Here is a 53219-nt window from a genome sequence, read left to right on the forward strand (position 1 = left end):
ACCCCCCCCGTACCTCCCTCGAAGGGGGGCTTCGCTTTTGGTTTTGAAACGGTGTCGGTTCCTGCAAACAGATTTCGGAATCAGTGAGGTGCGCGACCTGCGAATCCCCCATTCTGTCTAACAAGATTGGAGGATTGCCCCATGAACATTCGTACCGCAACGCGCTCGGGCGGACGCTCGGCCCGCCGCGCCAAGCGAACCGCGCCAAACTTTGAGATGTTGCCCGGACTGACCCGGGGCATCCCGCTATGCGAGGTGATGGACGGCGCCCAGGTTGAGCGCATCGACAACGCCTCGATGGACATTCTGGAAAATGTCGGAGTGCAGTTCCGCGACCCCATTGCGCTGGAAGACTGGAAAAAGGCCGGTGCCAGGGTCGAGGGAGAGCTGGTCTATCTGGATCGCGGATTGGTGCGTGAACTGATTGCCACAATCCCTTCGGATTTCACCTATCACGCCCGCAACCCGCAAAAGAACGTGCGGCTGGGTGGCCGGCACTCGATCTTCGTGCCGATGACCGGCGCGCCGTTCCTGCGTGATCTCGACGACGTGCGCCGCAATCCGACGCTGGACGATCTGGCCATGTTCCACAAGCTGAGCCACATGATGCCCGCGCTGCATTCGTCGGCCCATCATATCGTGGAACCCTACGATCACCCGATCAGTCAGCGCCACCTGCGCATCACCTATTCTTCGATGAAATATTCGGACAAGACGTTCATGGGCATGACCACCAGCCCCAAAAACGCCGAGGACGTGATGGACATGTGCGCAATCCTGTTCGGGGAAGAGTTCCTTGAGGATCACCCCGTCACCACCGGCAACTGCAACGGCAACTCGCCACTGGTCTGGGACGAAACCATGCTGGGCGCGATGCGTGCCTTCTGCCGCCGCAAGCAGCCGGTACTGTGCTCGCCCTTCGTGTTGGGCGGTGCCAACACGCCCGCCAGCGTACCCGCGACCGTCGCGCAGCTGAACGCCGAGGCGCTGAGCGCGCTGGCCTACACACAGGTGATCCGCAAGGGCGCGCCCGCGATTTACGGCCACTACCTGTCAACCGTGTCGATGAAATCCGGCGCACCGATGGCGGGCACGCCCGAAATCAGTCTGATGAATTTCATGATTGGTCAGATGGCGCGGTACTACGACGTGCCGTGGCGTACTTCAAACACGCTTGGCGGGGCCAAGACCTTCGATGCGCAGGCCGGTTACGAATCTGCCACGACCCTGCAGGCTGTTATTCATGCGGGGGCCAATTACATCTGGCATTCGGCGGGCTGGAACGAGGCCGGGATGCACTGTTCGGTCGCCAAGTTCATCGTGGATGCTGAACAATGCGCCATGGCCTATCGCATGGCCGAAGGTCCGAAATGGCACGATTTCGATCAGGCTCTGGCTGCGGTGCCGGATGTGGGGCCGGGCGGTCACTATCTGGGTCATCCGCACACACAGGACAATTTCCAGACCGCGTTCTTCATGCCCGAAATGTTTGACAACAATTCGATCGAGCAATGGACGGCTGAGGGCGAGGTTGAGATCACCGAACGCGCTCTGAACCACGCCCGCAAGCTGCTGGCCGAATATCAGGAGCCCACGCTGGATCTGGCCAAGAACGAGGAACTGCTGGACTACATCGCGCGCCGCGAACGGGAAATACCGGCAGCGGACGAACTGAACCAGACGTATTGATGATCTCTCCCCCCACTGGCCCGCCTGAAATTGGCGGGTCTTTTTTTGATCGGGAAATTGAAATGGAAATGAATGGAAGAAAGGCGCTGGTTACTGGAGCTGCCGGAGGGATCGGCGCAGCAATTGTCCGCCAATTGCGGCAGGCCGGCGCGCATGTTGCCGTGGCGGACAGATCAGTTGACGGGATCGAGGCCGAAGCCCACCTGCCCGGTGATCTCAGGGACGCTTCGTACAGCGACGCGCTTCCCCAAGCGGCCGCGGACCTTCTGGGCGCGCTGGACATCGTGATCAACAATGCGGGCGTGATAACGCGGGGCACCGTCACCGAAACCACGGATGATGACTGGTCACTGTCCCTGGGTGTCAATGTCGAAGCACCGTTCAGAATCTGTCGGGCCGCGATTCCGATCCTGGCCCAATCGGGGGGCGGGGCAATCGTCAATACGGCATCGTGCTGGGGCTTGCGGCCGGGGCCAAACCATGCGGTTTATTGTATGACCAAGGCGGCCATCGCCTCGCTGACGCAGTGCATGGGAATGGACCACGCGCATCAGGGCATTCGCATCAACGCGGTGTGCCCGAATGAAGTGAACACGCCCATGCTGAGGTCCGGTTTTGCAAAACGCGGGTTCGATCCGGATACTGCCGTGGCCGAATTGGGTGCAACTGTCCCCCTGGGACGGATTGCCGAGCCTGATGACATCGCAGATGTCGTCCTGTTTCTTGTCTCGGACGCGGCGCGTTATGTCTGCGGCACATTGGTTGAGGTCAACGGAGGTAAGCCAGTCACATGAACCGATTCCAAGGCAAGGTTGCCCTCGTCACAGGCGGCCGCAGCGGTATCGGCCGTGCCATCGCGGTCAGGCTGCAGCAAGAAGGCGCGCGCGTCTTCACGGCCCAGCGTGGGGCGGACACAGAATTTGAAGGCATCGCTGCGGATTTCACCAGACCTGACAGCCCGGCGCAGGTGATCGATGAACTGATTGCGAAGGCCGGGCGCCTTGATGTTTTGGTCAACAATGCAGGGATGATGCAGGAAGCCTCGGTCGAGGACATGAGCCTGGACGACTGGCAGCGGACCCTGACGGTCAACCTGACGGCACCGTTTCTCATGATCAAGGCCGCCTTGTCGCACCTGCGAAAAACGCACGGCAACATCGTCAACACCGGCTCGATCGAAGGTCTGGGCAGCAACCCCGGACATGCGGCCTATGGGGCGTCCAAGGCCGGACTGCACGGGCTGACCCGCGCGGTCGCGGTCGATCACGGGCCCGAGGGCATCCGGTGCAACGCAGTCGCGCCGGGTTGGATCGACACGGACCTGAACGAGGATTTCATCGCCTCGATGCCGGATCCCGAAGCATTTCGCCGGAATATCGGGCGCATCCACCCCGTGTCCAGAACCGGAGCACCGGAAGAGGTTGCGGCCCTTGTCGCATTTCTGGCATCAGATGACGCGGCTTTTGTCACCGGACAGGTCTATACCATCGACGGCGGACGCATGGCAAAGCTCAGCCTGCCGGGATAGGGCAGATCATTCCTTGCCTGACCGCCATTCCTTCCACATCAGGTAGGTGTTGGCGCCCAGCGAGGCGAAGGGTTCGGGCGGCAGGCGCGGAAGCTCCGGTTGGGCCAGAAAATGACTGGCAATGTCCGACCCGCCCTGCAGGATCAGCTCGGCAATGCCCATTCCCTGCAATGTCCCGCGGGCAATGCCCAGCCCGTTTTGGCAACAGGCGGAATAAACCCCGTCGTCCAGTTCGCCAAAAGCGGCCGCGCCATTGCGGCTGAGGCACAGCATTCCGGCCCAGCGGTGTTCCATTTTTACGTCCGGCAAATGCGGAAATCTCTCGCGGAACTTACGGTCATGCACCCAGCCCGCATTGCGCAGGCGCATGTTTGTCGTCTCGATCGAAGGATGAAAGCTTGAACAGGTCCGGATCAGGATCCGGTCGCCATAACTGCCCGAGATGCGCCGCACGGATGTTCCCATCGGATCCGCCGGTGTCACCGACCAGCGCGATTGCCCACCCAGCGTTTTGATCTGAGCGTCGGTCAGAGGCGCTGACAGTGACGCGTAAAGGCAAATATGCATCAACCGACGTTGGTAGAACCCAAAGCTTTCGACATGCCCGTTGTTGGCCAACACAATCCGTCCGGTCGTCACCCGGGCTTTTGGGGTCGTGACAACCCAGCCGTTTCCCTGTTTTTCAAAGCCTGTAACCGGCGAGTTTTCGAACACATCAACCTGCCCGGCCAGATGTGCTGACAATGCCCGGATATAGGCTGCGGGCTGGATCATGACAGTCCCCGGCGCAAACAGGCCCGAGGTGTAATGTGGACTGCCCGTGAGTTCCTGCATCTGTTGCTGATCGTAAAGGGTGCAGGGTTCGCCCAGCCGTTCCAGATGCGCGGCATATTCGCGGTTGTGCAGATCGCCTGACGGGGTGGCAGCGGCGTTGAATTTGCCGCAGGGATCGAACACCTCGTCGGACAGGACACAGTCCTCGGCCACCTGCTGCGCAAAAGCGATTGCCTTTCGGTTCAGCGCGATGGTGGCCCTGTCGGCCTCAAGCCCGTCGCCCGCGTAATTGTCCGAGGCCAGATCATGCGGCAAATCGATCATGAAGCCCGAATTCCGCCCGGCTGACCCTTCCGCGAACCGCCCGGCCTCAAGCACGGCAATCTTCAGGGAAGGATCAAGCTGGTGCAGGCGTCGCGCCGTGCTGAGGCCTGCAAACCCGCCGCCAACGATGGTGATGTCAGCGCTCAGGTCCTGTTGCAGCTCAGGAAGCGGTGTCTGAGCGGGCAGAATGGCATTCCACCCCGCCGCGCCGGTTTGGCGCGGCAGCCGTTTTGCTTCGTACCGGCTCAATCCACTGCCTCGTCCGCATCGTCGGCCAGATCGATCCAGATTGTTTTTAACTGGGTGTACTGGTCGTGTGCGTGGACCGAGTTGTCGCGGCCACCAAAGCCCGACTGCTTGTATCCCCCGAATGGTGTGGTTATGTCGCCTTCGCCAAAGCTGTTCACCGTGACTGTTCCCGCCCGGATTGCCCGCGCGCCACGAATGGCGCGTTTGGCATTGGCCGTGAAGATCGAGGCGCACAAACCATAATCGGTGTCGTTGGCGCTCTTGATGGCCTCATCAAAGCCCGACACTTCGATTACCGACAGAACCGGGCCAAAGATTTCTTCCCGTGCCAGGGTGGCGTCGTTGCCGGGGACTTCGACGACCGTGGCTTCGACAAAACCCTTGTCCGCCTTGCCGCCAATCACGACGCTATCGGCCTGATCCAGATAGCTGCAAACCTTGTTGTAATGGCCTTCGCTGACCAGCGCACCCATGCGGGTTTCCGGGTCCAGCGGGTCGCCGATGTTCCATTGTTTGGCGTGATGGGCGATGCGCTCCAGCAGCTCGGCCTTTACATCCTTGTGCACGATCAGACGTGACGAGGCCGAGCAGTTCTCACCCATATTCCAAAACGCGCCATTGACCACGTGCGCCGCCACGCGGTCGAGGTTTTCGGCATCCTCCATCACGATAGCGGGGTTTTTGCCGCCCATCTCCAGCACCACTTCCTTGGCGTTGCTTTCGGCCGAATAAGTCAGGAACCGCTTGCCGGTGGCGGTGGAGCCGGTGAAGGACACCATGTCGATATCCATATGCCGCCCGATGGGCTCGCCCACGTCGGCGCCGCCACCCGGAACGATGTTCAGAACACCGCGTGGCAGTCCGGCCTCCATCGCCAGTTCAGCCAGGCGCAGCGCGGTCAGCGTGGTTTCTACCGCTGGTTTCACCACGACCGAACAGCCCGCCGCCAAAGCAGGCCCGATCTTCCACGCCAACATCAGCAGCGGGAAGTTCCACGGCAGCACCAAGCCCACAACACCGATCGGCTCACGCACGACCATGGCAATGTGATCGTCGCTGGCAGGGCTGACCTGATCGTAAATCTTGTCGATCGCCTCGGCATGCCATTTCAGGCAGTGGATGGTTTCAGGCACGTCCACGGTTTCGCAGTCATAGATGGTCTTGCCGCTGTCGATGCTCTCCATCACCGCCAGTTCGTGGGCGTTGCGCGTCATCAGCTTGCAAAGCCGGATCAGCACGTCCTTGCGCTGGGACGGGTGCAGTTTCGACCAGCGCCCATCGTCAAACGCCTCGCGCGCCTTTTCGACGGCAAAATCCACGTCCGCGGTTCCGCAGGCCGCGATATCGGTCAGCTTTTCGCCGGTGGCCGGGTTTGCGGTCTCAAACGTCTTGCCGGACATCGCCGGGCGGAATGCGCCATCTATGAACGCGCCGGTCGGCAGCTCCAGATTGGCAGCAATGGATTTGTATTCGTCCCTAGTGAGCAATCCCATGCCTTAACCCTCCGCCACAATGTCTGCGATTTTTTGTCTGAGAACACGCGTCACCTGTTCCAGCGCGCGCTTGTCGTCCTTGTTGAGCCCCTTCAGCGGAGGCCGCATCGCGCCCGCGTCGATCCCGTTCATGGTCACGCCATGCTTGATGGTCTGGATAAACTTGCCGCCCTGTTCCAGCACCCGCATCAGCGGCATCATCGCGGACATGATCCGGCGGCCCTTGGCAAAGTTGCCTTCGATCACACAGGCGTTGTAGAGCGCAACATGCTCGGCAGGCAGGAAATTCGACCCACCACAGACCCAGAACGGTGCACCCCAGGCAAAGAACTCGAGCGCCTGATCGTCCATGCCGCATCCCAGCTGGATATGCGGATAGTCCCGCGCCAGCAGGTGGACCCGGTTGATATCGCCCGAGCTTTCCTTGATGCCGCAGATATTTCGGCTGCGGCCGACGCGGTCGAGGAACTCTTCGCCCATCATCGTGCCGGTGCGATGCGGATAGTTGTACAGCATCACCGGCAGGTCTGCTGCCTTGTCGATGGCCAGTGCGTTCAGCGCGTTTTCGCGGTCGGTCGGTACCGAATAGGGCGGGCTGGCCAGCAGGATGGCATCTGCGCCAATCTCGCGCGCGCCCGCGGCCAACGCGATTGAATCCGGTGTCAGCATCGCACCGGTGCCGACCACAAGCGGCAACCGGCTTTTTAACTGCTCATGCGTGAATTTTGCCAGCTCAAGACGCTCGTCAACGGTCTGCGCATAGTTCTCGCCGGTCGAGCCGCCCGAGATCAACCCGTGCACACCATGTCCGATCAGGTATTCGATCACGTCGGACAGGGCGTCCCAGTTGACCTGGCCATCTGCGTGGTAGGGGGTTACGACAGGGGTGTAGATCCCCTCAAATCTGAAAATCGGGTTCATTCCGTCCTCATGCAGGTTTCGACAGGGGCGGGGCACCCATCGGGACATTCAGCGCCTCAGGCATCACAAAAAGTTCGATCTGATCGCGCGACAGGTTCCAGTGATCGGTCGCCAGCTGCGAAGCAGCCACTTCATCGCGCGCTTCGATGGCGGCGATGATAGCGTCATGCTGGCGGCTCGCCTCGGACAGGTTTTCGGTCATTTCAACGCTTTGGGGGCGATAAAAGGTCATACCGATGCGGGCGTGATCGATCAGCAGCCGGTTGAACGACGGCAGCAGATAGACATTCGCCGACATCTCGCCGGTCACTTCGTGAAAGCGGTTGTTGGCCAAGGCACGATCCTCGGGCGACCCGGTCCGCAATGCCTCTTTGAACTTTTGCTGCGCCACCTTTAGGTCATCGATCTGCCGGGGCGTTGCGTTCAGGGCCGCCAGACGCAGAATTGCCCCATAGACCATCGGCGCGGCCAGAAAGAAGTCGCGCAGGGTGGTATAGGACATCTCGGACACGCGCGCGCTGCGGTTGGTGCGCAGATCCAAATACCCTTCGCCCGCCAATTGCCTGAACACCTCGCGCAGCGGGGTCCGGGACAGGCCAAAGGCATCCGACAGATGCGCCTCGTCAAGATCGGCACCTGGACGCAGGCGCAGGGTCAGAATGGACACCTTCAGGTGCTCCCTCAGGTCTGCCTTGCGTGATTTGCCGTCTTCTTTCATCCCAAATCCTTTGCCAAGCCCCGATGCATACCCTTGCGAATCGCGTGGGCGCCGAGTAGCTGGCCGATTTGTATTCGATAAAAATACAACTTGTATACAGTAAAAAATAGTGCAGCATCACCTAAACTTCGCCACGGGGTCGCAGGCCGACGCCCAGCAAACGGAAACCGACATGCAGCAGACGCAGCACATCACCTTCATATTGGTTGAGGAATTTTCGCATCTGGCGTTTTCATGTGCCGTCGAGCCGCTGAGAATCGCCAATCTGGAAAGCGGTAAAGACCTGTACGAGTGGTCCTTTGCCTCGGAACATGGCGAACAGGCGGTATGTTCAAACGGGTCGGTGACGCTGGTCCATTCCGGGCTGGATAAACTGCCCAAGGCTGATCAGTTGTTCGTCTTGTCCGGTATTCAAATGCGCAAACACGTCACGCGCCCGTTGTTGGCTGCATTGCGTCGCGAGCGTGCCCGGGGAACGCGGATCGGCGCGCTGTGTTCAGGCGCCTGGGTGCTGGCCGAGGCCGGTTTCCTGGACGGAATGCAGGCCGCCATTCACTGGGAATACCACGACGCGTTCATGGAAGCCTTTCCCGAGGTAAATCTGGTGCGCAGCGTGTTTACGGCTGACGAAAAGCACATCACGGCATCGGGTGGCACCGCCACTGCGGACCTGATGCTGCACCTGATCGAAAAGGAACATGGCCGGGAACTGTCAGTCGCCGTTGCCGATCAGATGGTCTACAACGCGGTGCGTAATGCCACCGCAACACAGCGCGTTTCGCTCCAGTCCCGCAACGGGATGCGAAACGCCCATCTGGCCAGGGCAATACGGATCATGCGCGACAGTATCGATGCACCGGTTTCGCCCTCGCAAATCGCCGGAGAAATCGGGATTTCCGCACGCCAGTTGGAGCGGTTGTTCGGGAAATACCTGAACACGTCCCCCAAGAAGTACTACATGGAGCTGCGCCTGGAACGGGCCCAGAATCTGCTGCTTCAGACCGAGGCCTCGGTCACCGAGGTTGCGCTGGCCTGCGGGTTCGAAAGCCCCGGGCATTTTTCGCGCGTGTACAGATCCAGTTTTGGCGTAACCCCGCATATGCAAAAGACAAAAATCAACTGATTACAAACAACGGCCGCTGCGCCTCGGACGGAATGGAGAGGATAATTGGGCGGGGGGAGCCTCATGACCAGATGACAATCAGACCGGTCAGGCGCTCACCCCCTGACCCTGCCCAGTTACCCCCTCGTTAAAACTGTACTGGTCAAATGGCAGGCAGGATTGATTGTTTTTGTCTCAGGAAAGGGGCGCAACGATTGCCAGATCGTGTCAGTTCTATGTAATTTTTTGTCGTATTTCTTCGAACTGTGGCATCCTCTTAAGAAATGCAGTCAGAAATTGAATAAATGGCCTTCGTTTCGCGCACGCAGTTGGGCGAGACGGGTCACTCCGCTTCAGAATCGCCGCTCTTGGATTTGCTGTAGCTCTCCCAGATATCCGGACGCCTGTCCCGAGTCAGCTTCTCGGCCATGCTGTGACGCCATTCAGCGATTCGGCCATGGTGTCCGGACATCAGAACGTCGGGGATCGGCCGCCCCTTCCATTCGGCGGGGCGGGTATATTGCGGATGTTCCAGCAGCCCCGACGAAAAACTCTCATCCTCGGTCGAAGCCTGATTGCCCAGCACGCCGGGGATCAGCCGGACAGTCGCGTCAATCAGGGCCTGTGCTGCAATCTCGCCCCCGGTCATGACGAAATCACCAAGCGAAACCTCCTGAACGCCGTAATGCTCCAGCACCCGTTCATCGACACCTTCGAAGCGGCCACACAGCAAGGTCATGCCCTCACATCGCGCCAGCGATTGCATCATGGCCTGGTTCATCGGCCGGCCGCGCGGGCTGAGGTAGATCAGGGGCCAGTTGCCCTGAACGCCCGCCATCGCGTGTTCAATCGCCTCGCCCAGAACATCCGGGCGCAGGACCATTCCGGCCCCGCCGCCGGCCGGCGTGTCATCGACATTGCGGTGCTTGCCGACCCCAAACCGGCGCAGATCGATCGTTTCCAACTGCCACAACCCCTCTTGCAGGGCTTTGCCGGTCAGGCTTTCGCCCAACACGCCGGGGAAGGCCGACGGGAACAGCGTGATGATCCTGGCTTTCCACACGCCATGCAGATCGGGTGTCGGCGTTATCAATTCGCGTGGTTTCAGCGTGGGCCGGATCGCCTTGCGGCCATGGGATTTGTTGGGCTTGTCAGTCATGGGGTCCCGTAGATCTCGTCCTGCACAGATTCGATGATCGCAGCTTTCTGACGGGTCAGCGCGGCCTCGTCCAGTCGTGACCGGTTCAACGCCAGAAGCTCGATCAATGTGTCTTCCGGCAGGCTGGGATTGACCTTGTTCGGCGGTACAATCCGGGCGGTTTTGTCTCGTGACAACATGAGGAACTCTGCAAATGGCGCACCGGGGCCAAAACGGCGCTGTAGCATGTCTTCTAGCCATTCCGACTGCACGGTGACCGCTGGCAGCTTGTCCCGAATGCTGTTCACCGTGTCCTCAAGCGAAGGCAGTTGATCAAGGTTGGCACGGAAGGTTTCGAAATCCTGCACCATCCGCGTGCGTTGCAAATCATGCGCCCACAGGCTGCGCAGCCACGCGCCGCGCTGGCGCAGCGACAGATAGAGCGTTATGTCCAGATCCTCTCCGACCAGCCGCTGTCGGATCGAGTCGACGATACACGCGGCCAGATCCGGGGCCGCAGCGTAGCCCTGGCTCAGGTTGCGACTAGGGCGCAGGCCGCTGAAGTTCTCTTCGCTCAGGATCAGCCCGCGTTTGGTTCCGAATTCCAAAGTATCCAAAAACTCGCGCATCTGGCCGCCAAACTCGGCCAGCGTTCCCACTGTCCCATAGACCGAGTGACGGGTGGCCGCACCGGACAGCCCTGTCTTGCGGGTCTTGTAAGGCAGCACCAGCGCGAAATGGGGCCAGATCAACTCGCGGTTTTCATACAGGAAGGACTGTGCCGCAGTGGTGCCTGTTTTGTGCAGGCCCAGATGCAGCATTATCCGCCGCATTACAGCAGACCCTCCGGCGGGTCGGCGATGATACGACCCTGATCCAGATCGACCGTGGGAACGACCTCAAGAGTGAAGGGCAGCAGAACCGTGGTGTTCATCCCCGGCCCCTGCAGTTCCAGTAGGTCTGCCGCGCCATGGTTCTGCACCGATTTCACCCGGCCCAGAAGCGTGCCGCCGGTGTCATAGACCTCAAGCCCGATCAGGTCCGTATGATAAAACTCGTCATCCGGCAGCGAGGGCAACTGGTCGCGCCGCGCAAACAGGCGCAGACCCTTGATCGCATCGGCCTGCTCCTTTGTTTCAATTCCACCCAGCCGCGCGGCAAAGCCGTTCTTGATCGTCCGGGTCAGCACAAGCGGATACCGCTCCGCGCCGCTTTCGTCGGTCAGCGGGGAATATGATTCGATGTCTTCGGGGATCGCGCAGTAGCTTTTCAACCGCACTTCGCCCCGCACGCCGTAAGACCCGGCGATACTGCCTACACAGATCAGATCAGTCATTGGACCCTTCCACCGTCACACAAACTCCGTCCTGCCAGTCTCCGCGCGTGGCACAGGCGTCGCGCTGATTGCTGCGTTCGAAAAACACGCCGACAATAAAAGCGATCATCAGCAGGATGGGAAGCCGCATCAGCCCAAACATAAGTCTATCGCACCTCGACGGTCAGACTGTCCTGACGATTTTCCCAACCGGCACGCTCCAGTTCCGGCGTGTCTGACAACGCCTCGGGCCAGCCGATGCAGAAATACCCGATCAGGCGCCAGCTGTCCGGCACTTTCAGGTCCTGCGTCAACCGGTCGGGATTCAGAATGGACACCCATCCCAACCCCAGCCCCTCGGCCCGCAAGGACAGCCAGAACAGGGTGATCGCGGTGACCACGGAATAGCGGCGCATCTCGGGCATCGTGCCAGCGCCCAGCCCCAGACCCTTGTCCGTGGCATCGTCGCAGAAGACAGCCAGCTGCACAGGGGCTTCGCGCATGCCCGACAACTTGAGGCTGCTGTAAAGCCGCGCCTTCTCACCGGAATACCCGGCAAGGGCCTCGGCATTCGCGGTCTGGAAATTCTCAAGCGCCGCAGTGCGGGCTTTTTCGCTTTTGACGCGGATCACGCGCCAGGGTTCGCTCAGCCCCACCGATGGGGCCAGTCGAAACGTGTCGAGGCAGCGCGACAGCACTGCCTCGTCCACGGCATCGGTGCGGAACCGGCGCTCATCGCGCCGGAGCCGCATCAGCAGATCGAACTGCGTGCGGAAATCATCACTGAAGGTCTGATCCTGCACGCGCCCGCCTTGCTTATTCTTCAGCAGCAGCTTCTTCAGTCGGTGCGGCAGCGGCTTCGGCAGCTTCAGCAGCCTTTGCAGCTTTCTCTTCCGCGCGCTCCTGGGCTTTCTTGCCCGGGGTACCCTTATTGGGGTTGTTGCGCTCGGCCTTGTCACGTGCGCCGGCTGCTTCCAGCATGCGTGCGATACGGTCGGTGGGCTGAGCACCCTGGTCCAGCCAGTACTGAATGCGCTCCATGTCCATTTTCACGCGCTCTTCGCTGTCTTTCGGCAGCAGCGGGTTGTAGGTGCCCAGTTTCTCGATGAAACGGCCGTCGCGGGGCATGCGGCTGTCAGCAGCCACGATGCGGTAGAAAGGACGCTTTTTCGAGCCGCCGCGGGCGAGACGAATTTTCATTGCCATGGTGGTATCTCCTTTGAATGGCATCACGCCAAAGGCGTGTCTTGTGAAAGCCGGGACAATCCCGGTTTAGTTCTGGTGTTTCTTATGGTGTCGGATGACTTCCTGAATGATGAAGTTCAGGAAAGCCTTGGCGAAATCGGGGTCCAGATCGGCCTCTTTCGCCAGGTCTTCTAACCGTGCGATCTGCGCAGCCTCGCGCGAGGGATCGGACGGGGGAAGGTCGTGTGCGGCCTTGAGCTTGCCAACGGCCTGCGTGTGCTTGAACCGCTCGCCCAGCGTATAGACAAGGATCGCGTCCAGCCGGTCGATGCTCTCGCGGTGATCCTTCAGCAACGCAGCAGCCTGTGTCACGGGGTTGGTCATTGGCCGGTCCTTTCGGAGGTCATTGGGTCAATCTGCGGGTGGCGCCAGATCTGGGCCTTTTTGCCCAGCAATTCACCGTCGCGCTCGTAGGTGGCCCCAAGCCGCCCGGCCAGGGCGCGCGAGCGGTCGTTCGCGTGGGCAATGTACGAAATGACGCCGTTCAGGCCCTGGTGCCGCGCCGCATAGGCACGGGCCGCGTTCGCAGCCTCATAACCCAGACCTTTGCCTTCGGCCTCGGCCATCAGGGTCCAACCCAGTTCGGGTTCGGCCCAGCCGGGGACATCGATCATACCGGCCCATCCCACGAAGGCGCCACTGGCCTTTTCGGTCAGATGCCACAGGCCATAGCCTCTCAGTGCCCAGTGCCCCAGCCGGTTTGCCAGTGAACTCCAGCAGGCGAATTCATCCTTGGGTCCGCCAACCATATGACTGCGTTCGGTCGCAAAGAATGCGGTCATTGTGGGCAGATCACCCAATTCGGGCGCGCGCAGGATCAGGCGCTCGGTTTCAATCGAAGGGATGGTGAATGTCGTCATGCGAGCCCCTCCGAAATCTGGTCGGGGCCGGGATGGCGGTACACCAGTTCGGTGCCGTGCGAGACGTTTTCGAAACTGCGCTCGTACTGCGCGCCCAGCCGCTCGGCCAGCGCGATCGAGCGTTCGTTGCCCGGAAAGATGTTCGAGCTCAGCGTTTCGAACCCCAGAACCTCATAGGCATAAAGGCGCGCCTCTTCAGCGGCCTCACGGGCAAATCCCTTGCCTTCGCTTCCGGCGAACATGACCCAGCCCAGTTCCGGCTCGGGCCAGCCTTCCGGCGACCACAGCCCGACAAAGCCCACGGGCTGACCGTCATGCGTTTCAACGGTCCAGAAGCCATAGCCGTGCAGAACCCAATGGCCGATCATGCTGGCAAACCAGCGCCACGCCTGATTTCGGTCCAGCGGTCCGCCAAAATCCCAGCTGCGGTCCTTGTCGGCAAAGAAATCCGCGACATTGTCGAAATCCCGCGCCTCGGGTCCGCGCAGGATCAGGCGTTCGGTTTTCAGGGTAGGAATGCAGAGGTCAATCATGCGTAGGCCTCCATCCCGCCATTCACCAGATCAGCCGGGGCAGGGTGCCGCCAGATTTCGGTTTTGCCGAATTTGGGGTGGTCATAGTAATATTCGAACTGCGCCCCCAGACGTTGGGCCACCGCCTTGCTGGCGTGATTATCCAGATCGATCAGCGAAATCGCCGTTTCCCACCCCAGCACGTCATAGGCATATGCCCGAGCGGTCAGCGCGGTTTCGGTCGCATAGCCCTTGCCGGTGGCGTGGTTCATCAGTGTCCAGCCGACCTCGGGCTCGGGCCAGCCTTCCGGAAACCAAAGACCGATCCGCCCGACATAGGTGCCGGTGTCCTTTTCATCGACACTCCAGTAACCGTAGCCGCGCAACGCCCAATGGCCCAGAAGCGAGGCGACCAGACGCCATGTCTCATCCCGGCGCAGCGGACCGCCGACATATCGCGCGGCATCGCTGGCGAAAAACGCTGTATCGGCGTCAAGATCCGCTTCCGACGGCGCACGCATAATCAGGCGCTCAGTCTCAAGGGTGGGTATGGCCAACGCAAGTGTCATGCCTGCACCTCGCCATAACGCCAGACATGCTGATCCGCGCCAATCGCGTGCTCTGCATTCACGTCCCGCACAGCGCCCAGCCGTTTGGCAAGTGCATTTGATCTGGTGTTGGATGCCGACACATAGCTAACGAAGCAACCCGATCCGAGAAGATCAAAGCCGAAATCGCGAACCGCGGCACAAGCTTCGGTCGCATAGCACTGCATGCGATGATCGGCTGAAAACAGATAGCCAAGCTCGGGTTCCTGATCGTCCCATTCGAGACCCAGAACGACAAAGCCAATGGCCACTTCCTGATCTCTCAATGCGGCCGTGAACAGGCCATGACCATGCAAAATCCAACCGGATGCATAGTACGAGAACTCGGTCCAGGCTTCCTGGTCGGTATCGCCAAAGCTTTCCTTGCAGATCGCTGTCCATACCGGCAGATCATTCAAGGTAGGAGCACGCAGAACCAGCCGCCGGGTCTCAAGGACCGGCAGAGCCGCGCGATACTGCGCTGCTGCCATCGCCGCCTTTCCGGACGGGGGCTGGGTGCAGCGTGCTGGCGTCACTTTTTCTTTCCGAACCCGCTCAGGCCCGGGGGCAGAGCCATGCCGCCACCCATTCCAGGCATTCCGGGCATCTTGCCGCCCATTGCCTTGGCGGCCTGTTCCAGCGCCTTGGGGTCCATGCCAGCGGCCATTTCTTCGGGCGAGGGGCCACCTTTGCCGAACATGCCCTTCATGGCTTGTTTCAGCATCTTGCCTTTGCCCATCTTGCCCATCTTTTTCATCATGTCCGACATCTGCCGGTGCATCTTGAGCAGCTTGTTGAGGTCGCTGACCTCCATCCCCGAACCGGCTGCAATCCGTTTCTTGCGGCTGGCCTGCAGCAATTGCGGGTTGGCGCGTTCGCGTTTGGTCATGGATTGGATCAAGGCGATCTGCTGGCGCAGGATCTTGTCGTCCAGACCGGCCTGATCCATCTGCTTGGCCATTTTGCCCATGCCCGGCATCATGCCCATCATGCCCTGCATGCCGCCCATCTGGATCATCTGCTCCAGCTGCATCTTCAGGTCGTTCATATTGAACTGACCTTTGACCATGCGCTTCATCATGCGCTCGGTCTGTTCCATCTCCATCGTTTCCTGGGCCTTTTCGACCAGAGCAACGATGTCGCCCATGCCCAGAATACGACCGGCGATCCGGTCCGGCTCGAAGGTTTCGAGCGCGTCCATCTTTTCGCCAAGACCGACAAAGCGGATCGGCTTGCCGGTGACCGCGCGCATCGACAGCGCCGCGCCGCCGCGCCCGTCACCGTCCATCCGGGTCAGGACCACGCCCGAGATGCCGACCTTGGCGTCGAATTCCTCTGCCACCTCGACGGCGACCTGACCGGTCAGGCCGTCGACCACCAGCAGGGTCTCGCGTGGGTCGACCGCATTGCGGACCTGCTCGACCTCGTCCATCAGCACTTCGTCAATATGCAGACGGCCCGCGGTGTCGAGCATGTAGACATCATAGCCGCCCAGCGTTGCTTGCTGCTTGGCGCGTTTGGCGATATCGACGGGTTTCTGCCCGGGAACGATCGGCAGGGTATCGACGCCGACCTGAGTGCCAAGAACGGCCAACTGATCCATCGCCGCTGGGCGATAGACGTCGAGCGAGGCCATCAGGACCTTCTTGCCCTCTTTTTCCTTTAGCCGCTTGGCCAGCTTACCGGTTGTGGTCGTCTTACCCGAACCTTGCAGACCTACCATCAGGATCGGGGCGGGCGGGTTGTCGATCTTCAGCTTGCCGGGGTCTTCTTCGCCGCGCAGGGTATCGACCAGCGCGTCATGCACGATCTTGACGACCTGCTGGCCCGGAGTGATCGACTTGGTAACAGCCTGACCGGTCGCCTGTTCCTGCACCTTCTTGACGAATTCGCGGGCCACCGGCAGCGAGACGTCGGCCTCAAGCAGCGCAACGCGAACCTCACGCAGGGCGGTTTTGACGTCTTCTTCGGACAGGGCACCCTGTTTGGTCAGCCGGTCAAAGACGCCGGAAAGGCGTTCGGATAGATTTTCAAACATGCCTTCGGCCTCCTATGCCGTTTATCTGGTGGCACCTCCAAAGTAGGAAGCACCGGTTAAATGCACAATTGCCCCCACGGGCGAAACTCGCTGGTGGGGGGCGATCCCTGATCGACTCAAGGGACCGGAAGATCGAGAGGCTTCCGGATGTTTGAGGGGGCTTTAGGCCGATTGGCTGTCAGAGTCAACCTTGCGGGTCGGCAACCAGTCGTTAACGGCGTCAACCATTCGGTGTGATCCGCGCCCGCTGGCATAGACTTCGACAATCGGGTGGCGTCCAGCGCTCATTCCTTGGTTCAAAATCAGCACCGGCCGGTGAAGGTTGGAAGACCCGTTTTTGCCGGATGATCGCGTGGTTTCGATCTCTGCGTGGGACAGGTCCGACAGCTTGTGCTCGACAGTGTCATAGCCAAAGACGGACTGACGGCGGATCAGGATACTGTTGGTGCGGCGGTCCAGTATGACCTGTACGCGGCGGACAAACGCGCAAAAAGCACCGAACCCCATCCCGCCACCGAACAGGGCGAAGAACAGGCCGAACAAAATGCCCTCGCCGCCTTCGCTGACCATGAACAGGCCGGCGCCGACAAAGGCGAGGATGAAGAAGACCAGCATAACACCAATAAACCAGGGCGTGTTGGACAGGATCAATTGGTTCGGGGTATTGCGCGTCACCTTCATGGCGGCAAGCTAACACCGAATTCTGGTACTGTCGTGGCTTGAATTTGCCCTGGTGTTGCGCGATGAGCGCCAAACAGGAGGTTCCCATGGACGCATCATCCGCCTTTCAGGACACGCTACCGCTCAGCTCTGACGCGTTGCTGGCGCAGTTGGATGATTGGGGGCTGTCCTACCGCCTGCATACCCATGTGCCACTGCGCACGGTCGAGGAGTCTCAGGCGGTCGAGGACCAGTTCATGATGCCGGGTGAAAATGCACTGCGGCTCAAGAACCTCTATCTGCGCGACAAGAAAAAGCGGAACTATCTGGTGACGCTGGAACAAAGCCGCGAGATTGATCTCAAGGCGCTGGGCGCCGAGCTTGGTATCGGGAACCTGTCCTTTGGCTCGGCGGATCGCCTGATGCAGAACCTTGGCATCCGCCCCGGCGCGGTCAGCCCGCTGGCGATGATCAATGGCGTTCAGAACAACGTTCGGTTTTTCATGGATGGCGCCGCGCGGCAGGCCGATGTGATCTACCTGCACCCGCTGGTGAACGACCGGACTCTGGCCATGGCGCGCGCCGACCTGATGGCGTTCTTCGACAGGATCGGCTGCCAGGTCACCTGGCTGCCCTGAGCGCAGGCCCGACGGCGCGGGTTTCCGGCAAAGGAACTAGGGAACAGAAAAAGCTAAGGGCTTTTTGCGGCGGGCTCGCGGTTTCTGTCCATCAAAAAATGTCCGGCCTAAGCTTTTTGGACGAAGGCCGGACGTCTCGTTTGCGGCGGGCGACGGCCGGTCAGGCTGCTAGTTCCTGAACCGCCTTGTGGGCGTTGCTAAGCGATGTTTCGGCGTCCAGAGCCAGTTGGTCGGCGGCAACGACATCGACGTCATGGATGCCGACAAAGCCCAGCACATGCTTGGCGTAGTCGGTGGCAAAGTCGATCTCGGAGCCGACGGCAGTACCGCCCGAAGCAATGGCCAGAATGGCACGCTTACCGTCCAGCAGGCCTTTTGGACCGTTTTCGGAATACGAGAAAGTAAGCCCGGCTCTGGCAACCAGATCGATCCAGGCTTTGAAAGCGGCCGGAACCGAAAAGTTGTAGATCGGCAGGCCAATCACGATGATGTCGGACTGCTGAAGTTCGTTCACCAGTTCGTCCGACAGGGCCAGTTGGTCACGCTGGACCGCGTCACGCTGATCGGCGGGGGTGAAGTTGGCATTGATCCAGTCTTCGGTCAGCAGCGGCAGCGGCGAGGCCAGGTCGCGGCGGATGATGCGGCCGGCCTTCAGGTGGTTGACGATCCGGTTTGACAGGTCGCGGGTGGCGGATCCTTCGCGGCGGGCCGAGGCGTCGATATGCAGGATGGTCTTGGTCATGTCAGGGTGTCCTATTGATGTGGAATTCGCGTCTGCCGCCAATATGAGCGTTGCGTGGGTGAACAAAACTCTGATAAGCCAACAGTCATTGTTGGAATTTGCACAGTGGATTTGATGCAGTGGACAATTGGGACGAAGTCAGAACCGCCTATCAGGTGGCACGCATGGGCACGGTCAGTGGCGCGGCCGAAGTTTTGGGTGTGCATCATGCAACCGTCATCCGTCACATCGACGCGATCGAGGCACGGCTGGGTGTAAAACTGTTCCAGCGTCACGCGCGCGGCTATACGGCAACGGATGCGGGCGAGGATCTTCTGCGCGTCGCACAGGCGACCGAAGATCAGTTCAATCAGCTGGTCGGGCGGATGAAGGGGCGTGGCGACGACGTATCGGGAGAGCTGGTGGTAACGTCGCTGGCCTCGCTGGCGCCGCTGGTCGTTCCCGCCTTGACCGAGTTTCAGACTGCCCATCCGGGCCTGATCGTGCGTTACCTCACCGGCGACCGGCTGTTTCGGCTGGAATATGGCGAAGCGCATGTGGCCATTCGTGCCGGCGCCGCCCCGGATCAGCCGGACAATGTGGTGCAGCCCTTCATAACACAGGAGGTGGGGCTTTATGCCAGCAACTCTTACGTAGAGCGGCATGGCAAACCGGCAGGTATCGAGGATTTCGCTGACCACTTTTTTGTCAGCACCGACGATGAAAACAGCCGTGCTCCGTTTTCGAAATGGTTGCGCGCGACAGCTCCGGCGCAAGCGATCACCTTTCGCTGCACCAACAACTTCTGCATGCGCGAGGCGGTTCTGTCCGGTGCCGGTATCGGCTTTATGGCCCGGTGGGAAGCTTCGCGCGATTCGGAACTGGTCGAAGTTATGGAACCGCTGCCCGAATGGTCGGGCAAGCTGTGGCTGGTCACGCATGTCGACCTGCATCGCACAACGAAGGTGCAGGCGTTTTTGTCCTTCCTCAAGGAGCAGGCCAAAGGCTGGCAGCCGTGACGTTTCAGGCCCGCGGCCATCTGGCGATGCTTGTGTTTTCCATGCTGGTGGCCGGCAGTTTCTCGCTGGGCTCACTCATAGCCAACCAGATTGCGCCTTCGGCGATCACGGCGGCCAGGTTCGCTATTGCGGCACTGGTGATCGGTGCCGTGGCGATGGCGACAACCGGCCTGCCACGCAGCGCCGCGCGGGCACCCTGGCGGTATTTCGTGCTGGGCGGGCTGTTCGCCACCTATTTCGTGCTGATGTTTTACGGCCTGAAAACCGCACCGCCGGTCAGTGCTGCTGCGGTGTTCACCCTGACACCGGTATTGTCCGCGATCGCGGGCTGGTTTCTGTTGCGCCAGATCACCACGCCCCGCATGGCGCTGGCCCTGGCGGTTGGGGCCGTCGGGGCGCTTTGGGTGATTTTCCGGGCTGACTGGCAGGCGTTCCGGGCCTTCGAGATCGGCGGCGGAGAGATCATCTATTTCTGGGGCTGCGTCGCACATGCGGTTTACACCCCGATGATACGCCGCCTCAACAGGGGTGAACCCGCCGTGGTCTTCACCTTTGGCACCCTTGTTGCGGGTTGCCTGATCCTGACGGTCTACGGCTGGTCCGACATACGGGCGACCGACTGGGCAAACCTGCCTGCCATTGTGTGGATCGGGTTGCTCTATGTCTCGCTTTTTGCCACTGCCGCCAGTTTTGTGCTGGTGCAGTTTGCCACGCTGCATCTGCCCTCGGCCAAGGTAATGGCCTATACTTATCTGACACCCAGCTGGGTCATCCTGTGGGAGATCGCGCTGGGCAACGGCGCCCCGGTGGCACTGATCCTTGTGGGCGTGGTTATGACATGTGTTGCGCTTTTGATGTTGCTGAGGCCGGAAGAACCCGCTGGCGCGGTGCCTGCGACGGACACGGACGCAAATCCGGGCAAAACCGGCCCTTGAGGTAGATCAAGGTACATATATTCGAATTTCTCCATGCTTTTGGGCAAGGAGGAAATCATCATGTACAACCACATCATGTTCCCCGTCGATCTGCATCTGCCGCCCGAGGTCCGCAAGGCGGCTGACGTCGCCGCGCAGGTCGCCCAGTGGCAAGGGGCCAGGATCACCATCGTCAGCGTGACCGGAACCCAACCGGGCGAACCCGGTCAGTCCGAGGCGGCCATCAATCAGGACCTGCAGGATTTCGCCAGTGAACTGGCCGAGAAATGCGGTGCCGAAGTGGCGTTCCGCAATATTCATTCCGTTGATGTCGGCGCTGAACTTGACGGTGATCTGACCCGTGCAGCCGACGAGATCGGCGCGGACCTGATTGTGGTGGGTACCCATGCCCCCCGGATCATGGACTATATCTTTTCAAGCCACGCCGGCTATCTGGCAAAACATGCCAGCGTGTCGGTGTTTGTCGTCCGGTAAGCTGGTTTAGTCCTCGGGCGTGGGCAGTTCAATCTCCAGAAATCGTTCGAACGCATCCAGGTTGACCGGTTCGAACTGCCCGAAGCCCTGCATCCAGACGGATGCCGCCCGCAGCGCATCGGGTTCCAGCTTGCACCATTTCACGCGGCCCCGTTTTTCCTGCGAGATCAGCCCGGCCCTGGTCAGGATGACCAGATGCTTCGAGATCGCGGCCAGCGACATCTCGAACGGCTCAGCCACGTCTGTGACCGCCATATCATCCTCCAGCAGCATCGCCAGAATGGCGCGCCTGGTCGGGTCGGCGAGGGCAGCAAATACGGTGTCGAGTTGGTCGGACATTTGTCTTTCCTAATACGCCGCATCCGGTTTGACAATTTCCGCCAAACCGTCACTGTGCCCCGGCGACCGGACGGGGGAATGCAATGGCACTCAGATACTGGCTGGTGATCAGCATCCTTGGCATCGGCTGGGGCATGTCCTTCATGTTCAACGCCATATTGCTGCGGGAACTGGGGCCGCTTTCGGTGTCGATGGGCCGGGTCGCCTTCGGTGCGCTGGGGTGCTGGGTTTACGTCGCGGGCGCCCGCCTGCCGGTGCATCTGACCGCAAGGAGGGCGCTTGGGCTGTTGGGCTTTGGTGCGCTCAGCTATGCCGGACCATTCGCGTTTTACGCACTGGCGCAACAGCATATCGCCTCAGGCGTTGCCGGGATCGTCAACGCGACGACACCTGCCTTTGCGGTCATCGTCTCGCATTACTGGCCGGGTGGTGAACGCGCGACATGGCTGAAATCTCTCGGGGTCGTCTGCGGCTTTTCTGGCATTGTGCTGCTGTCATTGCCTGTACTGCGCGCCGGGGCGACGTCCGAGTTCTGGGCCATCCTGCTGACCGTTTGCGCCCCGATCCGTTATGCGTTCTCCTTCAATCTCGCGCGGGCTTTCCGCGACATGCAACCCGTGGTGCTGGTTGCGCTGGCCCTGACAGGTGCGACGCTGGCCATCACACCGCTTGCGCTGTGGCAGGAAGGGCTGCCACATGTGACGCGGACCGAGACATGGCTGTCGCTGATGATGATCGGATTTGTTCTGACCTCGGCCGCCTTTATTACCTTCTACTGGCTGTTGCCCAAGGTCGGGCCTACCAACATGTCGACCGTGACACTGGTTGCACCGGTCTCGGCGCTGGTGCTGGGAATATGGGTGCTGGGAGAGGTGCTGCTCCCTGAGCATCTGATGGGCATGGTGGCGATCCTGCTGGGCCTGTTGCTGATCGACGGGCGTATTGTTCGGCGCTGGCGGTCCGGGGTGCAGGACAAAGATCAACCAACAGGTTGAATATGCGGAATCCGGCATTTTGCCCGGGATTGAGCAATTCGCGACGATCATGCGGGATTCTAATTTGAAAATATTATTAATAATAACAGCAGCTTGATTGGCAAAATGCTGACCCTTCAAGATCGTTGACTCTGCGCCCCGTGCGCCTTAGCACCATGCCCAAGACTGTGCGAGGAAAACGCCCGTGACCGATGACGACCAAAAGCAGCGTATGGCGCAGCTGGAGGCCAAGATCGATGCGGCGAAAAAGGCCAAACAGCCAAAGGCCCGCGCAGATGCTGACATATCCGGGGGCGAGCTTGCCTGGAGGATGGTCATCGAAATGGTATCCGGTCTGGGGATCGGATTTGGCATCGGATACGGGCTGGACAGCCTGCTCGGGACGATCCCGATCTTTCTGGTGCTGTTCACATTGCTGGGCCTTGTCGCGGGCGTGAAGGTTATGCTCCGCAGCGCGAAAGAGGCTCAAGAGAAACAAGCGGCGGCGACGGCTGCCGAGAAGGACGAGAGGGACTGAACGTGGCGACTGAGACCACCGCAGCAGAAGGCAGCAGCCTGGTATTCCACCCGATGGACCAGTTCATCGTCAAGCCGTTGTTCGGCGACGGTGCGGTGGGCATGTTCACAGTCACCAACGTGACCCTGTGGCTGTTCTTCGCGGTGCTTGCTGTTGCGGCTCTGCTGGTTCTGCCTACATCGAAACGCGCGATTGTGCCCAGCCGGATGCAGTCGATCGCCGAGCTGACCTACGGCTTCATCTACAAGATGCTGGAAGACATCTGCGGCAAGGAAGGCGTCAAGTTCTTCCCCTATGTCATGACCTTGTTCATGTTCATCGTCTCCGCGAACTTCCTGGGCCTGATCCCGACCTCGTTTACAACCACGTCACACTTCGCGGTCACCATCCCGCTGGCGCTGGCCGTGTTCCTGACCGTGACCATTCTGGGTTTCGTCAAGAACGGTGCCGGGTTCCTGGGCCTGTTCTGGGTCTCGAGCGCGCCACTGGCACTGCGCCCCATTCTGGCGATCATCGAGCTGATTTCGTACTTCGTGCGCCCCGTCAGCCACTCCATTCGTCTTGCCGGTAACGTCATGGCAGGCCACGCGGTTATCAAGGTGTTCGCGGGCTTTGCCGCGGTTGCCGTGATCTCGCCCGTGTCCGTTCTGGCGATCACCGCAATGTACGGCCTCGAGGTCCTGGTGGCCTTCATCCAGGCCTACGTATTCACCATTCTGACCTGTGTTTATCTGAAAGATGCACTGCATCCTTCCCACTAAGGTCCGATACCCCAACATCGAAACTTCCAATTCGTAAGGAGATACATCATGGAAGGCGATCTCGCACACATCGGCGCAGGCCTGGCAGCAATCGGTTCCGGCGCAGCCGCAATCGGGGTGGGCAACGTTGCAGGCAACTTCCTGGCCGGCGCCCTGCGCAACCCTTCGGCGGCTGCATCGCAGACCGCAACCCTGTTCATCGGTATCGCATTCGCAGAAGCCCTGGGGATCTTCGCATTCCTGGTCTCGCTGCTGCTGATGTTCGCCGTCTAATCTGCGGAACCTGATCCTTACGCGCAGGTGGGTCCAAGCCATAGCGGCCCACCTGTTGTAAAGACAACGTTCCGACGGAGGACATCATGGCGACTGAACCCATTAGCGAAGAAGTAGTTGGCTCGTGCGTCGACTCCTATGGCTCAGCCATCGGGATGCCGCAGCTCTGCTTCGATTGGTTCCCCAACCAGATTTTCTGGCTGGTCATTACGCTGGTCGTCATCTTTCTGGTCCTGTCCCGCGTGGCCTTGCCGCGCATCGCGGCAATCCTGGCTGAACGCCAGGGGACCATTACAAATGACCTGGCTGCGGCCGAAGATCTGAAGGCCAAAGCGGTCGAGGCTGAAGAGGCCTATAACAAGGCACTGGCCGATGCCCGTGCCGAAGCGCAGCGTATCGCTGCCGAAGCACGCGCGGAAATCCAGGCCGATCTGGATGACGCGATTGCCAAGGCGGACGCGGAAATCGCTGCAAAGGCGGCTGAATCGGAAAAGGCAATTGCCGACATCCGTGCCGGTGCGCTGGAAAGCATTCAAGTGGTTGCCAAGGATACGGCAGCTGAACTGGTTACCGCACTGGGCGGCGAGGCGGATGCCAAAGCCATCGACGGTGCAGTTGACGCACAGATGAAAGGATAAGTGACATGCGCAACACTCTTGCTCTTATCCTGACCCTCGGTGCCGCCAGCCCGGCTCTGGCCGCGAGCGGCCCGTTCTTCTCGCTTGGCAATACCGACTTTGTCGTCCTTCTGGGCTTTATCGTCTTCATTGCGGTCCTGTTCTACTTCAAGGTTCCCGGCCTGATCGGCGGTGCCCTGGACAAACGGGCCGAAGGCATCAAGTCGGAACTCGACGAAGCCCGCGCCCTGCACGAAGAAGCCCGCAGCCTGCTGGCCTCGTACGAGCGCAAGCAGCGCGAGGTGCAGACTCAGGCAGACGCGATTGTGGCGGCGGCGAAAGACGATGCGGCACTGGCGGCGGAACAGGCCAAGGTCGATCTGGAGAAATCCATTGCCCGTCGTCTGGCGGCCGCACAGGATCAGATCGCATCGGCCGAAGCTTCGGCCGTAAAGGAAGTCCGTGATCAGGCCATTACGATTGCGGTTTCCGCCGCGAACGCCGTTCTGGCCAAGCAGATGACTGCGACGCAGGCCAACAAGCTGATCGACGCATCCATTGCCGACGTTGGTGAAAAGCTTCACTAACCGTATCACATCGTGATCAAGGAAAACCCGAAAGCCGCTGGCCTTCGGGTTTTTTTGTTTCCGTACAGTCCCGAGTTAAGCCGTCAGGGCTTGCCGGTTTCATGCTCCAGTCGCTGTTGGGCAATCGCCTCGTTCCGCAGCGCTTTCTGCTGATCCGCCAGACATTGTTCAACAAAGCTCAGATGCTGCTCGACCGCCTGCCGCGCCCCCTGCGGATCGCGGTCCTGCAGGGCGGTATTGATGGCGCGGTGCTGTTCCAGAATGGCCTCTCGGTTGGTGCGTTGCTGGAACATCACCTGTCGGTTGTAGAAGACGCCCTGACGCAGCAGATCGTACATCGACCGCATCATGTGCAGCATGACCACGTTGTGGCTGGCTTCGATGATCGCCATGTGGAACTGCGCGTCCAGATTTGCCTCTTCCTCGGCGGCGTTGCGGGCATGGGCGGCTTCCATCTTGTCGATGATCGCCTGCACCACCTTCAGATCGCTTTCTGATCCCAGCCGGGCCGCGCGCTCGGCCGCCAGCCCCTCCATATCCCGCCGAAACGACAGATAGTCGAACACGGCCTCGTCATGGCTGCCGAACAGACGGATCAGACCCGGCGAGAAGGCCGAGCCCAGAACATCGGCAACATAAATGCCAGATCCCGCTTTGGCCGTCAGCAACCCCTGATCCTGCAATTCCGATATCGCGTCACGCAAAGACGGGCGCGAGACACCCATCCGGTCGGCCAGTTCCCTTTCCGCCGGCAGGCGCTCTCCGGGGCGCAGAATCCCGCGCAATATCAGCAATTCGATCTGCCGGACCACGGCCAGAGACAGCTTTTCGCTTTGAACTTTGTGAAAGGGCATCGGTCATCACGTGAAATTGGTCAACTAACATGACCACGTATTCGGCCCATGTGCAAGAATGCGCCATCACGATGATTGAAATAATAGGTCAGCAATATTGACTTTAATGCAAACGTGAATAGCGTGCCGCCGTAACAGGCTGAGGAGGTCGATTGCCATGGACAAGCTTTATGCCACCCGCGCATCCCGGATGAAGGCATCCGAGATCCGCGAATTGCTGAAACTGCTGGATCAGCCGGACATCATTTCCTTTGCAGGCGGCATACCGGACCCGGCGCTGTTCCCGGCGGACGCCTTTGCACAAGCCTTTCAGGCCGCGTTGTCCCCCGAACAAAGGGCGCAGGCCCTGCAGTATTCGGTCAGCGAAGGTTACGTGCCGCTGCGCCAGTGGCTGGCGGATCATATGCGTGCGATCGGGGTCGAATGCGGCATCGACAACATCCTGATCACCTCGGGGTCGCAGCAGGCGCTGGATTATCTGGGTAAGCTGTTCCTGTCGCCCGGGGATACGGCCCTCGTCGGGTGGCCCACCTATCTGGGCGCGCTGGCGGCTTTCAATGCCTACGAGCCGCGTTTTGACAAACTCAGCATCAATGGCAACCGCGGGGCCGACGAATATGCAGCGGCAGCAGGTCAGGGCGCGGTCAAGTTTGCCTACCTGTCCCCGGATTTTGCCAACCCCACCGGCGAAACGGTCGACCTGCGTGGGCGCGAAACCCTGCTGGATCTGGCCGAGGATCTGGACTGCGCGATAATCGAGGACGGCGCCTATCAGGCCCTGCGCTATGACGGCGATCCGATCCCGCCCGTTCTGGCGCTGGAACTGGCCCGCAAAAGGTCGATCGAAGCGTGCCGCACCATCTATTGCGGAAGCTTCTCGAAAACCCTGTCGCCGGGCCTGCGCATGGGTTGGGTGGTGGCGGCCAAACCGGTGATTTCACGGCTGGTGCTGATGAAACAGGCCGCAGATCTGCATTCGGCCACGATCAACCAGATGGCGGTGCACCAGGTGGCACAAGCCTGTTTCGACACGCATATCCCCTTGCTGCGCCGCGTCTATGGCGCGCGTCGCGATGCGATGCTGGCGGCGCTGAAGGAGCACATGCCTGAGGGTGTCGCATGGACCCGCCCCGAAGGCGGCATGTTCATCTGGCTGACCCTGCCGAAAGAGATCAACGGCGCCGACCTGCTGGCGCGGGCATTGGAGACGGTGAAGGTTGCCTTTGTGCCGGGGCACGCGTTTTTCCCCGACGGCTCTGGCACAAACACCATCCGCCTCAGCTTCTCGAACTCGGACGAAGAGACCATCCGTGAAGGCGTACGCCGGTTGGGCGAGGCCCTGCGCGCCTGATCCGGAAAGGAAACGTTAACCAGATTGCCGCAAGACTGCGGCATGATCCGTTTGCTTGCCCTGTTGCTGCTGGCGGCCTGTTCGGCTGGCACGCCCTATTTTCGCAACCTCCCGGCCACCCGTGTTGCCGTCAATGGCAGCGTGTTCGATGTGCGTGTGCGCAACGAACTGGCCGAAGCGGTGCGGGTGAACACGCAATACGCCCCGCGTCTGGGACCGATCCGCGATCGCGCGGCGCTGGCCATGGCGCAGGTATCGGGCTGCCCGATCCTGGACGTGCTGGGCGATGCCGCAGTGACGGTCGGCGTTCTGGGCTGCGACCGGGAAATGGGCGAGCGGCTATTGCTGACGGCGATCTCGCGTCCGAACTATGAGTGTATCAGCTATGGGGGATTCGACTATGCGGTGTATGAATGCACCCCTTATTGAAACGCGCGGATTGTTGCGAGATTTGGCAAGATATTGTGGATAACTCGGATCATTGGTCCATATACTGCGTATCTCCGTTGACACCTCCCCCTTCGGTTGCGCAGACTTCCTACTCATAGGAATCACGGGACCCAGCGGCCATTGCGCTTTAGCAAACTCAAACTGACCGGCTTCAAAAGCTTTGTTGATCCGACCGATCTGATCATCGCGGACGGGTTGACCGGTGTTGTGGGTCCGAATGGATGCGGCAAGTCCAATCTGCTCGAGGCACTGCGCTGGGTCATGGGGGAAAACCGCCCGAAATCCATGCGCGGCGGCGCTATGGAGGATGTGATTTTTGCCGGCGCTGCCACGCGCCCCGCCCGCAATTTCGCCGAAGTGGTCCTGACCATGGACAACTCGGAACGTCTGGCGCCATCCGGGTTCAACGAGAGCGACCAGCTTGAGATCGTCCGCCGCATCACCCGCGATGTGGGCAGCGCCTACAAGACCAACGGCAAGGACGTGCGCGCCCGTGACGTGCAGATGCTGTTCGCCGATGCCTCGACCGGTGCACATTCACCGGCGCTGGTCGGCCAAAACCGCATCGCCGAACTGATCAACGCCAAACCCCGCGCGCGCCGCCGCATTCTTGAAGAGGCGGCGGGTATCTCGGGCCTGTATCAGCGCCGGCACGAGGCCGAGCTGAAATTGAAAGGAACCGAAGCCAACCTGACCCGGGTCGATGATGTGCTGGAACAATTGGGCACCCAACTGGCGCAACTCGCCCGTCAGGCCCGCCAGGCCGCCCGCTATCGCGAGATCGGCGAACAACTGCGGCAGGCTGAAGGGATGTTGCTGTATCGTCGTTGGAAAGAGGCCGACATGGCCCGCCAGCAGGCCGAGGAAAAACTGCGCGAGCGCATCACCGAAGCCTCGCGCGCCGAGGCCGAAGCCCGCGCGGCTGCCGCCAAACGCGCCGAGATCGAAGAAACCCTGCCACCGCTGCGCGAGGAAGAAGCCATCGCCGCCGCCGTCCTGCAGCGCCAGCAGGTTCAGCGCGACCAGCTTTCCGATCAGGAATCCCGCGCACGCCAAACCATCGAAACCCTGACCAACCGCATCAAGCAACTCGGCAACGATATCGAGCGCGAAGCCGGGCTGAACCGCGACGCAGGCGAGATGATCGAGCGTCTGGAATGGGAAGCCCGTGAGCTGGCCAAAGCGGCCGAAGGTCATGACGACAAAGTCTCCGAGGCTGCCGAAATCGCGCGCGAAGCCGCATCCGTGCTGCAGAACCGCGAAGATCACCTGTCGCAGGAAACCGAGGACATGGCCCGCCTCGTCGCCCGCCACCAGTCGGCGCAGCGGCTGGTCGAGGACAGCCGCAAGACCCTGTCCCGCTCTGAGGTCGAAGAAGACAAGGCGCGCGCCGCCGTGGATGAGGCCAAAGCTGCCCTGACCCGTTCCAGCGAAGCCTTTGAGGCCGCGCAGGACGGTGAGGAAGAAGCCCGCGAAGCCGCCGAAGCCGCCGAGGAAGCTCTGGCCTCCGCTGACGAGCTGCGCAACGACACGCAGGCCCGCGAAGCGGAAGCCCGCGCGCAAAGGTCCGAAGCCGAAGGGGAGTTGGGGGCCATTCGCGCGGAAACCATGGCGCTGGCCAAACTGGTCGAACGGGATACGGCCGAAGGCGGGCAGGTGCTTGATCTGCTGCGTGTGGCGCCGGGCTATGAAAAGGCGCTGGGGGCTGCGTTGGCCGACGATCTGCGCGCGCCCCTGGTCGAAGGCGACGGTCCTTCCGGCTGGGTTCAGGTTGCGGGATATGACAATGATCAGCCCTTGCCCGACGGTGCGGAACCGCTGGCACTGCATGTCTCGGGGCCGGATCGCTTAAGCCGGCGGATCGCACAGATCGGGTTGGTGGATGCCGATCTGGGCGCGCGACTGCAAGCTTCTCTGAAGCCCGGTCAGCGGTTGGTGTCGCGGTCGGGCGATTTGTGGCGCTGGGACGGGTTCCGGGCCTGGGCCGAGGATGCGCCAAGCGCGGCGGCCCTACGGCTTGAACAGCTCAACAAGCTGGAAGAGTTGAAGCAGGAACTGACCCGTACCGAAGCGCAGGCCGATGGTGCCCGCGCCGCGCACGAGGCGCTGTCTCGGCAACTGGCGGACGTGACCGAAGCCGATCGCCGCGCGCGCGAAGCCCGCCGTGCCGCCGATCAGCGCATGGCCGAAACCGCCCGCCTGCTGAGCCGGGCGGAGGCCGACCGCAACCTGGCGCAGGGCAAGCTGGAAACCCTGTCCCTTGCAGTGGATCGCCATAAAGAGGACGCCATGTCCGCCCGGGTCCAGCTGCGCGAGGCCGAAGGCGCATTGAGCGGTCTGGGCGACCTCGACAGTGCCCGGGCGCAGGTCGAGGACATCAAGCAGACGGTCGAGGCGGCGCGGATCACAATGCTGACCCACCGCTCGACCCATGACGAATTGCGCCGAGAGGGCGAGGCGCGGACCCGACGCTCGCAAGAAGTGACGAAAGACCTCAGCGGTTGGAAGCACCGTCTGGAGACGGCGGAAAAGCGTATCTCAGAACTGGCTGAACGCAAGGAAAGCTCGGAAGAGGAACTGTCCGATGCTATGGCCGCCCCCGGCGAGATTGCCGAGGCCCGCGAGGAGTTAAACGAACTGATCGAAGCGGCGGAGGCCCGCCGGGCCGAGGCCGCCGACAAACTGGCTGAGGCCGAGACCCAGCAGCGCGAGGTGGTCCTGGCCGAGCGCGAGGCGGAACGCCATGCCTCGGAAGCCCGCGAATCCCGCGCCGCCGCCGAAGCGCGCTGTGATGCGGCGAAAGAAAGCGTCGTTGCCGCAGCCGAACGCATTGCCGAGGATCAGCAACTGACCCCGAACCAGCTGCTGAACCGGTTGGACACGAACCCCGACCAGATGCCCGCCGCAGATGCGCTGGAGGCCGAAGTGAACCGCCACAAGCGTCAGCGCGACGCGATGGGCGCGGTGAACCTGCGCGCCGAAGAGGATGCCAAGGAGGTTCAGGAGGAGTTCGACACCCTGAACAGCGAAAAGGCCGACCTGGAAGAAGCGATCAAGGCCCTGCGCAGCGGCATCGCCAGCCTCAACCGCGAAGGGCGCGAACGGCTGCTGACCGCATTCGAACAGGTGAACGCGAACTTCGCCATGCTGTTCAAACACCTGTTTGGCGGCGGTGAGGCCAATCTGGTCATGGTCGAAAGCGACGATCCGCTGGACGCGGGGCTTGAGATCATGTGCCAGCCGCCGGGCAAGAAACTCTCGACCCTCAGCCTGCTGTCGGGCGGTGAGCAGACGCTGACGGCGACGGCGCTGATCTTCGGCGTCTTCCTCGCCAACCCCGCACCGATCTGTGTGCTGGACGAAGTTGACGCGCCGCTGGATGACGCCAACGTCACGCGCTTCTGCGATCTGCTGGACGAGATGTGCCGCCAGACCGACACGCGCTTCCTGATCATCACCCACCACGCCGTGACCATGGCGCGGATGGACCGGCTGTTTGGCGTGACCATGCAGGAGCAGGGCGTCAGCCAACTGGTCTCGGTCGACCTCAAGAAGGCCGAGCAGATGGTCGCCTGATCCATCACTGCAATGTCATGCCCAATTCAGACCCGCGCAGGGTAGGGTGGGGCATGACCCGTTTTCTGATCATTGCCCTGCTGACAGCCAGCCCGCTTGCGGCTGCAGAATGGCCCACCAAACCCGGAGACGTCCCCCTGAGCGCGCAGGAATTGGACGCATTGGCGGGCCGCACGCTGACATTCTACGACGACGGAAAATCGAAATACTCGGTGGGAGGGGCCTATTCCTACACCTACGCCAGCGGCGAATCCGCGTTCGGCACCTATTCCATCGCCGAGGACGGCAGCGTTTGCATCGCCTATCGCAACGGCTTCAGCCGCTGTGATCTGTATGTCCGCAGTGGTGAACGGCTGATCATGATTGATCAGAAGGGGAACCGCTATCCGGTGCGGCCGGAGTGAGAGCGAGGCGTGCACCGTCGATCATTTCATCCACTGGCTGCTAGGCGGGCTAAGCTGCCATGCGCTTTATTTGCTATCGCGCTGCAAGCAGCTGATCTTGGAGTTCCCGTAGCAGCTTTCTCTTCATGGCTCGCGCGTAGTCCGCATAGCCGTTCGCGATTTCTACAAATGCGCCGGGCCCAGAAATTACATGGTTCGCATAGTAAGCTTGAACCTCTGTCTCGGCCCCTTCGATCACTAGCCCGTTGACAGTCACGCGCTCGAAAGGAAAGTGTCTGTAAGCGCTTTCTGGCGGGTAGCGGTGGTTGTGGATACCATCACCGGAAACATCGAGAACAAGCCGGTCACACCAAGACACCTCGCTAAGTTTAGTCGCTCCGAAACTAAGCGCAGCGCCTATTGCGGTCGGATATTCGGCCGCTCCGCGCTGATGGACGAACAAGCGCTCAATGAACCCGGACAAATCCTGTTCGTTGTGGATAAATTTCCAAGGAGAGATGATCGTTTGCTGGTGGTAACCACTCCATTCGTAGGCCATCAGCGCAACAGCATCAGGTCTGGACAGGATCACGCTTCGTACTGATGGGTCGGACAGTGCGGCAGCGAGGCCTTCACGCTGCATTTTGTGTTCGGCATCGTCCACGCTGACCGAAACATCGAGTGCAAAAGCAAGGGCAGTCGAGCATTCTGGTTCTTCTGCTGTTGCCGGGCAGGTCGGCAGCAGCGCCAATAGGGCAATGCGTGCCAAAGGGATCATCGTGAAGCGCTCCTTTGCAACGTGTTTGATGAAAGAACGATAGCATATCGCCCGGGATTCGTCAGAATCGGCGTTGCCAGAACACTTGAAGCTTCGGAACATCCTTCTGTGATATGTTCCGGTCTGGGCTCAAAGCAGAGATTTGATCACAACCGCCCCAGCAACTCCGCCGTGGGCCACGCATCCGCAGGCAGCCCCAACCGGACCTGTTCGGCTTGCACCGCAGCGCGTGTCCCAGCGCCCAGAATGCCATCGATCTTGCCCACGTCATGCCCGCGCGCCTGCAGCTTGCCCTGCAACTGCTTCATTTGCGCACCGGACAGGCCCTGCGCCGGATTGCCCGCATTGTAGATCTGCGCGCCTTCAAGGCGTGTTCCGAAATAGGCGGCGGTCAGAACATAGACAAAGCTCTGGTTCCATTCGAAATAAACGTCGAAATTCGGATAGGCCAGAAAGGCCGGGCCCTTGTGACCCTGCGGCAGGATCAGCGAGGCGGGCAAATCCGCCAACGTCCCATTGCGCGCCTGAACGCCCATCGCCTGCCATTCTGACACAGGCCGCGGTTTGCCGGGGCCGGACAGCGACCAATCCATCTGCGCTGGTACCGTGACTTCCTGCAGCCACGGCTGACCCGGTTGCCAGCCCAGATGCGACAGCATCTTTGCCCCCGACATCAGCGCATCGGGCGCGGATGTCTTCAATGAGACCTTGCCGTCGCCGTCCCCATCGACACCGTTTTCCAGAATGTCACGCGGCAGCATCTGCACCATTCCGATCTCGCCCGCCCATGCCCCGGTGGTGCGGGCCGGGTCGAAATTGCCTTGTTGGTACAGCTCGATTGCCACGAAGATTTGCGGCCGGAACAGTTCGGGGCGGCGGCAGTCATGGGCCAGCGTCACTAGCGCGTTGCGGGTGTTGAAATTGCCCTGAAACGCGCCGTAATCGGTCTCGAACGCCCAGAACGCTAACAACACGCCGCGTGAGACGCCGTATTCCCGTTCGATCCGGTCGAACACCGCATCGTATTTTCCTGACATGGCCTTGCCCCGGTCGATCCGGTTCTGCGAGATCAGGCGACGGGAAAACTCGATGAAGGGTTTCTGGAACACGCCCTGCGCCCGGTCGGCTTTCAGCACTGCGCCATCCTGCTGAACACCATTGAAAAAGCCGTCCACGGTGGATGTGTCGAATCCCTGCTCAATGGCTTCGTCTTTCAGGCCCTTTACAAAGGAATTGAACCCGCCGCCGCATTGGGCAAAGGCAGGGGCGGCAAACAGGGTGGCGGCGATCAGGCCGGAAAGAAAACGCATGAGTGTGCCCGTCAGAAAATAAAGTTAAGCCCAACCCACACCGACACGAGGCCCAGTGCAAGCCCCCAAACCCGCCAAAGCATGTCACATGCGCGGAAAACCTCTGTCGCGCCGATCTCGCGCGGGGCTTCGCCATTGACCCATGCCAGATCGCGCACCTGCCCGTCGTAGCTGCGCGGGCCGGCCAGTGCCACGTTCAGCGCCCGCGCCATAGCGGCTTCGGGCCAGCCTGCATTGGGCGAGATATGCTGGCGCGCATCCCCTGTAATTTCAGGCCAGCGGTTCCATTGTCCCGACAACGCCACGATCATCAGACCGGTCAGCCGGGCCGGGATCAGGTTCAGCAGATCGTCGAACCGGGCCGCGGCCCAGCCGAATTCCCGATATTTGTCGTTGCGATAGCCGATCATGCTGTCGGCGGTGTTCACGGCCTTGTAGATCAGCAGGCCCGGAAGCCCCGCGACCAGAAACCAGAAGGCCGGCGCGATCACCCCGTCGCTCAGGTTCTCGGCGGCGCTTTCGATGGCCGAGCGTGCAACCTGCGCCTCGCTCATGTCGCGCGTATCACGCGACACGATCATCGCGACCTTCGCGCGCCCTTCGGGCAGGGATGCTCGCAACCCGTCCGCCACGTCCTTTACATGCGACACAAGCGATTTCTGCGCCAGCAGGATGGCGCAGATCACGACCTCGGCCATCCATCCCAGAAGCGAGAGCGCCCAGCCAATCAGGACCGACGCAACAACCAGCAGGGCGACAACCCCGACACCCTTGAGCCGTCGTCTGGCCCCATGGTTCAGGCGCTTGTCCAGCCAGCCGATTGCATTGCCGATTACCACTGCAGGGTGACGCAACCGCGACCACAGCCAATCCGGTTCACCCAGCGCAGCGTCCAGGGACATGGCGCAGATTAGCACGAACGCGCCAGTCACAGCGCGGCCTCAAGCCTGCCCCAGCCGTTGGCGGGCGGCAGACCAAGACGCAGGTAGGTTTCGGAATAGGGAAAGATGCGGCTCCAGATATGGGCCTGGGCCAGACGGTCCTGCCAGGCGGCGGCATTGTCCACCTCGTAGAGGCGGAACAGGGTCGTTCCCCCGACCAGCCTTGCGCCCTTGTGCGTGACCAGCCTGTCCAGCTGTGCGGCTTCGTCACTCAACCTTGCACGGGTGGCCTCGGCCCAGCCGGTGTCCTGCAGCGCCCGGGTTCCGATACGCAGGGCCGGACCCGATACCGCCCATGGCCCGGTCAGATCGTTCAGTCGGGCGATCATGTCCTTCGGACCGACGGCAAAGCCCAGCCGCAACCCCGCCAGCCCCCAGAACTTGCCAAAGCTTTTCAGAACGATTGTGCCGGGACGGTCCGACAGACGGATCAGTGAGGCGCCGGGTGTGACGTCGCAAAAGCTCTCGTCAATCACAGTCAGCGGAGAATCGGCGTCGCGTTCGGCCCAGATCCGGCCATCCGGGTTGTTGGGGTGCACAATCACCCGAGCCTCGGCCGCGCCGTCCCCGGTGACCGTCCAGCCCTGTGCGGCAAACGCCGCCGAGTGTTCATTATAGGTGGGCATCGTGATCTGGACCCGCCCCGTCGCTGCAAGCGCGGGAATGCGCGCGATCAGGGCCGACGCGCCGGGCGCGGGCAGAATCGCGGCCTCATCGGGAACCGACCAGAACTGGCGCGCAGCCTGGGTCAGACGCTCGAACGCGCCGTGATCGGGCAATTCCGTCCAGTCAGATGGCACCAGCCCGGAAACATCGTAGGGATGAGGGTTGATCCCGGTCGACAGATCAATCCAGTCGCTGCGCGTGCCACCATAGAACCGGATGGCCCCGTCCAGCCCGCCGCCGTGATCCCGGGTGCTGCGCGGGTTCAGGTTGTTATCGCCGCCGATCATGTGAATTCTGCCCCAAAACGCCCGATTCAGCCCGCTTCAAGCGGATTTTTGCCATTTTGACAAGCAAATCCGCGTGATCGGGGTCCCTCAAGGCCGTCATTAACACTTTGTTAAGGAAATCGCGTGATCACGAATTACGGGGGTCGGCACCGTTCACCTTATCAAGTGCCGAGGTTGTTGCAAATGAATGTTCTGATTGTTGAGAGTAACCCCGACCTTGGTCGGGTCTGGAAAAGGCATCTGGAAAGACAAGGCGCGATCGTTACGCTCGTCGCCGGTCAGGAGGCTGCGATCCTTGCGCTTTACGGAACGGCCTTTGACGTCATCGTTCTTGACTTGGTTCTGGAAACCGGCAGCGCGCTGGCGGTCGCGGATTTTGCCAGCTATCGCCGCCCCGAGGCGCGGGTGATCTTTGTCACCAACACAACGTTCTTCTCGGACGGTTCGATCTTTGCCCACAGTCCCAATGCCTGCGCTTATGTGCAAAGCGAAACGCCGCCAGAGGATCTGGCGGCGATGATCGAGCATTACGCGGCGGGTCGCTGATCGCGCCGGTGCGGTTCTGAATAATCCAGCACCGGGTTCACGGGAATGATGCGATGCGGGTTTATGCTGTCGTGGCTATAGTGATAGTGGCGCACGATGTGGTTCATGTTCACCGTCTGCGCGACGCCCGGCCACTGATACAGTTCGCGCGTATAGGCCCAGAGGTTCGGGTAATCGATCAGCCGCCGTTTGTTGCACTTGAAATGCAGATGATAGACTGGATCGAACCGGATCAGGGTGGTGAACAGCCGCCAGTCGGCCTCGGTCACGCGGTCCCCCATTAGGTAGCGGTTCCGGGCCAGCCTCTCCTCCAGCCAGTCCAGCGTGTCGAACAACGGATGCACGGCCGCGTCGTAAGCTTCCTGTGTGGTGGCAAAGCCTGATTTGTAGACACCGTTGTTGAAGTCGGAATAGATGCGGGCGTTGACCGCTTCGATCTCATCCCGCATCGCCTCGGGCCAATAGTCATCGGTATTGCCGGTGATCCCGTTGAAGGCGCTGTTAAACATCCGGATGATTTCCGAGCTTTCGTTCGACACGATCGTCTCCTGCGCCTTGTCCCAAAGGATCGGCACCGTCACACGACCCGAATAGGCAGGATCGGCTTTGGTGTAGATTTGATGCGCATGGGTCAGACCATAAAGCGTGTCGCCCGTGGCACCTTGCGCGTCCGGTTCGAATGTCCACCCCTGATCCAGCATGTCCGGGTTGACCACAGACACGGAGATATGATCGCGAAGACCCTTCAGTTCCCGAAAGATCAGCGTGCGGTGCGCCCAGGGGCAGGCAAAACTGACATACAGGTGATAGCGCCCGCTTTCCGCCGCAAACCCGCCCTTGCCCGACGGGCCGGGGCTGCCATCGGCGGTCAGCCAGTTGCGAAACTGCGCGGCCGAGCGTTTGAAAGCTCCGCCGGTTGATTTGGTGTCATACCAGGTGTCATGCCACGTGCCGTCGATCAACAGGCCCATATCGGCTCCTCCGTTTGCAGTTCCCCAAAACATATGATGCCGCGCCGGACCTTCCTACGTCACCAAGCGCGCAACCGGTCTGCGCCCGTGCACATCCGGCGCTGGGATTTTCGTGCAACAGATCATTGGCAAGCCGCGCCATGTGACCCGGTTCACTGGATTTTTACATCCATGCCCTCACAATAAAGGGCACCGAAGGGGAATTTTTGTATGAGTACGTATGTTTCAAAGGAAATGCGCGCCGAGTTGGACGCTGCGCGAATCGCCACATTGAAGAAAGCCAGCCGTTTGCGGGTGGAGATGGGCGACAATTACTTCAAGATCCTCAAATTGTGGAAAGACGGTTTCTCGGTCGAGGCCGCGACGACCCCGCGCTTGCGCGGGCTGGTCGACATCTATGACGGAGCAACCCACCTGTACCAATGCCTGATCATCGCCGATGAAGAGGAAGCGGGCGAAATGCGCTATGAATTCAAGCGCAACACCGTTGCCGCCGACAGCGCTCCGCTGGATTTCTACCGATCCCCCGATGCGCCGATCGCACTTCTGGGGCATGAGGACTAGGGGCGGACTTCCACCGTCCTACCGTGTTCCGTAAGGCTCAAAAACTGCGCTATCTCGATATTGGAAATTGCAATGCAGTCTGCTGTCCAATCGTCGGGCAAGGTCGGCCCGACAACGCCGATGGGTTGCCAGTGGATGAAAATATCGCCACGGGGATCAACCCCTGCTGCCGCGCCAGGGCGATGCCCTTCGGTTGCGGATAATCAATCCCAATGGACAGGTGAAACGCGCTTTGCGGATTGTCGCGATTGACGGCGAAAATACCCTCGGGCGTATTGCCGTCGCCTCCCCGTACCTTATTGCCATCTGCTGCAAACCCCAGCGCGATATCGGGCTGCATCACCACCGCGCCCTTCAGAGTAGCGGTCAGGCGCCGGGCAGATTTCTCGATCAAAAAGGCCCGGCGCACCTGTTACTGCAAGTCGCCAAACGCCCGTTTCAGCCGGGCGCAGGCGTCTTCGACCCGTGATTTCTGGGTCGCCAGATTGAACCGCTCAAACGTCTCGCCGCCCGTGCCGAAACCGGGGCCCGATGAGGTCGCGATCTTTGCATCCTCGCGCAGGCGGCGGACAAATTCGGCGTGATCCATCCCGGTGCCCGAGAAATCGACCCAGGCCAGATAGGTCGCCTGCAACGGCATCGACCACAGTCCGGGAATTTCGGCGATGGCGGCATCGAACAGTTTCCGGTTGTCGATCAGATGCGCGATCTGCGCATCGACCCATTCCGCCCCCGCAGGGGAATAGGCGGCGGTAACCATGGCAACGCCCAGAGCGGATGGATCATAGTCCAGCGTGTAAAGCCGGTGCCGCATCGTGGCGCGCAGCTTGTCGTCGGGGATGATCAGGTTGCCGGTGCGTTGACCCGCGATGTTGAACGTCTTGGACGCCGCCGTCAGCGTCACCGTCCGGGGCCGCGCCTCGGGGGCGGCGACATCCATCGGCACGAAGGTGTTTCCAGGATAGACCAGATCGTGGTGAACCTCGTCTGAAACCAGAAGCAGTCCGTTGCGTTCGGCAAAGGCAGCTACAGCCCGCAGTTCATCCGGCGTCCAGACCCGGCCCGACGGGTTCTGCGGCGAACACCACAGCAGCAACTTCTCGGACCCGTCCAGCCGCGACTGCGCATCTTCCAGATCCAGCGCGTAAGTATCACCGTCGCGCACCAACGGGCATTCCACGACGCGCCGCCCGGTCTTGTTCACCTTATGGGCAAACTCGTGGTAAACCGGCGGGAAAATGACCACGCCATCACCCGGTTCGCTCCAGACATCCAGACACAGTGCAATGGCATTACCCAGGCCTTGCGCGGACAGCACCCAGTCAGTGTCGATTTGCCAGTTGTGCCGGGTTTTCATCCACCAGGCTATGGCCTCAAGGTATTGCGGGTGCTGCCAGGAATACCCAAAAGTACCTTGATCGGCCGCCGCGCGCACCGCTTCGATCACGCAAGGCGCAGTGGCATAATCGGAATCCGCCGTCCACATCGCCAAACCGTCCCGGGGTGAAACCCCGTACAATTGTTCCATCTTGTCCCACTTGGTACAGTTGGTTTCGCGGCGGTCGATCGGGTCGTTGAAAGTCATGTCTGCTCCATTTGTCACGCCGAAAGCTAGCCACTATTGACACAAGCGCAAGGGGGGCGTTGCGGCTGGGCGCGCGTTGCCCTAAATCAGCCTCATGAAACGTGATATTCTGATCCATCCCGACCCCCGCCTGAAAAAGGTCTGCGCGCCTGTGGCCGACCTGACGGACGCGCTGCGCACGCTGGCCGACGACATGCTGGAGACGATGTATGATGCGCCCGGCATTGGCCTTGCCGCGCCGCAGATCGGCGTGCTCGAGCGGCTGATCGTGCTGGATTGCGTCAAGGAAGAGGGCGAAGCGCCGCGCCCGCTGATCATGTTCAACCCGGAAGTCATCGCCGCCTCGGAAGAAACCAATGTCTATGAGGAAGGCTGCCTGTCGATCCCTGAACAGTATGCCGAAGTGACCCGGCCCAAGGTGGTGGACGTGGCCTGGATGGACGAGAACGGCAATGCACGCACCGAAACATTTGACGGTTTGTGGGCAACCTGCGTTCAGCATGAGATCGACCACCTGAACGGCAAGTTGTTCATCGACTATCTCAAACCGCTCAAACGCCAGATGATCACCCGCAAGATGCAGAAGCTCAAACGTGAACGGGCCCGGACATGACCGTCCGCACCTGCCTGCCCTGGCCGGACAAGCGCCTGCGCACCAAGGCAGATGACGTCACCGAGATTACCGACGAAATCCGCGCCATCTGGAACGACATGATCGACACGATGGAGGCGATGCCGGGCGTTGGCCTCGCTGCGCCTCAGATCGGCGTCATGCTGCGGCTGGCGGTAGTCGACGGCTCGACCGAGCGGGGCCGGGCGATCCGGCTGGCGAACCCGGAAATCCTGCACAGTTCCATTGAGCTGCGCGAGCATGATGAGGCCAGCCCGAACCTGCCCGGTGTGTCGGCCAAGGTGAAGCGTCCGCGCGCGGTGACGGTGAAATACATCAATGAACAGGGCGTCGTCGACCGCCGCGACTTTGTCGGGATCGAGGCGACAAGCGTTCAGCATCAGATCGACCACCTGAACGGACGGATGTATTTCGACCGCCTCAGCAAGGTCAAACGCGACATGCTGCTGCGCAAGGCCAAGAAACTCACGTAGGCCGGGCTTCAGCCCGGCACCCCAGCACCTCCGGAGCCGACGATGCGCATAATCTTCATGGGAACCCCTGATTTCTCGGTCCCGGTGCTGGATGCGCTGGTCGAGGCCGGGCACGAGATCGCCGCCGTCTATTGCCAGCCGCCGCGCCCGGCCGGACGTGGAAAAAAAGACCGTCCGACCCCCGTACATGCCCGCGCCGAGGCGCTGGGCCTGACTGTCCGCCATCCCGTTTCGCTGAAATCAACCGAAGAACAGGCCAAATTCGCGGCACTGAAGGCAGATGTGGCCGTTGTTGTCGCCTATGGGCTGATCCTGCCGCAACCCGTTCTGGATGCGCCTTTGCGGGGGTGTCTGAACATCCATGCCAGCCTGCTGCCGCGCTGGCGCGGCGCGGCTCCGATCCACCGGGCGATCATGTCGGGGGATGCGCAGACCGGTATCTGCATCATGCAGATGGAGGCCGGGCTGGATACCGGCCCGGTCCTGCTGCGTCAGGCAACTGATATCGGGCCCGAGGAGACGACAGCCCAATTGCACGACCGGCTGTCCGGCATGGGCGCTGGGCTGATCGTCAAAGCGCTTGCCAAACTGCCTGATCTGAAACCCGAGCCGCAGCCCGATGATGGCGTGACCTATGCCACCAAGATCGACAAGGCCGAGGCGCGCATCGTCTGGGCACGGCCCGCCGCCGAGGTTGATCGCCAGATCCGCGGCCTGTCACCGTTTCCCGGCGCATGGACGGATATCAGCGGCGAGCGCATCAAGCTGCTGGGGTCGCGTCTGGCCGAAGGGCAGGGCGCACCGGGCGAAGTTCTGGATGCAACCCTGCGCGTGGCCTGCGGTGACGGGGCGGTCGAACTGCTGCGCTTGCAAAGGGCGGGCAAAGGCGCGCAGGATAGGGAAACCTTTCTGCGGGGCTGGCCGATCCCAACCGGCACCCGGATGTCTGCGGAGTAAGCTGAATGTTCATGATCCTGATGGGCACCGTCGTGATCGCCGGAATTGTGGGGTATCTGGCTGAAAAGACGGGCTTTACGCATAACGGATATCTGCCCTCGATCATCATCTGCGTTGGCGGGGCTTTTCTGTTCTATTTCGTCCGTATCATGTTCGGCATCAGCTTTGGCCCGCCCGGTCTGGACGCAATGCTGTCCTCCATCGGGGCCCTGATCATCGTGCCGACGCATTGGAGGAAATGACATGCCGGTTGTCGCCTTGATCGTGATCGGAGCCGCCGCAGGTTTCCTCGCCACGCGATTGATGCGGATCGAGGCCGATATTCCCACCACCATGCTGATTGGCATCGTTGGCGCTCTGATTGGCGGCTTTGTGTTGCGGATGCTGGTGACTGTGATGGGCTGGCTTTCCGGCTTCGTCGGCGCTGTTTTGGGCGCGCTTCTGGTGATCTGGCTGTGGCAGAATTACCTGCGGCGCTGATGTCTTGACCTTTCGGTGCGTTAAGGGCCAGATCACGGCCGATCCGCAACGTAAGGAAGTCCAATGCCGCATGATCTGAAACCGGGTGACGTCGCCCTGATGGGTGTCCCGCTGGACCTGCATTCCTCATTCCTGCAAGGTCCGGCCTTTGCCCCGGGCCGCATCCGCGAGGCGTTGCATTCCGGTGCCGCCAATCTGACCGCCGAAGACGGCACCGATCTGGGCGCGACCGACCGGTTCAGGGACACGGGCGATCTGGACGTGTTCGAGATGCGCGGCCAGGAACCCATTGACCGGATCGAAACAGGGGCAGCCGAGCGCATCGCCACAGGCGCGCGGTTGTTGTCGCTGGGCGGCGATCATTCGGTCGCCTTTCCACTGATCAAGGCGCATTCCGAACGGTACGAAGGGCTGAACATCCTGCATATCGATTCACACCCCGATCTGTATGACGAACAGGATATCGGCCCGCTTGGCCATGGATGCCCCTTTGCCCGCGTGATGGAAAGCTGCCGGATCAACCGTCTGGTGCAAGTTGGCATCCGGACTATGAACACCCATCAGCGAGAGCAGGCCGAAAAGTTCGGGGTCGAGGTCATCGACATGCGCAACTGGCGATCCGACCTGCAGATTTCTTTCGAAGGTCCGGTCTACCTGTCGCTGGATCTGGATGCGCTGGACCCGGCCTTTGCGCCCGGTGTCTCGCATCACGAACCCGGTGGACTCAGCACGCGCGAGGTCATTGATCTGATTAACCGGTTTCAGGGCCAGCTGGTCGGTGCGGATATCGTGGAACTGAACCCGCATCGCGACCCTTATGGCATGACGGCCATGGTCGCGGCCAAGTTTGTCAAGGAAATCGGCGCGCGCCTGCTGCGCCGCTAGCGGTTGTCACAAACCTCGGCTGATCCAAGCCGCGGGGCGGTGTCGGTTGTCATGCCAAACAGTTCAGTCTCGGCCGCGGTCATCCAATGCATGCCCTCGGCCGGGGCTGCGGCCAGCGTGAACCAATAGAACTCCTCGGGCGCGCCGATATCGCGGAAATAGTCCAGATAGCGGTCGTGTTCGGGGTCGGTGGTTGGAATTTCGGTCGCAACGATGCCTGCCCCGCTCCAGCTGTGAACGCCGACGCAGGCGCCCGGCTGCAAAATGCGCCGCTTGCCGGCCAGGAACAGATCCGTTCCGCCAGACGCAATCAGCCCGTTTGACGGAACGATGATGTCGAACCCTGCATCATGCACTGCGCGGCTGAACACCACATTGGCGTCATCGTCCGCCGACCCTTCGATATTCAACAACACCAGCGTCCGGATGTCTGGGTTGCGCGCGACGACCTTTTCAAAGGCGGCAAGCGTGGTGTCATCGATTGTGCCGGTTGCGATGATCTGATCATCCCGGGCGACAAACTGCACAGGCTGGTAAAACGTGCCGCATGACGCCAGCAGGCTCAGGCAGGTGCAAATAATGACTGGCCTGGTTTTCATCCGGAAACTCGCACTGTGATGGCCATGAGGTATCAGCGCGAAGATGGCCCGTCCACCGGTCAGGGCGACACTGCGGCTCAGGCCTGCGCCTTCTTGGGTTTGAACGGGGCCATTCCGGCACGGGCCAGTTCATCGGCACGCTCGTTCTCGGGGTGTCCGGCATGGCCCTTGACCCATTCCCAGGTCACGTCATGGTGCGACTGTGCTTCGTCCAGCCGCTGCCACAGATCGACATTCTTGACCGGTTTCTTGTTCGAGGTCTTCCAGCCGTTTTTCTTCCAGCCGAATATCCAGCCGGTGACGCCGTTTTTGACATAGGCGCTGTCGGTCACGATGGTAATCGCGGACGAACGCTCCAGTGTTTCCAGCGCACTGATCGCGGCCAACAATTCCATCCGGTTGTTGGTGGTTTCGGCCTCTCCGCCGTTCAGTTCACGCTCTTTCAGAATGCGTTCGCCATCCACCGCGCGCAAAAGAACACCCCATCCGCCGGGGCCGGGATTTCCCGAACACGCACCATCGGTGTAGGCAAACAGATCAGGCATGGGCGAAAACCAGAACGAACCCGTCATAGGACCCGGCCAGCCCTTTTCCCATCCCGGTCACGCAACGATCCAGCGTGAAACCGGCATCGGCCAGCGCCGCTTCGATCTCGGGTTGTGAATAATAGGTGTAGTACCGATCCAGATCGTCGCGATGTTCGCCCGTACCCAGTTTCATGCCCAGAAACAACTGGCCGCCGGGTTTCAGCGCCCGGTGGATCGCGCTCAGGTGTCGGGGGAAATCGGCGCGTGGGGCGTGCAGCAGGGAAAAGCTGGCATAGATGCCGTCGTATTCGGCCTCTTCGGTGACGTCCTCGAACGTACCCAGATGCGCATCCACCCCGTTCTCGCGGGCATGGTCCACAAAGGCTGGCGTGGCATCCAGCGCCCTGACCTTCAGGCCCTGCCGCATCAGAAACGCACTGTCCGATCCGGGGCCCGAGCCCAGATCCAGCACGTATCCGCCTGCGCCGACCGCGTCGGCAAAAGCCTGTCGTGCCTCAAGCTGTTCGGCAGGCAGCGGCATCTGCAGATAATCCGATACCCGGCTGGTATAGGCGTCGATCGTTTTCCGGTCCGGCATCACGCAGGTTCCCTCAGTACGCGCGGCACTTTGAACTCCACGTTTTCCACGGCGGTCTCGACCAGTTCGACGGTCACGTCGTAATGATCGCGGAAGGCGTCGATCACCTCGTTGACCAGCACTTCGGGGGCCGAGGCTCCGGCGGTGATAGCGGTGCTGGAAATCCACTCAAGCGCACGCCAGTCGATCTCGGTCGCGCGCTGCACCAGCTGTGCGTAATTGCACCCCGCGCGGGACGCGACCTCGACCAGACGGCGCGAGTTGGACGAGTTCGGTGCGCCCACCACCAGCAGGGCATCGGATTTCGGTGCTACCGACTTGACCGCTTCCTGCCGGTTGGTGGTGGCGTAACAGATGTCTTCCTTGTGCGGACCGACAATGGCGGGGAACCGCGCCTCAAGGGCCGCTACGATATCCCGCGTGTCATCCACCGACAGGGTGGTCTGCGTGACAAAGGCCAGCTTGCCCGGGTCGCGCACCTGTACCTGCGCCACATCGTCGACGGTTTCCACCAGCAGCACCTCGCCATCGGGCAGTTGCCCCATGGTGCCGACAGTCTCGGGATGGCCTTTGTGGCCGATCATGATCATCTGCAGCCCGGCATCCGCGTGGCGCTGTGCCTCGACATGGACCTTGGACACCAGCGGGCAGGTGGCGTCGACATAGATCATCTCGCGTTGGGCGGCTGTTGCGGGAACCGATTTTGGCACACCATGGGCGGAGAAGATCACCGGTCGGTCGTCGGGGCATTCGTCCAGCTCCTCGACAAAGACCGCGCCCTTGTCGCGCAGCCCGTCGACCACGAATTTGTTGTGCACGATCTCGTGGCGCACATAGACAGGCGCGCCCCATTTCTGCAGCGCCATTTCCACGATCTTGATGGCACGGTCCACACCGGCGCAGAAGCCCCGCGGGGCAGCAAGGTAGAGTGTCAGGGGCGGCTTGGTCATTGGGCGGTCTCCTTACGGCACAGGTATTTCTTTTCCTGGCCTTGGTCCAGACAGAACCGCGTCATCGATCTGACATGAATCGGTGTTACCAAGATGGTGTTTCAGCACCTGTTCCTAGTTAAAGAAAGCGCGGCCAGGATCCAGATCCTGACCGCGCATATTTTTTCCCCATCAAGAAAACGTTGGCCGGGTCAGTGCCCGCCAGCGACCGCGACACTGCGCGTCTCAGCGGGCATCTCGCGCGGAGGGCGGCCGATCACGTCGCGCAGGTCCTCGAGTTCGATAAAGTTGTCGGCCTGGCGGCGCAGCTCGTCCGAGATCATCGGCGGCTGGCTACGGATGGTCGAGACGACCGAAACGCGCACGCCTTGGCGTTGCAGGCTGGCAATCAGCGGGCGGAAATCCCCATCGCCCGAGAACAGCACGATATGATCCACGCGCGGTGCCAGTTCCATGGCATCGACAGTAAGCTCGATATCCATGTTCCCTTTGACTTTCCGACGCCCCATGCTGTCGGTGTATTCCTTGGCCGGCTTTGTCACCATGGTGAAGCCGTTATAGTGCAGCCAGTCGACCAGCGGGCGGATGGGTGAGTATTCGTCGTTTTCCAGTAGCGCCGTGTAATAAAAAGCTCTAAGCAGTTTGCCTCTGCGCATGAATTCCTGACGCAGCAACTTGTAGTCGATATCAAAGCCGAGTGCTTTCGCGGCCGCATAAAGATTCGAGCCGTCGATGAACAGCGCCAGCCGTTCGTCCTTGTAAAACATAAATAGGTCCTTCCGGTATAATCCAGAGCGCCGCTTGTTACGTGAGTGAGCGAGTGAGAAAAATTATGGGCACCCCGATACCCCATAATTTAGTGCTTTTAATGTGTATCGCAAGTATGCAATTCGCCGAATATAGGGGGTGTAATGGTTAATTCTTCGTTAATCGCGGTTGTAGCGCTGGGCGCCAATCTCAGTCTGAGAGGAGCCGCGCCGGAAATGACCCTACGTCAATCTCTGGATGCGCTGGCGCACCGGGGTGTGGTGATTCGCTCTGTCAGCCGCTTTTTTGCGACCCCCTGTTTTCCCGCCGGTGCGGGTCCGGATTACGTCAATGCCGCGGCTTTGATCGAAACGGATCTGGCACCGGAAGACCTGCTTCAGATCCTACACGAGGTCGAGCATGAGTTCGGGCGCGAACGCGCGCAGCGCTGGGGGATGCGGACGCTGGATCTGGATCTGGTCTGTTACGGCGACCTGGTGCATCCGGACCGGGCGGAACATGACCGCTGGCGCACCCTGCCGACGCAGGACCAGGCCCGTCAGGCCCCCGACCAATTGATTCTGCCGCACCCACGCCTTCAGGACCGGGCTTTCGTGCTGGTTCCGATGGCGGACGTGGTACCCGACTGGCAGCATCCCGTACTGGACCGGACGGTGACCGAGATGGTCGCAGCTCTGCCGCCTGAAGATGTTGCGCAGGTTACGCCGCTGTGATCCGCGCATTTTCGGTATTTCCCGCTTGTCAATGCCGGGATTCGCGCTTAGATAATCCCCTTCCTGACATGGATTCAGTAACGGAGAGCGCTCAATGGCCCGCGTGACGGTTGAAGACTGCGTAGACAAGGTACCGAACCGGTTCGAACTGGTGATGCTCGCCGCCCATCGTGCGCGCGAGATTTCTGCCGGTGCGTCGATCACCGTGGACCGTGACAACGACAAGAACCCCGTCGTGTCGCTGCGCGAGATTGCGGACGAAACCCAAAGCGCGGATGACCTGCGCGAGCGTCTGATCGAAGCCAACCAGACCCAGATCGAGGTTGATGAGCCGGAAGAAGATCAGATGGCGCTGCTGATGGGTGCGGAATCGGACAAGCCTGCCGATGACGACATGTCGGAAGAAAAGCTCCTGCGCGCTCTGATGGAGGCACAGGGTCAGGGGTAAGCCCAAAGAATGAGGGTGCGGACCGGATGATTTCTGCTGACGACCTGATTGCGCTGGTCCGCAACTACAACCCAAAGACAAATGCTGATCGCATCGCCCGCGCCTATGAGTTCGGGATGCAGATGCACGAAGGGCAGTTCCGCCATTCCGGCGAGCCCTATTTTTCCCATCCGGTTGCCGTTGCCGCCATCCTGACCGAACAGCGTCTGGATGATGCAACGATCATCACGGCGCTGCTGCACGACACGATCGAAGACACCAAAGCCAGCTATGGCAAGGTCTCGGAACTGTTCGGCGATGAGGTCGCCAAACTGGTCGACGGCGTCACCAAGCTGACCAACCTGCAACTCTCCAGCCGCGAAACCAAGCAGGCGGAAAACTTCCGCAAGCTTTTCATGGCCATGTCCAAGGACCTGCGGGTCATTCTGGTCAAGCTGGCTGACCGACTGCACAACATGCGCACCATCAAGGCGATGCGCCCGGAAAAGCAGGTGCAAAAAGCGCGCGAGACGATGGATATCTATGCGCCGCTCGCAGGCCGCATGGGGATGCAGTGGATGCGCGAGGAACTCGAAGACCTCGCCTTCCGCGTCCTGAACCCCGAAGGCCGCCAGTCGATCATTCGCCGCTTCATCACCCTGCAACGCGAAACCGGCGACGTGATCCACCGCATCACCGGCGACATGCGGCATGAGCTGGAAAAGGCGGGCATCGAGGCCGAGGTCTTTGGCCGCGCCAAGAAACCCTATTCGATCTGGCGCAAGATGCAGGAAAAGGATCAGGGCTTCTCGCGCCTCTCGGACATCTACGGATTCCGCATCATCACGCCCAGCGAGGAAGATTGCTATCGCACCCTCGGGGCCATTCACCAGCGCTGGCGCGCGGTGCCCGGTCGGTTCAAGGATTATATCAGCCAGCCGAAATCGAACGGCTACCGCTCGATCCACACCACGGTTTCGGGGCGTGACGGCAAACGGGTCGAAGTTCAGATTCGCACCCGCCAGATGCATGACGTTGCCGAAACCGGTGTCGCCGCGCACTGGTCCTATCGCGATGGCGTGCGCTCGGAAAACCCGTTTGCCGTCGACCCGGCCAAATGGATTGCCAATCTGACCGAACAGTTCGACAACGAGGATGATCACGAAGACTTCCTCGAAGCGGTCAAGTTGGAGATGTATTCCGACCAGGTGTTCTGCTTCACCCCCAAGGGTGACGTGGTGAAACTGCCGCGCGGGGCGACACCGATCGACTTTGCCTATGCCATTCATACCCGCATCGGGCATGCCTGCGTGGGGGCAAAGGTCGATGGTATCCGGGTGCCGCTGTGGACCCGGCTCAAGAACGGACAGTCGGTGGACATCATCACCGCCGATGGCCAGACGCCGCAGGTCACATGGCTGGAGATTGCCGTCACCGGCAAGGCGCGCACTTCGATACGGCGCGCCCTGCGCGAGGTTGACCGCGAGCGGTTCATCAAACTGGGCAAGGAACTGGCCCGCGCCGGGTTCGAACATGTGGGCCGCAAGGCCACCGACAAGGCGCTGGACACCGCCGCCAAGCACCTGCGCCTGAAGGATCGTCATGAATTGCTGGCCCGTCTCGGCAGCGCCGAACTGACCGCGCACGAGGTGGTCAGCGCCGTCTATCCCGAACTGACCCAGGACGACGGCGATGCCATCCCGCTGCGCCGCGCGGTCATCGGGCTTGAGGCGGGGCAGAAATTCGACCGCGCGCCCTGTTGCCAGCCGCTGCCGGGTGAACGCATCGTTGGCATCACCTATCGCGGCAAGGGCGTGGTGGTCCATGCCATCGACTGCGACCGCCTGTCCGAATTCGAGGATGAGCCCGAGCGTTGGGTTGATCTGCACTGGCATCACGGCACCCATCAGGCGGTTTATGGCGCGACACTTGATCTGACCATCGGCAATGATGCCGGTGTGCTGGGGCGAATCTGCACATTGATCGGCGAGAAAAAGGCCAATATCTCGAACCTGGAATTTGTCGACCGAAAACCGGATTTTTACCGCCTGCTGATCAATGTCGAACTGCGTGATCTGGAGCAGTTGCATTCGCTGATGCTGATGCTCGAAGCGGAAAGCGACGTTGCCGCGGTGGAGCGTTTCAGGGATCGGACTAAAACCGCAGTGGCGGCTGGTTGAGAGAGGGTGATCACGAGTGGTTTTCAAGCGCCGAGACCGACGCTCGCCTGCCCGGATCGCTTCGGAATTTGTCTATCCCCGTGGGGGCTGGACCCGTGCCTTTCACTATGTCAAACACCGCGTCCGTCGCCTGCCTGACACGCCCGAACGCATTGCGCGCGGTATCGGGGCAGGGGTCTTTGCCGCGTTCACCCCTTTCTATGGTCTGCACTTTCTGGTCGCGGCGGTCGGCGCGCGGCTGATCAACGGCAATATCCTGGCCTCCCTCAGCGGCACGTTTTTTGGCAATCCTCTTACTTATGTCCCCATCGGTGTGATCTGCCTGCAAACCGGGCATTTCCTGCTGGGAACCGAGTTCGAAAAAAGCGAAACCCGGGGTCTGATGGGCAAGTTCGCCGATGCCATGGGCGATCTGAAGGACAATTTCTTCGCGATGTTCACGGACCGGGTCGCAGACTGGGACGGACTGAGTATCTTCTATAGCGAGGTATTTTATCCCTACATGATCGGCGGCGTCCTCCCGGGCCTTCTGGCCGGGATAATCTGCGGGTATCTCAGCCTGCCGCTGATCCGCAAATACCAGCAGCGCCGCCGGGCGAAGATCAAGGCGAAGTTTGAAGAAATCAAACGGCTGGCCGGTGCAAAGACTGCCGTTCCCGAAACAAAGCCTCTAGGCTCGGGCCAAAACCAGAAAAAGGAATCGCGTGATGTCTGACAACTATCTGCGTCTGGGCGTGAATATCGACCACGTGGCCACCGTGCGCAACGCCCGTGGCGGGGACTATCCCGACCCTCTACGCGCCGCAAGGTTCGCGGAAGAGGCGGGCGCGGACGGCATCACCGCGCATTTGCGCGAAGATCGCCGCCATATCTCGGACGCCGATATCGACGGGCTGATGGAGGTTCTGACCGTGCCCCTGAATTTCGAAATGGCCGCGACCGACGAGATGCAAAAAATTGCCCTGCGCCACAAACCGCACGCAGTGTGCATCGTTCCGGAAAAGCGTGAGGAACGCACCACCGAAGGCGGGCTCGAAGTCGCGCGCGAGGAAAACAAGCTGGCCCATTTCATCGCCCCCCTGCGCGATGTCGGCTGCCGCGTGTCGATCTTCATCGCCGCCGACAAGCGCCAGATCGACGCCGCCCACCGTATCGGTGCCGAGGTGATCGAACTGCATACCGGCGCCTATTGCGATTTCCACGCCGAAGGCCGCATGGAAGACGCCGCGCGCGAGCTGGAAGCGCTGCGCGAGATGTCCACATACGCCCATTCGCTGGGGCTCGAAGTTCACGCGGGCCATGGCCTGACCTATGAATCGGTCAAACCCGTTGCCGCTTTCCCCGAGGTGCGCGAACTCAATATCGGCCATTTCCTGATCGGCGAGGCGATTTTCCGGGGCCTAACACCAGCGATTGCCGAGATGCGCCGCCTGATGGATGAGGCGCGCGCATGATCACGCCCGCCTTTGTCGCGATCTGGTTTGCCTGGCTGATGGCCGGGGGCTCTCCGGGTCCGGCGACGATGGGCATCGCGGGCACCGCCATGAACGAAGGCCGTCGCGCGGGCCTGGTGTTTGCACTGGGAATCTGCGCCGGTTCCGCTGCATGGGGCGTCGCGGCGGCGTTCGGGCTGTCGGCGATCATGCTGGCCAATGTCTGGGTGTTCGAGGTGATCCGTTATATCGGCGTGGCTTATCTGGGCTGGCTGGCCCTCAAGGCCCTGCGCTGCGCCTTGTCCGCGGATGAGGTCGCGCTGGGCAACCCGGTCACTGGCTCGCTCCGCACGATCTTCGTCAAAGGTGCCGCCATCCACCTGACCAACCCCAAGGCGATCCTCAGCTGGGGCTCGATCTACGCCATCGTCGCCCCGAACGATGCCAGCCTTGCGATGCTGCTGGGTTATTTTGCAATGCTCTACGCAGGCTCACTGCTGATCTTCATCGGCTACGCTTTCCTGTTCTCGTCCGAGCGCATGGTTCGCTCCTACCGCCGCGCCCGCCGCTGGTTCGATTTCGCCTTTGCCGGTTTCTTTGGCGTGGCGAGTTACAAGATACTGACGGTGCGGGTGTCGTGATGCGAGAAAATTTCACTCTAACGCTTCTCGTTTGAAACGCCTCTCGTTTGACGCGTAACCTCTTGGAAAATAGAAAATAGAAAATAGAAAATAGAAAAATGAAAAAACCGAGTCTCCAGAATTTTGCTCTATGGTTGATTGCAATACGCGTAGCTATGGTATTCATTGATTTGCTATCTTTAGCGATTTTTAACTTTGAGATTTCGTCATTTGCAGTTTCGATCGCACCGGTATTCGGAGCGGCGGTGGCCTCGGGGCAAAAGTATGTCCGCGAGAACGGGCGATTGTTGGCAGCTAGCCAGGCATGGCGATTTGCGGTGCTGGCGACTCTGGTTTTCATTTGTGTAGAAGCCGTTGTGACATCTACTCTCGGTCTGATCTTAGTCGGGCCAACCTTTTACTACGTTTTTACCTCTGTACTCTCCAGCGGCAGTAGTGGGGTATTCATTGGCGTGATGCTTTTCTATATCGTTATTGTCTTCATTTCGGTCCGAATTTTCTTTTCCATGGCGGCAAAAAGAGAACTTAAAGCACTGGAAAAGAACGCTCAAAAGGGAATGTAACGTTTGATCCTGGGCATCGGCACAGACCTCGCAAATATCGACCGCATTCAGGGCACGCTCGACCGGTTCGGCGACCGGTTCCGCAACCGTGTTTTCACCGACACCGAACAGCGCAAGGCCGAGCGCCGCCACGACACCGCCGGAACCTACGCCAAACGCTGGGCCGCGAAAGAGGCGTGTTCCAAGGCGCTGGGCACTGGTCTGCGCATGGGCATTGCGTGGAAGGACATGGCCGTGACCAATCTGCGCACCGGCCAGCCCGTTATGCACGTCACCGGCTGGGCCGCTGAACGGCTGAAGGAAATAACGCCCGAAGGTTATGAGGCCATCATCCACGTCACCCTGACGGACGACCACCCTTGGGCGCAGGCCTTTGTTGTGATCGAGGCGCGCCCCGTTCAAGATCGCCTCGCGCAGCCTTGACTTGCCCCCGGCCGACCCGCATGTAGCAACCCAATAAGCCAAGGACCGGAGAGCAGTATGGCCGAGGAAGCCAAATCAGGTAACGCCGTCTGGGAGACGATCAAAACCATCGTCTATGCCCTGCTGATCGCGGGCATTTTCCGTACCCTGTTCTTTCAGCCCTTCTGGATCCCGTCCGGCTCGATGAAGCCCACCTTGCTGATCGGCGACTTCCTGTTCGTGAACAAGATGGCCTACGGCTACTCCTACGCGTCCTGCCCCAGCGTGATCATTCCCAGCGTCGGTCTGAACATCGATGCCGAGGATATCTGCGGCTGGATGCAGGGGGATGACAATACGCGCATCTGGGGCGGCGAGCCCGATCGCGGCGATGTCATCGTCTTCCGCCATCCGGTCACCGGTCGCGACTTCATCAAACGGTTGATCGGCCTGCCCGGCGACCGCATTCAGGTCCGAGACGGGGTAATCATTCTGAACGGCACTCCCGTGCAGCAAACCCCCGACGGCGTGTTCACCGAAATCGCCGAACCGCAAGGCCCGCAGGGTCTGCGCCCGCGCTGCGAAAACGGCCCTGTCGGCATTGGTGGTGCCTGCGAAAAAAGCCGCCTGATCGAAACCCTGCCGAACGGTGCTTCCTACGAGGTGCTGAACATCCGCAATCAGGGGTCCGACAACACCGG

The 53219-nt window shown here is 60.8% G+C and carries 67 protein-coding genes (1 of these 67 running past the window's edge); 35 read left to right on the top strand and 32 right to left on the bottom strand.

Annotated features, from left to right (window positions below):
• Positions 1 to 141: 141 nt before the first annotated feature.
• The 3 genes from ACR0MI_RS20750 to ACR0MI_RS20760 all read left to right on the top strand — a co-directional run bounded on the left by ACR0MI_RS20750 (position 142) and on the right by ACR0MI_RS20760 (position 3217).
• Positions 142 to 1689: a trimethylamine methyltransferase family protein gene (locus tag ACR0MI_RS20750; RefSeq protein WP_170612045.1), complete on the top strand. Its 1548-nt coding sequence runs from the start codon at positions 142 to 144 to the stop codon at positions 1687 to 1689.
• 62 nt (positions 1690 to 1751) lie between these two features.
• A complete protein-coding gene (locus ACR0MI_RS20755; protein WP_170612043.1) occupies positions 1752 to 2483 on the top strand; it encodes an SDR family oxidoreductase in 732 nt (243 codons plus the stop codon).
• Positions 2480 to 3217, top strand: a complete 738-nt coding sequence (locus ACR0MI_RS20760) for an SDR family oxidoreductase (RefSeq protein ID WP_170619202.1) — start codon at positions 2480 to 2482, stop codon at positions 3215 to 3217. The genes ACR0MI_RS20755 and ACR0MI_RS20760 overlap by 4 nt, the downstream gene beginning before the upstream one ends.
• 6 nt (positions 3218 to 3223) lie before the next feature.
• Here the strand turns inward: ACR0MI_RS20760 and ACR0MI_RS20765 are convergent, their stop codons facing one another.
• The 4 genes from ACR0MI_RS20765 to ACR0MI_RS20780 are packed head-to-tail and all read right to left on the bottom strand — an operon-like array spanning position 3224 to position 7696.
• Complete coding sequence (locus tag ACR0MI_RS20765) at positions 3224 to 4564, bottom strand: NAD(P)/FAD-dependent oxidoreductase (protein ID WP_170612039.1); 1341 nt, start codon at positions 4562 to 4564, stop codon at positions 3224 to 3226.
• Positions 4561 to 6057 (bottom strand): aldehyde dehydrogenase, encoded by a 1497-nt coding sequence (locus ACR0MI_RS20770; protein WP_170817242.1) that lies wholly within the window; start codon positions 6055 to 6057, stop codon positions 4561 to 4563. The genes ACR0MI_RS20765 and ACR0MI_RS20770 overlap by 4 nt, the downstream gene beginning before the upstream one ends.
• Before the next feature lie 3 nt (positions 6058 to 6060).
• Positions 6061 to 6978: a dihydrodipicolinate synthase family protein gene (locus ACR0MI_RS20775; protein WP_170612036.1), complete on the bottom strand. Its 918-nt coding sequence runs from the start codon at positions 6976 to 6978 to the stop codon at positions 6061 to 6063.
• Positions 6979 to 6985: 7 nt separating this feature from the next.
• Positions 6986 to 7696 carry a GntR family transcriptional regulator gene (locus tag ACR0MI_RS20780; RefSeq protein WP_170612034.1) on the bottom strand — a complete coding sequence of 237 codons (711 nt, stop codon included), beginning with the start codon at positions 7694 to 7696 and terminating at the stop codon, positions 6986 to 6988.
• Between the two features lie 172 nt (positions 7697 to 7868).
• Between ACR0MI_RS20780 and ACR0MI_RS20785 the strand changes: the two genes are divergently transcribed.
• Positions 7869 to 8819 (top strand): GlxA family transcriptional regulator, encoded by a 951-nt coding sequence (locus ACR0MI_RS20785; RefSeq protein WP_480855526.1) that lies wholly within the window; start codon positions 7869 to 7871, stop codon positions 8817 to 8819.
• A gap of 322 nt (positions 8820 to 9141) precedes the next feature.
• Here ACR0MI_RS20785 and trmD read toward each other — a convergent pair whose 3' ends face one another.
• From trmD to ACR0MI_RS20850, 13 genes are all read right to left on the bottom strand, one after another.
• Positions 9142 to 9957, bottom strand: a complete 816-nt coding sequence (trmD, locus tag ACR0MI_RS20790; RefSeq protein WP_170612030.1) for a tRNA (guanosine(37)-N1)-methyltransferase TrmD — start codon at positions 9955 to 9957, stop codon at positions 9142 to 9144.
• Positions 9954 to 10769 carry a hypothetical protein gene (locus ACR0MI_RS20795; protein ID WP_170612028.1) on the bottom strand — a complete coding sequence of 272 codons (816 nt, stop codon included), beginning with the start codon at positions 10767 to 10769 and terminating at the stop codon, positions 9954 to 9956. The genes trmD and ACR0MI_RS20795 overlap by 4 nt, the downstream gene beginning before the upstream one ends.
• Positions 10769 to 11272 carry a ribosome maturation factor RimM gene (gene rimM / locus ACR0MI_RS20800; protein WP_170612026.1) on the bottom strand — a complete coding sequence of 168 codons (504 nt, stop codon included), beginning with the start codon at positions 11270 to 11272 and terminating at the stop codon, positions 10769 to 10771. Before rimM ends, ACR0MI_RS20795 begins: the two co-directional genes overlap by 1 nt.
• Positions 11265 to 11402 (bottom strand): hypothetical protein, encoded by a 138-nt coding sequence (locus ACR0MI_RS20805; protein WP_170805713.1) that lies wholly within the window; start codon positions 11400 to 11402, stop codon positions 11265 to 11267. Before ACR0MI_RS20805 ends, rimM begins: the two co-directional genes overlap by 8 nt.
• A 16-nt stretch (positions 11403 to 11418) precedes the next feature.
• On the bottom strand, positions 11419 to 12054 hold the full coding sequence (gene bluB / locus ACR0MI_RS20810; RefSeq protein ID WP_170612022.1) for a 5,6-dimethylbenzimidazole synthase: 636 nt from the start codon (positions 12052 to 12054) through the stop codon (positions 11419 to 11421).
• A gap of 13 nt (positions 12055 to 12067) precedes the next feature.
• Positions 12068 to 12457, bottom strand: a complete 390-nt coding sequence (gene rpsP / locus ACR0MI_RS20815; protein ID WP_170612020.1) for a 30S ribosomal protein S16 — start codon at positions 12455 to 12457, stop codon at positions 12068 to 12070.
• A gap of 66 nt (positions 12458 to 12523) precedes the next feature.
• Entirely contained in the window at positions 12524 to 12820 is a 297-nt protein-coding gene (locus tag ACR0MI_RS20820) for a chorismate mutase (RefSeq protein ID WP_039541590.1), read from the bottom strand.
• Entirely contained in the window at positions 12817 to 13356 is a 540-nt protein-coding gene (locus ACR0MI_RS20825; RefSeq protein WP_170612019.1) for a GNAT family N-acetyltransferase, read from the bottom strand. Before ACR0MI_RS20825 ends, ACR0MI_RS20820 begins: the two co-directional genes overlap by 4 nt.
• Positions 13353 to 13889 (bottom strand): GNAT family N-acetyltransferase, encoded by a 537-nt coding sequence (locus ACR0MI_RS20830; protein ID WP_170612016.1) that lies wholly within the window; start codon positions 13887 to 13889, stop codon positions 13353 to 13355. The genes ACR0MI_RS20825 and ACR0MI_RS20830 overlap by 4 nt, the downstream gene beginning before the upstream one ends.
• Entirely contained in the window at positions 13886 to 14437 is a 552-nt protein-coding gene (locus ACR0MI_RS20835; RefSeq protein ID WP_170612015.1) for a GNAT family N-acetyltransferase, read from the bottom strand. Before ACR0MI_RS20835 ends, ACR0MI_RS20830 begins: the two co-directional genes overlap by 4 nt.
• Positions 14434 to 14991 carry a GNAT family N-acetyltransferase gene (locus tag ACR0MI_RS20840; RefSeq protein WP_170612013.1) on the bottom strand — a complete coding sequence of 186 codons (558 nt, stop codon included), beginning with the start codon at positions 14989 to 14991 and terminating at the stop codon, positions 14434 to 14436. Before ACR0MI_RS20840 ends, ACR0MI_RS20835 begins: the two co-directional genes overlap by 4 nt.
• Entirely contained in the window at positions 14988 to 16493 is a 1506-nt protein-coding gene (ffh, locus tag ACR0MI_RS20845; RefSeq protein WP_170612011.1) for a signal recognition particle protein, read from the bottom strand. Before ffh ends, ACR0MI_RS20840 begins: the two co-directional genes overlap by 4 nt.
• A 162-nt stretch (positions 16494 to 16655) precedes the next feature.
• Positions 16656 to 17174 carry a hypothetical protein gene (locus tag ACR0MI_RS20850; protein WP_170612009.1) on the bottom strand — a complete coding sequence of 173 codons (519 nt, stop codon included), beginning with the start codon at positions 17172 to 17174 and terminating at the stop codon, positions 16656 to 16658.
• 86 nt (positions 17175 to 17260) lie between these two features.
• On the opposite strand from ACR0MI_RS20850, the gene ACR0MI_RS20855 reads away from it, so the two are divergent.
• Complete coding sequence (locus ACR0MI_RS20855) at positions 17261 to 17791, top strand: prolyl-tRNA synthetase associated domain-containing protein (RefSeq protein WP_480855489.1); 531 nt, start codon at positions 17261 to 17263, stop codon at positions 17789 to 17791.
• A 160-nt stretch (positions 17792 to 17951) separates the two neighbouring features.
• Here ACR0MI_RS20855 and ACR0MI_RS20860 read toward each other — a convergent pair whose 3' ends face one another.
• Positions 17952 to 18533: an FMN-dependent NADH-azoreductase gene (locus ACR0MI_RS20860; protein WP_170825217.1), complete on the bottom strand. Its 582-nt coding sequence runs from the start codon at positions 18531 to 18533 to the stop codon at positions 17952 to 17954.
• 119 nt (positions 18534 to 18652) lie between these two features.
• Between ACR0MI_RS20860 and ACR0MI_RS20865 the strand changes: the two genes are divergently transcribed.
• Genes ACR0MI_RS20865 through ACR0MI_RS20875 form a run of 3 tightly spaced genes read left to right on the top strand, consistent with a single transcriptional unit; the run spans position 18653 to position 20940 of the window.
• On the top strand, positions 18653 to 19531 hold the full coding sequence (locus ACR0MI_RS20865) for a LysR family transcriptional regulator (protein WP_170612003.1): 879 nt from the start codon (positions 18653 to 18655) through the stop codon (positions 19529 to 19531).
• Positions 19528 to 20466, top strand: a complete 939-nt coding sequence (locus ACR0MI_RS20870) for a DMT family transporter (RefSeq protein ID WP_480440581.1) — start codon at positions 19528 to 19530, stop codon at positions 20464 to 20466. Before ACR0MI_RS20865 ends, ACR0MI_RS20870 begins: the two co-directional genes overlap by 4 nt.
• Positions 20467 to 20526: 60 nt before the next feature.
• On the top strand, positions 20527 to 20940 hold the full coding sequence (locus ACR0MI_RS20875) for a universal stress protein (RefSeq protein WP_170817245.1): 414 nt from the start codon (positions 20527 to 20529) through the stop codon (positions 20938 to 20940).
• Between the two features lie 6 nt (positions 20941 to 20946).
• Here the strand turns inward: ACR0MI_RS20875 and ACR0MI_RS20880 are convergent, their stop codons facing one another.
• Entirely contained in the window at positions 20947 to 21279 is a 333-nt protein-coding gene (locus ACR0MI_RS20880; protein ID WP_170619201.1) for an ArsR/SmtB family transcription factor, read from the bottom strand.
• Positions 21280 to 21362: 83 nt separating this feature from the next.
• Between ACR0MI_RS20880 and ACR0MI_RS20885 the strand changes: the two genes are divergently transcribed.
• The 6 genes from ACR0MI_RS20885 to ACR0MI_RS20910 all read left to right on the top strand — a co-directional run bounded on the left by ACR0MI_RS20885 (position 21363) and on the right by ACR0MI_RS20910 (position 25029).
• The gene (locus ACR0MI_RS20885; protein WP_170817246.1) at positions 21363 to 22274 is read left to right on the top strand and encodes a DMT family transporter; all 912 of its coding nucleotides are present in this window, start codon (positions 21363 to 21365) and stop codon (positions 22272 to 22274) included.
• A gap of 184 nt (positions 22275 to 22458) precedes the next feature.
• Complete coding sequence (locus tag ACR0MI_RS20890; RefSeq protein ID WP_170611995.1) at positions 22459 to 22791, top strand: AtpZ/AtpI family protein; 333 nt, start codon at positions 22459 to 22461, stop codon at positions 22789 to 22791.
• A gap of 2 nt (positions 22792 to 22793) precedes the next feature.
• Positions 22794 to 23552, top strand: a complete 759-nt coding sequence (locus ACR0MI_RS20895; RefSeq protein WP_170611993.1) for a F0F1 ATP synthase subunit A — start codon at positions 22794 to 22796, stop codon at positions 23550 to 23552.
• Between the two features lie 48 nt (positions 23553 to 23600).
• On the top strand, positions 23601 to 23825 hold the full coding sequence (locus ACR0MI_RS20900) for a F0F1 ATP synthase subunit C (protein ID WP_005981269.1): 225 nt from the start codon (positions 23601 to 23603) through the stop codon (positions 23823 to 23825).
• 86 nt (positions 23826 to 23911) lie between these two features.
• Positions 23912 to 24463: a F0F1 ATP synthase subunit B' gene (locus tag ACR0MI_RS20905; protein WP_170611991.1), complete on the top strand. Its 552-nt coding sequence runs from the start codon at positions 23912 to 23914 to the stop codon at positions 24461 to 24463.
• Positions 24464 to 24468: 5 nt separating this feature from the next.
• Positions 24469 to 25029 (top strand): F0F1 ATP synthase subunit B, encoded by a 561-nt coding sequence (locus tag ACR0MI_RS20910; protein WP_170611989.1) that lies wholly within the window; start codon positions 24469 to 24471, stop codon positions 25027 to 25029.
• An 83-nt stretch (positions 25030 to 25112) separates the two neighbouring features.
• On the opposite strand, the gene ACR0MI_RS20915 is transcribed toward ACR0MI_RS20910, so the two are convergent.
• Positions 25113 to 25883: an FCD domain-containing protein gene (locus tag ACR0MI_RS20915; protein ID WP_170611988.1), complete on the bottom strand. Its 771-nt coding sequence runs from the start codon at positions 25881 to 25883 to the stop codon at positions 25113 to 25115.
• A gap of 157 nt (positions 25884 to 26040) precedes the next feature.
• On the opposite strand from ACR0MI_RS20915, the gene ACR0MI_RS20920 reads away from it, so the two are divergent.
• The 4 genes from ACR0MI_RS20920 to ACR0MI_RS20935 all read left to right on the top strand — a co-directional run bounded on the left by ACR0MI_RS20920 (position 26041) and on the right by ACR0MI_RS20935 (position 31664).
• Complete coding sequence (locus ACR0MI_RS20920; RefSeq protein ID WP_170611986.1) at positions 26041 to 27234, top strand: aminotransferase-like domain-containing protein; 1194 nt, start codon at positions 26041 to 26043, stop codon at positions 27232 to 27234.
• A 42-nt stretch (positions 27235 to 27276) separates the two neighbouring features.
• Entirely contained in the window at positions 27277 to 27663 is a 387-nt protein-coding gene (locus ACR0MI_RS20925; RefSeq protein ID WP_170611984.1) for a hypothetical protein, read from the top strand.
• Between the two features lie 141 nt (positions 27664 to 27804).
• Entirely contained in the window at positions 27805 to 31260 is a 3456-nt protein-coding gene (locus tag ACR0MI_RS20930; protein ID WP_170817247.1) for an AAA family ATPase, read from the top strand.
• Between the two features lie 53 nt (positions 31261 to 31313).
• On the top strand, positions 31314 to 31664 hold the full coding sequence (locus ACR0MI_RS20935; RefSeq protein WP_170611980.1) for a hypothetical protein: 351 nt from the start codon (positions 31314 to 31316) through the stop codon (positions 31662 to 31664).
• Between the two features lie 73 nt (positions 31665 to 31737).
• Here ACR0MI_RS20935 and ACR0MI_RS20940 read toward each other — a convergent pair whose 3' ends face one another.
• From ACR0MI_RS20940 to ACR0MI_RS20955, 4 genes are all read right to left on the bottom strand, one after another.
• Positions 31738 to 32421: a DUF1194 domain-containing protein gene (locus tag ACR0MI_RS20940; RefSeq protein WP_170611978.1), complete on the bottom strand. Its 684-nt coding sequence runs from the start codon at positions 32419 to 32421 to the stop codon at positions 31738 to 31740.
• 146 nt (positions 32422 to 32567) lie between these two features.
• Positions 32568 to 33731 carry a lytic murein transglycosylase gene (locus ACR0MI_RS20945; RefSeq protein WP_170817248.1) on the bottom strand — a complete coding sequence of 388 codons (1164 nt, stop codon included), beginning with the start codon at positions 33729 to 33731 and terminating at the stop codon, positions 32568 to 32570.
• Positions 33732 to 33742: 11 nt separating this feature from the next.
• The gene (gene cbiB / locus ACR0MI_RS20950) at positions 33743 to 34663 is read right to left on the bottom strand and encodes an adenosylcobinamide-phosphate synthase CbiB (protein WP_170619197.1); all 921 of its coding nucleotides are present in this window, start codon (positions 34661 to 34663) and stop codon (positions 33743 to 33745) included.
• Positions 34660 to 35625: a threonine-phosphate decarboxylase gene (locus ACR0MI_RS20955; protein ID WP_170817249.1), complete on the bottom strand. Its 966-nt coding sequence runs from the start codon at positions 35623 to 35625 to the stop codon at positions 34660 to 34662. Before ACR0MI_RS20955 ends, cbiB begins: the two co-directional genes overlap by 4 nt.
• A gap of 183 nt (positions 35626 to 35808) precedes the next feature.
• Here ACR0MI_RS20955 and ACR0MI_RS20960 point away from each other — a divergent pair, with 183 nt between their 5' ends.
• Positions 35809 to 36171, top strand: coding sequence for a response regulator transcription factor (locus ACR0MI_RS20960; RefSeq protein WP_170611970.1), 363 nt, complete (start codon positions 35809 to 35811; stop codon positions 36169 to 36171).
• On the opposite strand, the gene ACR0MI_RS20965 is transcribed toward ACR0MI_RS20960, so the two are convergent.
• Entirely contained in the window at positions 36153 to 37142 is a 990-nt protein-coding gene (locus ACR0MI_RS20965) for a glutathione S-transferase family protein (RefSeq protein ID WP_170611968.1), read from the bottom strand. The genes ACR0MI_RS20960 and ACR0MI_RS20965 overlap by 19 nt on opposite strands.
• Before the next feature lie 210 nt (positions 37143 to 37352).
• Here ACR0MI_RS20965 and ACR0MI_RS20970 point away from each other — a divergent pair, with 210 nt between their 5' ends.
• Positions 37353 to 37706 carry a hypothetical protein gene (locus ACR0MI_RS20970; protein ID WP_170611966.1) on the top strand — a complete coding sequence of 118 codons (354 nt, stop codon included), beginning with the start codon at positions 37353 to 37355 and terminating at the stop codon, positions 37704 to 37706.
• A gap of 49 nt (positions 37707 to 37755) precedes the next feature.
• Here the strand turns inward: ACR0MI_RS20970 and ACR0MI_RS20975 are convergent, their stop codons facing one another.
• Both ACR0MI_RS20975 and ACR0MI_RS20980 read right to left on the bottom strand, forming a co-directional pair.
• Positions 37756 to 38115 carry a hypothetical protein gene (locus ACR0MI_RS20975; protein WP_480440591.1) on the bottom strand — a complete coding sequence of 120 codons (360 nt, stop codon included), beginning with the start codon at positions 38113 to 38115 and terminating at the stop codon, positions 37756 to 37758.
• Positions 38116 to 38118: 3 nt separating this feature from the next.
• Positions 38119 to 39291 (bottom strand): PatB family C-S lyase, encoded by a 1173-nt coding sequence (locus ACR0MI_RS20980; RefSeq protein ID WP_170611962.1) that lies wholly within the window; start codon positions 39289 to 39291, stop codon positions 38119 to 38121.
• 94 nt (positions 39292 to 39385) lie between these two features.
• Between ACR0MI_RS20980 and def (ACR0MI_RS20985) the strand changes: the two genes are divergently transcribed.
• The 6 genes from def (ACR0MI_RS20985) (at position 39386) to speB (ending at position 42717) form a co-directional block, all read left to right on the top strand.
• Positions 39386 to 39904: a peptide deformylase gene (gene def / locus ACR0MI_RS20985; protein WP_170611959.1), complete on the top strand. Its 519-nt coding sequence runs from the start codon at positions 39386 to 39388 to the stop codon at positions 39902 to 39904.
• Entirely contained in the window at positions 39901 to 40395 is a 495-nt protein-coding gene (gene def, locus ACR0MI_RS20990) for a peptide deformylase (RefSeq protein ID WP_170611957.1), read from the top strand. The genes def (ACR0MI_RS20985) and def (ACR0MI_RS20990) overlap by 4 nt, the downstream gene beginning before the upstream one ends.
• Positions 40396 to 40437: 42 nt before the next feature.
• Positions 40438 to 41352: a methionyl-tRNA formyltransferase gene (fmt, locus tag ACR0MI_RS20995; RefSeq protein WP_170611955.1), complete on the top strand. Its 915-nt coding sequence runs from the start codon at positions 40438 to 40440 to the stop codon at positions 41350 to 41352.
• A 5-nt stretch (positions 41353 to 41357) separates the two neighbouring features.
• Positions 41358 to 41594 (top strand): hypothetical protein, encoded by a 237-nt coding sequence (locus ACR0MI_RS21000; protein WP_170611953.1) that lies wholly within the window; start codon positions 41358 to 41360, stop codon positions 41592 to 41594.
• 1 nt (position 41595) lies between these two features.
• Positions 41596 to 41832, top strand: coding sequence for a GlsB/YeaQ/YmgE family stress response membrane protein (locus tag ACR0MI_RS21005; protein ID WP_170611951.1), 237 nt, complete (start codon positions 41596 to 41598; stop codon positions 41830 to 41832).
• 63 nt (positions 41833 to 41895) lie between these two features.
• Positions 41896 to 42717 (top strand): agmatinase, encoded by an 822-nt coding sequence (speB, locus tag ACR0MI_RS21010; RefSeq protein ID WP_170611949.1) that lies wholly within the window; start codon positions 41896 to 41898, stop codon positions 42715 to 42717.
• On the opposite strand, the gene ACR0MI_RS21015 is transcribed toward speB, so the two are convergent.
• From ACR0MI_RS21015 to ACR0MI_RS21035, 5 genes are all read right to left on the bottom strand, one after another.
• The gene (locus ACR0MI_RS21015; RefSeq protein ID WP_170611947.1) at positions 42714 to 43316 is read right to left on the bottom strand and encodes a Clp protease/crotonase-like domain-containing protein; all 603 of its coding nucleotides are present in this window, start codon (positions 43314 to 43316) and stop codon (positions 42714 to 42716) included. The two genes, speB and ACR0MI_RS21015, sit on opposite strands and share 4 nt — an antisense overlap.
• Positions 43317 to 43393: 77 nt before the next feature.
• Positions 43394 to 43861: a ribonuclease HI gene (gene rnhA, locus ACR0MI_RS21020; protein WP_170611945.1), complete on the bottom strand. Its 468-nt coding sequence runs from the start codon at positions 43859 to 43861 to the stop codon at positions 43394 to 43396.
• Complete coding sequence (locus ACR0MI_RS21025) at positions 43854 to 44441, bottom strand: class I SAM-dependent methyltransferase (RefSeq protein WP_170611943.1); 588 nt, start codon at positions 44439 to 44441, stop codon at positions 43854 to 43856. The genes rnhA and ACR0MI_RS21025 overlap by 8 nt, the downstream gene beginning before the upstream one ends.
• Entirely contained in the window at positions 44441 to 45391 is a 951-nt protein-coding gene (gene ispH, locus ACR0MI_RS21030) for a 4-hydroxy-3-methylbut-2-enyl diphosphate reductase (RefSeq protein ID WP_480855509.1), read from the bottom strand. The genes ACR0MI_RS21025 and ispH overlap by 1 nt, the downstream gene beginning before the upstream one ends.
• A 191-nt stretch (positions 45392 to 45582) precedes the next feature.
• A complete protein-coding gene (locus ACR0MI_RS21035; RefSeq protein WP_170611939.1) occupies positions 45583 to 46158 on the bottom strand; it encodes a LabA-like NYN domain-containing protein in 576 nt (191 codons plus the stop codon).
• A gap of 144 nt (positions 46159 to 46302) precedes the next feature.
• Here ACR0MI_RS21035 and folK point away from each other — a divergent pair, with 144 nt between their 5' ends.
• The 9 genes from folK to lepB form a co-directional block, all read left to right on the top strand.
• Positions 46303 to 46872, top strand: coding sequence for a 2-amino-4-hydroxy-6-hydroxymethyldihydropteridine diphosphokinase (gene folK, locus ACR0MI_RS21040; RefSeq protein WP_170611937.1), 570 nt, complete (start codon positions 46303 to 46305; stop codon positions 46870 to 46872).
• Between the two features lie 94 nt (positions 46873 to 46966).
• On the top strand, positions 46967 to 47320 hold the full coding sequence (gene rpoZ, locus ACR0MI_RS21045) for a DNA-directed RNA polymerase subunit omega (protein ID WP_170611935.1): 354 nt from the start codon (positions 46967 to 46969) through the stop codon (positions 47318 to 47320).
• 26 nt (positions 47321 to 47346) lie between these two features.
• Positions 47347 to 49479 (top strand): RelA/SpoT family protein, encoded by a 2133-nt coding sequence (locus tag ACR0MI_RS21050; RefSeq protein ID WP_170611933.1) that lies wholly within the window; start codon positions 47347 to 47349, stop codon positions 49477 to 49479.
• Between the two features lie 16 nt (positions 49480 to 49495).
• Positions 49496 to 50194 carry a DUF2062 domain-containing protein gene (locus tag ACR0MI_RS21055; protein ID WP_170611931.1) on the top strand — a complete coding sequence of 233 codons (699 nt, stop codon included), beginning with the start codon at positions 49496 to 49498 and terminating at the stop codon, positions 50192 to 50194.
• Positions 50187 to 50933 carry a pyridoxine 5'-phosphate synthase gene (locus ACR0MI_RS21060; protein WP_170611929.1) on the top strand — a complete coding sequence of 249 codons (747 nt, stop codon included), beginning with the start codon at positions 50187 to 50189 and terminating at the stop codon, positions 50931 to 50933. The genes ACR0MI_RS21055 and ACR0MI_RS21060 overlap by 8 nt, the downstream gene beginning before the upstream one ends.
• Entirely contained in the window at positions 50930 to 51553 is a 624-nt protein-coding gene (locus tag ACR0MI_RS21065) for a LysE family translocator (protein ID WP_170611927.1), read from the top strand. Before ACR0MI_RS21060 ends, ACR0MI_RS21065 begins: the two co-directional genes overlap by 4 nt.
• A 98-nt stretch (positions 51554 to 51651) precedes the next feature.
• Positions 51652 to 52116, top strand: a complete 465-nt coding sequence (locus tag ACR0MI_RS21070) for an ABZJ_00895 family protein (protein ID WP_170817251.1) — start codon at positions 51652 to 51654, stop codon at positions 52114 to 52116.
• Positions 52117 to 52119: 3 nt separating this feature from the next.
• A complete protein-coding gene (gene acpS / locus ACR0MI_RS21075; RefSeq protein WP_170611923.1) occupies positions 52120 to 52539 on the top strand; it encodes a holo-ACP synthase in 420 nt (139 codons plus the stop codon).
• 57 nt (positions 52540 to 52596) lie between these two features.
• On the top strand, positions 52597 to 53219 hold the 5' portion of the coding sequence (lepB, locus tag ACR0MI_RS21080) for a signal peptidase I (RefSeq protein WP_170611921.1). 217 nt of this gene lie beyond the right edge of the window; only the first 623 of its 840 coding nucleotides appear in the window; the start codon lies at positions 52597 to 52599; its stop codon lies beyond the right edge, outside the window.

It is taken from the genome of Ruegeria sp. D4 (assembly GCF_056534475.1).

Bases quoted from the DNA above. Each gene is read 5' to 3' on its own strand.
- ACR0MI_RS20750 (WP_170612045.1), top strand. From the start codon at position 142: ATGAACATTCGTACCGCAACGCGCTCGGGCGGACGCTCGGCCCGCCGC.
- ACR0MI_RS20755 (WP_170612043.1), top strand. From the start codon at position 1,752: ATGGAAATGAATGGAAGAAAGGCGCTGGTTACTGGAGCTGCCGGAGGG.
- ACR0MI_RS20760 (WP_170619202.1), top strand. From the start codon at position 2,480: ATGAACCGATTCCAAGGCAAGGTTGCCCTCGTCACAGGCGGCCGCAGC.
- ACR0MI_RS20770 (WP_170817242.1), bottom strand. From the start codon at position 6,057: ATGGGATTGCTCACTAGGGACGAATACAAATCCATTGCTGCCAATCTG.
- ACR0MI_RS20775 (WP_170612036.1), bottom strand. From the start codon at position 6,978: ATGAACCCGATTTTCAGATTTGAGGGGATCTACACCCCTGTCGTAACC.
- ACR0MI_RS20780 (WP_170612034.1), bottom strand. From the start codon at position 7,696: ATGAAAGAAGACGGCAAATCACGCAAGGCAGACCTGAGGGAGCACCTG.
- ACR0MI_RS20785 (WP_480855526.1), top strand. From the start codon at position 7,869: ATGCAGCAGACGCAGCACATCACCTTCATATTGGTTGAGGAATTTTCG.
- trmD (WP_170612030.1), bottom strand. From the start codon at position 9,957: ATGACTGACAAGCCCAACAAATCCCATGGCCGCAAGGCGATCCGGCCC.
- ACR0MI_RS20795 (WP_170612028.1), bottom strand. From the start codon at position 10,769: ATGCGGCGGATAATGCTGCATCTGGGCCTGCACAAAACAGGCACCACT.
- rimM (WP_170612026.1), bottom strand. From the start codon at position 11,272: ATGACTGATCTGATCTGTGTAGGCAGTATCGCCGGGTCTTACGGCGTG.
- ACR0MI_RS20805 (WP_170805713.1), bottom strand. From the start codon at position 11,402: ATGCGGCTTCCCATCCTGCTGATGATCGCTTTTATTGTCGGCGTGTTT.
- rpsP (WP_170612020.1), bottom strand. From the start codon at position 12,457: ATGGCAATGAAAATTCGTCTCGCCCGCGGCGGCTCGAAAAAGCGTCCT.
- ACR0MI_RS20820 (WP_039541590.1), bottom strand. From the start codon at position 12,820: ATGACCAACCCCGTGACACAGGCTGCTGCGTTGCTGAAGGATCACCGC.
- ACR0MI_RS20825 (WP_170612019.1), bottom strand. From the start codon at position 13,356: ATGACGACATTCACCATCCCTTCGATTGAAACCGAGCGCCTGATCCTG.
- ACR0MI_RS20830 (WP_170612016.1), bottom strand. From the start codon at position 13,889: ATGATTGACCTCTGCATTCCTACCCTGAAAACCGAACGCCTGATCCTG.
- ACR0MI_RS20835 (WP_170612015.1), bottom strand. From the start codon at position 14,437: ATGACACTTGCGTTGGCCATACCCACCCTTGAGACTGAGCGCCTGATT.
- ffh (WP_170612011.1), bottom strand. From the start codon at position 16,493: ATGTTTGAAAATCTATCCGAACGCCTTTCCGGCGTCTTTGACCGGCTG.
- ACR0MI_RS20850 (WP_170612009.1), bottom strand. From the start codon at position 17,174: ATGAAGGTGACGCGCAATACCCCGAACCAATTGATCCTGTCCAACACG.
- ACR0MI_RS20855 (WP_480855489.1), top strand. From the start codon at position 17,261: ATGGACGCATCATCCGCCTTTCAGGACACGCTACCGCTCAGCTCTGAC.
- ACR0MI_RS20860 (WP_170825217.1), bottom strand. From the start codon at position 18,533: ATGACCAAGACCATCCTGCATATCGACGCCTCGGCCCGCCGCGAAGGA.
- ACR0MI_RS20875 (WP_170817245.1), top strand. From the start codon at position 20,527: ATGTACAACCACATCATGTTCCCCGTCGATCTGCATCTGCCGCCCGAG.
- ACR0MI_RS20880 (WP_170619201.1), bottom strand. From the start codon at position 21,279: ATGTCCGACCAACTCGACACCGTATTTGCTGCCCTCGCCGACCCGACC.
- ACR0MI_RS20885 (WP_170817246.1), top strand. From the start codon at position 21,363: ATGGCACTCAGATACTGGCTGGTGATCAGCATCCTTGGCATCGGCTGG.
- ACR0MI_RS20900 (WP_005981269.1), top strand. From the start codon at position 23,601: ATGGAAGGCGATCTCGCACACATCGGCGCAGGCCTGGCAGCAATCGGT.
- ACR0MI_RS20905 (WP_170611991.1), top strand. From the start codon at position 23,912: ATGGCGACTGAACCCATTAGCGAAGAAGTAGTTGGCTCGTGCGTCGAC.
- ACR0MI_RS20910 (WP_170611989.1), top strand. From the start codon at position 24,469: ATGCGCAACACTCTTGCTCTTATCCTGACCCTCGGTGCCGCCAGCCCG.
- ACR0MI_RS20915 (WP_170611988.1), bottom strand. From the start codon at position 25,883: ATGCCCTTTCACAAAGTTCAAAGCGAAAAGCTGTCTCTGGCCGTGGTC.
- ACR0MI_RS20920 (WP_170611986.1), top strand. From the start codon at position 26,041: ATGGACAAGCTTTATGCCACCCGCGCATCCCGGATGAAGGCATCCGAG.
- ACR0MI_RS20925 (WP_170611984.1), top strand. From the start codon at position 27,277: ATGATCCGTTTGCTTGCCCTGTTGCTGCTGGCGGCCTGTTCGGCTGGC.
- ACR0MI_RS20935 (WP_170611980.1), top strand. From the start codon at position 31,314: ATGACCCGTTTTCTGATCATTGCCCTGCTGACAGCCAGCCCGCTTGCG.
- ACR0MI_RS20940 (WP_170611978.1), bottom strand. From the start codon at position 32,421: ATGATCCCTTTGGCACGCATTGCCCTATTGGCGCTGCTGCCGACCTGC.
- ACR0MI_RS20945 (WP_170817248.1), bottom strand. From the start codon at position 33,731: ATGCGTTTTCTTTCCGGCCTGATCGCCGCCACCCTGTTTGCCGCCCCT.
- ACR0MI_RS20955 (WP_170817249.1), bottom strand. From the start codon at position 35,625: ATGATCGGCGGCGATAACAACCTGAACCCGCGCAGCACCCGGGATCAC.
- ACR0MI_RS20960 (WP_170611970.1), top strand. From the start codon at position 35,809: ATGAATGTTCTGATTGTTGAGAGTAACCCCGACCTTGGTCGGGTCTGG.
- ACR0MI_RS20965 (WP_170611968.1), bottom strand. From the start codon at position 37,142: ATGGGCCTGTTGATCGACGGCACGTGGCATGACACCTGGTATGACACC.
- ACR0MI_RS20970 (WP_170611966.1), top strand. From the start codon at position 37,353: ATGAGTACGTATGTTTCAAAGGAAATGCGCGCCGAGTTGGACGCTGCG.
- ACR0MI_RS20980 (WP_170611962.1), bottom strand. From the start codon at position 39,291: ATGACTTTCAACGACCCGATCGACCGCCGCGAAACCAACTGTACCAAG.
- def (WP_170611959.1), top strand. From the start codon at position 39,386: ATGAAACGTGATATTCTGATCCATCCCGACCCCCGCCTGAAAAAGGTC.
- def (WP_170611957.1), top strand. From the start codon at position 39,901: ATGACCGTCCGCACCTGCCTGCCCTGGCCGGACAAGCGCCTGCGCACC.
- fmt (WP_170611955.1), top strand. From the start codon at position 40,438: ATGCGCATAATCTTCATGGGAACCCCTGATTTCTCGGTCCCGGTGCTG.
- ACR0MI_RS21000 (WP_170611953.1), top strand. From the start codon at position 41,358: ATGTTCATGATCCTGATGGGCACCGTCGTGATCGCCGGAATTGTGGGG.
- ACR0MI_RS21005 (WP_170611951.1), top strand. From the start codon at position 41,596: ATGCCGGTTGTCGCCTTGATCGTGATCGGAGCCGCCGCAGGTTTCCTC.
- speB (WP_170611949.1), top strand. From the start codon at position 41,896: ATGCCGCATGATCTGAAACCGGGTGACGTCGCCCTGATGGGTGTCCCG.
- ACR0MI_RS21015 (WP_170611947.1), bottom strand. From the start codon at position 43,316: ATGAAAACCAGGCCAGTCATTATTTGCACCTGCCTGAGCCTGCTGGCG.
- rnhA (WP_170611945.1), bottom strand. From the start codon at position 43,861: ATGCCTGATCTGTTTGCCTACACCGATGGTGCGTGTTCGGGAAATCCC.
- ACR0MI_RS21025 (WP_170611943.1), bottom strand. From the start codon at position 44,441: ATGCCGGACCGGAAAACGATCGACGCCTATACCAGCCGGGTATCGGAT.
- ispH (WP_480855509.1), bottom strand. From the start codon at position 45,391: ATGACCAAGCCGCCCCTGACACTCTACCTTGCTGCCCCGCGGGGCTTC.
- ACR0MI_RS21035 (WP_170611939.1), bottom strand. From the start codon at position 46,158: ATGTTTTACAAGGACGAACGGCTGGCGCTGTTCATCGACGGCTCGAAT.
- folK (WP_170611937.1), top strand. From the start codon at position 46,303: ATGGTTAATTCTTCGTTAATCGCGGTTGTAGCGCTGGGCGCCAATCTC.
- rpoZ (WP_170611935.1), top strand. From the start codon at position 46,967: ATGGCCCGCGTGACGGTTGAAGACTGCGTAGACAAGGTACCGAACCGG.
- ACR0MI_RS21050 (WP_170611933.1), top strand. From the start codon at position 47,347: ATGATTTCTGCTGACGACCTGATTGCGCTGGTCCGCAACTACAACCCA.
- ACR0MI_RS21060 (WP_170611929.1), top strand. From the start codon at position 50,187: ATGTCTGACAACTATCTGCGTCTGGGCGTGAATATCGACCACGTGGCC.
- ACR0MI_RS21065 (WP_170611927.1), top strand. From the start codon at position 50,930: ATGATCACGCCCGCCTTTGTCGCGATCTGGTTTGCCTGGCTGATGGCC.
- ACR0MI_RS21070 (WP_170817251.1), top strand. From the start codon at position 51,652: ATGAAAAAACCGAGTCTCCAGAATTTTGCTCTATGGTTGATTGCAATA.